The 56497-nt window shown below is 64.3% G+C and carries 52 protein-coding genes and 2 pseudogenes (1 of these 54 cut by a window edge); 29 read left to right on the top strand and 25 right to left on the bottom strand.

The window, feature by feature from the left end:
- Positions 1-9: 9 nt before the first annotated feature.
- From D1F64_RS15690 to D1F64_RS15670, 5 genes are all read left to right on the top strand, one after another.
- Positions 10-330, top strand: a complete 321-nt coding sequence (locus D1F64_RS15690; RefSeq protein ID WP_117413187.1) for a flagellar hook-basal body complex protein FliE — start codon at positions 10-12, stop codon at positions 328-330.
- A 58-nt stretch (positions 331-388) separates the two neighbouring features.
- Positions 389-652 carry a flagellar biosynthesis protein FliQ gene (fliQ, locus tag D1F64_RS15685; protein ID WP_117413186.1) on the top strand — a complete coding sequence of 88 codons (264 nt, stop codon included), beginning with the start codon at positions 389-391 and terminating at the stop codon, positions 650-652.
- Between the two features lie 16 nt (positions 653-668).
- Positions 669-1433, top strand: coding sequence for a flagellar biosynthetic protein FliR (gene fliR / locus D1F64_RS15680; protein ID WP_205470494.1), 765 nt, complete (start codon positions 669-671; stop codon positions 1431-1433).
- Between the two features lie 9 nt (positions 1434-1442).
- Complete coding sequence (gene flhB, locus D1F64_RS15675) at positions 1443-2519, top strand: flagellar biosynthesis protein FlhB (RefSeq protein ID WP_117413185.1); 1077 nt, start codon at positions 1443-1445, stop codon at positions 2517-2519.
- 263 nt (positions 2520-2782) lie between these two features.
- The gene (locus D1F64_RS15670; RefSeq protein WP_117413184.1) at positions 2783-5332 is read left to right on the top strand and encodes a response regulator; all 2550 of its coding nucleotides are present in this window, start codon (positions 2783-2785) and stop codon (positions 5330-5332) included.
- Here D1F64_RS15670 and D1F64_RS15665 read toward each other — a convergent pair.
- From D1F64_RS15665 to D1F64_RS15645, 5 genes and pseudogenes are all read right to left on the bottom strand, one after another.
- Positions 5329-6765 carry a hypothetical protein gene (locus D1F64_RS15665; RefSeq protein ID WP_117413183.1) on the bottom strand — a complete coding sequence of 479 codons (1437 nt, stop codon included), beginning with the start codon at positions 6763-6765 and terminating at the stop codon, positions 5329-5331. The genes D1F64_RS15670 and D1F64_RS15665 overlap by 4 nt on opposite strands.
- Positions 6766-6799: 34 nt before the next feature.
- Positions 6800-7738, bottom strand: coding sequence for a DUF6384 family protein (locus D1F64_RS15660; RefSeq protein ID WP_117413182.1), 939 nt, complete (start codon positions 7736-7738; stop codon positions 6800-6802).
- A gap of 41 nt (positions 7739-7779) precedes the next feature.
- On the bottom strand, positions 7780-8952 hold the full coding sequence (locus D1F64_RS15655; protein ID WP_117413181.1) for a cell surface protein: 1173 nt from the start codon (positions 8950-8952) through the stop codon (positions 7780-7782).
- A 128-nt stretch (positions 8953-9080) separates the two neighbouring features.
- Positions 9081-9946: pseudogene (locus D1F64_RS15650) on the bottom strand (pseudouridine-5'-phosphate glycosidase).
- Positions 9947-10148: 202 nt separating this feature from the next.
- Positions 10149-11135 (bottom strand): PfkB family carbohydrate kinase, encoded by a 987-nt coding sequence (locus D1F64_RS15645; RefSeq protein ID WP_117413180.1) that lies wholly within the window; start codon positions 11133-11135, stop codon positions 10149-10151.
- Between the two features lie 305 nt (positions 11136-11440).
- On the opposite strand from D1F64_RS15645, the gene recA reads away from it, so the two are divergent.
- The 4 genes from recA to D1F64_RS15625 all read left to right on the top strand — a co-directional run bounded on the left by recA (position 11441) and on the right by D1F64_RS15625 (position 17351).
- Entirely contained in the window at positions 11441-12514 is a 1074-nt protein-coding gene (recA, locus tag D1F64_RS15640) for a recombinase RecA (RefSeq protein WP_117413179.1), read from the top strand.
- A gap of 387 nt (positions 12515-12901) precedes the next feature.
- Positions 12902-15571, top strand: a complete 2670-nt coding sequence (alaS, locus tag D1F64_RS15635; RefSeq protein WP_117413178.1) for an alanine--tRNA ligase — start codon at positions 12902-12904, stop codon at positions 15569-15571.
- A gap of 154 nt (positions 15572-15725) precedes the next feature.
- Complete coding sequence (locus D1F64_RS15630) at positions 15726-16943, top strand: cyclic nucleotide-gated ion channel (protein WP_117414642.1); 1218 nt, start codon at positions 15726-15728, stop codon at positions 16941-16943.
- Positions 16944-17078: 135 nt separating this feature from the next.
- Entirely contained in the window at positions 17079-17351 is a 273-nt protein-coding gene (locus D1F64_RS15625; RefSeq protein ID WP_117414641.1) for a bacteriocin, read from the top strand.
- 81 nt (positions 17352-17432) lie between these two features.
- Here the strand turns inward: D1F64_RS15625 and D1F64_RS15620 are convergent, their stop codons facing one another.
- Complete coding sequence (locus tag D1F64_RS15620; protein ID WP_117413177.1) at positions 17433-18653, bottom strand: NADP-dependent isocitrate dehydrogenase; 1221 nt, start codon at positions 18651-18653, stop codon at positions 17433-17435.
- Positions 18654-18830: 177 nt separating this feature from the next.
- Positions 18831-20417: a tetratricopeptide repeat protein gene (locus tag D1F64_RS15615; RefSeq protein WP_117413176.1), complete on the bottom strand. Its 1587-nt coding sequence runs from the start codon at positions 20415-20417 to the stop codon at positions 18831-18833.
- A gap of 127 nt (positions 20418-20544) precedes the next feature.
- On the opposite strand from D1F64_RS15615, the gene D1F64_RS15610 reads away from it, so the two are divergent.
- A complete protein-coding gene (locus tag D1F64_RS15610; protein WP_117413175.1) occupies positions 20545-21147 on the top strand; it encodes a DUF1326 domain-containing protein in 603 nt (200 codons plus the stop codon).
- A 97-nt stretch (positions 21148-21244) separates the two neighbouring features.
- Positions 21245-21940: a DUF2182 domain-containing protein gene (locus D1F64_RS15605; protein ID WP_162901600.1), complete on the top strand. Its 696-nt coding sequence runs from the start codon at positions 21245-21247 to the stop codon at positions 21938-21940.
- Here D1F64_RS15605 and D1F64_RS24705 read toward each other — a convergent pair.
- Positions 21922-23037 (bottom strand): hypothetical protein, encoded by a 1116-nt coding sequence (locus tag D1F64_RS24705; RefSeq protein ID WP_248304481.1) that lies wholly within the window; start codon positions 23035-23037, stop codon positions 21922-21924. The genes D1F64_RS15605 and D1F64_RS24705 overlap by 19 nt on opposite strands.
- A gap of 657 nt (positions 23038-23694) precedes the next feature.
- On the bottom strand, positions 23695-25920 hold the full coding sequence (locus D1F64_RS15590; RefSeq protein ID WP_117413172.1) for an NADP-dependent isocitrate dehydrogenase: 2226 nt from the start codon (positions 25918-25920) through the stop codon (positions 23695-23697).
- Between the two features lie 408 nt (positions 25921-26328).
- On the opposite strand from D1F64_RS15590, the gene D1F64_RS15585 reads away from it, so the two are divergent.
- The 10 genes from D1F64_RS15585 to D1F64_RS15550 all read left to right on the top strand — a co-directional run bounded on the left by D1F64_RS15585 (position 26329) and on the right by D1F64_RS15550 (position 35910).
- The gene (locus D1F64_RS15585) at positions 26329-26928 is read left to right on the top strand and encodes a LysE family translocator (RefSeq protein ID WP_117414640.1); all 600 of its coding nucleotides are present in this window, start codon (positions 26329-26331) and stop codon (positions 26926-26928) included.
- A 68-nt stretch (positions 26929-26996) separates the two neighbouring features.
- The gene (locus tag D1F64_RS15580) at positions 26997-28142 is read left to right on the top strand and encodes a lytic murein transglycosylase (RefSeq protein WP_346432251.1); all 1146 of its coding nucleotides are present in this window, start codon (positions 26997-26999) and stop codon (positions 28140-28142) included.
- Complete coding sequence (locus tag D1F64_RS25500) at positions 28040-28519, top strand: peptidoglycan-binding domain-containing protein (RefSeq protein ID WP_346432250.1); 480 nt, start codon at positions 28040-28042, stop codon at positions 28517-28519. The genes D1F64_RS15580 and D1F64_RS25500 overlap by 103 nt, the downstream gene beginning before the upstream one ends.
- 321 nt (positions 28520-28840) lie before the next feature.
- Positions 28841-29404: an RNA methyltransferase gene (locus D1F64_RS15575; protein WP_346432249.1), complete on the top strand. Its 564-nt coding sequence runs from the start codon at positions 28841-28843 to the stop codon at positions 29402-29404.
- Complete coding sequence (locus D1F64_RS25495) at positions 29329-29670, top strand: hypothetical protein (RefSeq protein WP_346432339.1); 342 nt, start codon at positions 29329-29331, stop codon at positions 29668-29670. The genes D1F64_RS15575 and D1F64_RS25495 overlap by 76 nt, the downstream gene beginning before the upstream one ends.
- Positions 29651-30457 (top strand): glutamate racemase, encoded by an 807-nt coding sequence (murI, locus tag D1F64_RS15570; RefSeq protein ID WP_117414639.1) that lies wholly within the window; start codon positions 29651-29653, stop codon positions 30455-30457. The genes D1F64_RS25495 and murI overlap by 20 nt, the downstream gene beginning before the upstream one ends.
- A gap of 307 nt (positions 30458-30764) precedes the next feature.
- Positions 30765-32216, top strand: coding sequence for a DEAD/DEAH box helicase (locus tag D1F64_RS15565; protein WP_117413171.1), 1452 nt, complete (start codon positions 30765-30767; stop codon positions 32214-32216).
- Positions 32217-32463: 247 nt separating this feature from the next.
- Positions 32464-33081 (top strand): 30S ribosomal protein S4, encoded by a 618-nt coding sequence (gene rpsD / locus D1F64_RS15560; protein WP_117413170.1) that lies wholly within the window; start codon positions 32464-32466, stop codon positions 33079-33081.
- 243 nt (positions 33082-33324) lie between these two features.
- Complete coding sequence (locus D1F64_RS15555; protein ID WP_117413169.1) at positions 33325-34782, top strand: diguanylate cyclase; 1458 nt, start codon at positions 33325-33327, stop codon at positions 34780-34782.
- Positions 34783-34959: 177 nt separating this feature from the next.
- Complete coding sequence (locus D1F64_RS15550; RefSeq protein ID WP_162901598.1) at positions 34960-35910, top strand: MBL fold metallo-hydrolase; 951 nt, start codon at positions 34960-34962, stop codon at positions 35908-35910.
- A 46-nt stretch (positions 35911-35956) separates the two neighbouring features.
- Here the strand turns inward: D1F64_RS15550 and D1F64_RS15545 are convergent, their stop codons facing one another.
- From D1F64_RS15545 to purL, 4 genes are all read right to left on the bottom strand, one after another.
- Positions 35957-36238 carry a hypothetical protein gene (locus tag D1F64_RS15545; RefSeq protein WP_117413167.1) on the bottom strand — a complete coding sequence of 94 codons (282 nt, stop codon included), beginning with the start codon at positions 36236-36238 and terminating at the stop codon, positions 35957-35959.
- A gap of 400 nt (positions 36239-36638) precedes the next feature.
- The gene (gene grxD, locus D1F64_RS15540; protein WP_117413166.1) at positions 36639-36974 is read right to left on the bottom strand and encodes a Grx4 family monothiol glutaredoxin; all 336 of its coding nucleotides are present in this window, start codon (positions 36972-36974) and stop codon (positions 36639-36641) included.
- Positions 36975-37048: 74 nt separating this feature from the next.
- Positions 37049-37282: a BolA family transcriptional regulator gene (locus D1F64_RS15535; protein WP_117413165.1), complete on the bottom strand. Its 234-nt coding sequence runs from the start codon at positions 37280-37282 to the stop codon at positions 37049-37051.
- A 45-nt stretch (positions 37283-37327) separates the two neighbouring features.
- Entirely contained in the window at positions 37328-39562 is a 2235-nt protein-coding gene (purL, locus tag D1F64_RS15530) for a phosphoribosylformylglycinamidine synthase subunit PurL (protein ID WP_117413164.1), read from the bottom strand.
- A gap of 208 nt (positions 39563-39770) precedes the next feature.
- Here purL and D1F64_RS15525 point away from each other — a divergent pair, with 208 nt between their 5' ends.
- Entirely contained in the window at positions 39771-40151 is a 381-nt protein-coding gene (locus D1F64_RS15525; protein WP_248304480.1) for a hypothetical protein, read from the top strand.
- A 28-nt stretch (positions 40152-40179) separates the two neighbouring features.
- On the opposite strand, the pseudogene D1F64_RS15520 reads toward D1F64_RS15525, so the two are convergent.
- A pseudogene (locus tag D1F64_RS15520) lies at positions 40180-41473 on the bottom strand (HD domain-containing phosphohydrolase).
- A gap of 517 nt (positions 41474-41990) precedes the next feature.
- Here D1F64_RS15520 and D1F64_RS15515 point away from each other — a divergent pair.
- Positions 41991-42200: an alkylphosphonate utilization protein gene (locus D1F64_RS15515; protein WP_117413163.1), complete on the top strand. Its 210-nt coding sequence runs from the start codon at positions 41991-41993 to the stop codon at positions 42198-42200.
- 72 nt (positions 42201-42272) lie between these two features.
- Here D1F64_RS15515 and D1F64_RS15510 read toward each other — a convergent pair whose 3' ends face one another.
- A complete protein-coding gene (locus D1F64_RS15510; protein WP_117413162.1) occupies positions 42273-43691 on the bottom strand; it encodes a PLP-dependent aminotransferase family protein in 1419 nt (472 codons plus the stop codon).
- 142 nt (positions 43692-43833) lie between these two features.
- On the opposite strand from D1F64_RS15510, the gene D1F64_RS15505 reads away from it, so the two are divergent.
- A complete protein-coding gene (locus D1F64_RS15505) occupies positions 43834-44046 on the top strand; it encodes a DUF1127 domain-containing protein (protein WP_248304479.1) in 213 nt (70 codons plus the stop codon).
- A gap of 568 nt (positions 44047-44614) precedes the next feature.
- Here the strand turns inward: D1F64_RS15505 and D1F64_RS15495 are convergent.
- Both D1F64_RS15495 and D1F64_RS15490 read right to left on the bottom strand, forming a co-directional pair.
- A complete protein-coding gene (locus D1F64_RS15495; protein ID WP_117413160.1) occupies positions 44615-45571 on the bottom strand; it encodes a calcium/sodium antiporter in 957 nt (318 codons plus the stop codon).
- A 142-nt stretch (positions 45572-45713) separates the two neighbouring features.
- Positions 45714-46250: a peroxiredoxin-like family protein gene (locus D1F64_RS15490; RefSeq protein ID WP_117413159.1), complete on the bottom strand. Its 537-nt coding sequence runs from the start codon at positions 46248-46250 to the stop codon at positions 45714-45716.
- A gap of 115 nt (positions 46251-46365) precedes the next feature.
- Here D1F64_RS15490 and D1F64_RS15485 point away from each other — a divergent pair, with 115 nt between their 5' ends.
- Complete coding sequence (locus D1F64_RS15485) at positions 46366-47193, top strand: AraC family transcriptional regulator (protein WP_117413158.1); 828 nt, start codon at positions 46366-46368, stop codon at positions 47191-47193.
- Between the two features lie 12 nt (positions 47194-47205).
- On the opposite strand, the gene D1F64_RS15480 is transcribed toward D1F64_RS15485, so the two are convergent.
- Complete coding sequence (locus tag D1F64_RS15480; protein WP_162901596.1) at positions 47206-49221, bottom strand: HAMP domain-containing methyl-accepting chemotaxis protein; 2016 nt, start codon at positions 49219-49221, stop codon at positions 47206-47208.
- A 290-nt stretch (positions 49222-49511) separates the two neighbouring features.
- Here D1F64_RS15480 and D1F64_RS15475 point away from each other — a divergent pair, with 290 nt between their 5' ends.
- Positions 49512-50513 (top strand): zinc transporter ZntB, encoded by a 1002-nt coding sequence (locus D1F64_RS15475; protein WP_162901595.1) that lies wholly within the window; start codon positions 49512-49514, stop codon positions 50511-50513.
- Between the two features lie 2 nt (positions 50514-50515).
- On the opposite strand, the gene D1F64_RS15470 is transcribed toward D1F64_RS15475, so the two are convergent.
- From D1F64_RS15470 to purC, 5 genes are all read right to left on the bottom strand, one after another.
- A complete protein-coding gene (locus D1F64_RS15470; RefSeq protein WP_117413155.1) occupies positions 50516-50893 on the bottom strand; it encodes a hypothetical protein in 378 nt (125 codons plus the stop codon).
- A 66-nt stretch (positions 50894-50959) separates the two neighbouring features.
- Positions 50960-51634, bottom strand: coding sequence for a phosphoribosylformylglycinamidine synthase subunit PurQ (gene purQ / locus D1F64_RS15465; RefSeq protein ID WP_117413154.1), 675 nt, complete (start codon positions 51632-51634; stop codon positions 50960-50962).
- 56 nt (positions 51635-51690) lie between these two features.
- Complete coding sequence (locus D1F64_RS15460; protein WP_117413153.1) at positions 51691-51921, bottom strand: hypothetical protein; 231 nt, start codon at positions 51919-51921, stop codon at positions 51691-51693.
- Positions 51922-51999: 78 nt separating this feature from the next.
- Positions 52000-52239, bottom strand: coding sequence for a phosphoribosylformylglycinamidine synthase subunit PurS (gene purS / locus D1F64_RS15455; protein ID WP_117413152.1), 240 nt, complete (start codon positions 52237-52239; stop codon positions 52000-52002).
- 100 nt (positions 52240-52339) lie between these two features.
- Positions 52340-53140 (bottom strand): phosphoribosylaminoimidazolesuccinocarboxamide synthase, encoded by an 801-nt coding sequence (purC, locus tag D1F64_RS15450; protein ID WP_117413151.1) that lies wholly within the window; start codon positions 53138-53140, stop codon positions 52340-52342.
- 298 nt (positions 53141-53438) lie between these two features.
- On the opposite strand from purC, the gene D1F64_RS15445 reads away from it, so the two are divergent.
- From D1F64_RS15445 to D1F64_RS15435, 3 genes are all read left to right on the top strand, one after another.
- The gene (locus D1F64_RS15445) at positions 53439-53759 is read left to right on the top strand and encodes a DUF1476 domain-containing protein (RefSeq protein ID WP_117413150.1); all 321 of its coding nucleotides are present in this window, start codon (positions 53439-53441) and stop codon (positions 53757-53759) included.
- A gap of 158 nt (positions 53760-53917) precedes the next feature.
- Positions 53918-54694: an aldolase/citrate lyase family protein gene (locus tag D1F64_RS15440; RefSeq protein WP_117413149.1), complete on the top strand. Its 777-nt coding sequence runs from the start codon at positions 53918-53920 to the stop codon at positions 54692-54694.
- Between the two features lie 124 nt (positions 54695-54818).
- On the top strand, positions 54819-55505 hold the full coding sequence (locus tag D1F64_RS15435) for a hypothetical protein (protein ID WP_162901594.1): 687 nt from the start codon (positions 54819-54821) through the stop codon (positions 55503-55505).
- A 26-nt stretch (positions 55506-55531) separates the two neighbouring features.
- Here D1F64_RS15435 and D1F64_RS15430 read toward each other — a convergent pair whose 3' ends face one another.
- On the bottom strand, positions 55532-56086 hold the full coding sequence (locus tag D1F64_RS15430; protein ID WP_117413147.1) for an alpha/beta hydrolase: 555 nt from the start codon (positions 56084-56086) through the stop codon (positions 55532-55534).
- Positions 56087-56123: 37 nt separating this feature from the next.
- Positions 56124-56497 carry the 3' portion of a metallophosphoesterase family protein gene (locus D1F64_RS15425; protein WP_117413146.1) on the bottom strand. Its footprint extends 373 nt past the window's final position, so only the last 374 of its 747 coding nucleotides appear in the window; the start codon falls outside the window, past its right edge — the gene reads right to left on this strand; the stop codon is at positions 56124-56126.

Here is a 56497-nt window from a genome sequence, read left to right as displayed (position 1 = left end):
AACAGTCCCATGGCCACACCATTGATCGCCGCAAATGCCTATCAGAACGCGGCAAAGCTCGCGGAGCAATTTGCCCGCGGCGGCGCCGACGCCAAGATCGAAGGGGCGGGCGGCGCGGATTTCGGTGCAATGGTGAAATCCGCCGTCAGCGAACTGGTTGACAAGGGCCGGTCGACAGACGCCAAATCGGTCGACATGCTGCAAGGCAAGGCGGATGTGGTGGACGTGGTCACCGCCATCTCGGAAACCGAGATTGCGCTGGAGACCATGGTGTCGGTCCGCGACAAGGTGATCGCCGCCTACGAGGAAATCATGCGGATGCCGATTTGACCGATGGCGCGCGGTTGATGCAGGGGCTTCGTCCCGGCCGGCCCTTGGAGACTTCTCGATGACCGGAGCCGAAGTGCTCGATATCGGACGCGAAGCGATCTGGACGCTGCTCTATGTGGTCGCGCCGACGATGATCGTCGGGCTGGTGGTCGGCGTGACGATTGCCCTGGTGCAGGCGCTGACGCAGGTCCAGGAAATGACGCTCGTCTTCGTGCCGAAGATTCTGGCGATTTTCATCGCGCTGCTCTTGACGTTGCCGCTGATGGGCCAGGTGATGAATGCCTTCATGATCCGCGTCGTCGGCTTGATCGCGCAAACCTGAAGGAGGTTCGCGGACCGTGAACCTGTCCTTTCTCCCGCAGACAGCCTTCCTGTTCATGCTGATCTTCGCCCGGCTGGGCACGATGATCATGCTGATGCCGGCATTGGGCGAAACCAACGTGCCGGGACGCATCCGGCTGTCGCTGGCGCTCAGCCTGACGCTGGTGCTCTATCCGATTGTCTCGGTGCGCTATTCCGCCGGCGTGCCGGCCACGATGCTCGGTATCCTGGTGCTGCTGGGCGGTGAACTTCTGGTCGGCTTCTTCATCGGCCTGGCGACGCGGCTCGTCATGGCGGCCATCCAGGTCGCGGGAACGATCATTGCCGGCCAGAGCGGCCTGGCGTTCGCCATGGCGTTTGATCCGGCGCAGGGCCAGCAGGGCGTGCTGTTCTCCAACTTCCTGTCGATTCTCGCGATCACGCTGATTTTCGTCACCGACCTGCACTATCTGCTCGTCGGGGCGCTTTACGACAGCTTCACGCTGTTTCCACCCGGCGATCTCATGCCTGTCGGCGATCTGGCGCAAAATGCTGTGCGCACCGTTGGCGAGGCCTTCTCCATCGGCATCCGCATCTCCGCCCCGTTCATCGTCTTCGGTCTGGTGTTCTATTTCGGTCTCGGGCTGCTTAACCGCCTGATGCCGCAAATGCAGATCTTCTTCATCGCCATGCCCGCGAACATCTTCATGGGCATCGGTCTTCTCATGCTGCTGCTGGCAACCATCATGACCTGGTACATGGATCATGTGGAAGCCACGCTCGGCCAGTTTCTGGTGCGATAGGAGCGGTCCATGGCGGACGACACAGAACAGTCGGAAAAAACAGAAGATCCGACACAAAAGAAACTGGAAGACGCCCACAAACGCGGCGATGTCGCCAAGAGCCAGGAGGTCAGCACCTGGTTCTCCCTGATGGGGGCGACTTTCATCGTGGCGCTGTTCTCGCCGTCGATCGCCCAGGACCTGTTCGTCGGCTTGGGCAACATCTTTGCGCATCTGGAAGAGATCCCGCTGGATGCGGGCGGCATCCGCGCGTTGTGGATGGACTATGGCCGAATCCTTCTGGTGGCGCTGGGGCTGCCAATGCTGTCCATGATGATCATGGCGGTGGCGGGCAACATGGTGCAGCACAAGATCGTGCTGTCGGCGGAAAGTCTGACGCCCAAACTGTCCAAGATTTCTCCAGTCGCCGGTTTCAAGCGTCTGTTCTCCAAGGACAGCCTGGTCAACTTCCTCAAGGGCGTGGTCAAGATTTCCATCGTCGGAGGGCTGATGGCGGCGGTCATGTGGCCTGAGCGCGATCGTCTGGACACGATGATCATGCGCGATGTGATCACCATCCTGCCGGAAACCCGGGAGATCGCGTTGCAGCTTCTTGGCGCCGTGGTGGCGGTGATGACCATCATCGCGGGGCTCGACATGTTCTACCAGCGCAACAAGTGGTTCGAGAAGCAGAAGATGACCGTCCAGGAGATCAAGGACGAATACAAGCAGTCCGAAGGCGATCCGATGGTCAAGGGCAAGATCCGCCAGTTGCGGATGGAGCGCTCGCGCAGGCGCATGATGGCCGCTGTACCCAGCGCCACGGTGGTTGTGACCAACCCGACTCACTATGCTGTCGCCCTGAAATACGAAGAGGGCATGGCGGCGCCTCTCTGCGTGGCCAAGGGCACCGACGCAACCGCCCTGAAGATCCGGGAAGTCGCCAAGGGCGCGAAAATTCCGATTATCGAGAACCCGCCACTCGCGAGATCGCTGTATGCGCAGGTGGACATTGATGCGGAAATCCCGGAAGAACATTATCGTGCGGTCGCGGAAGTGATCGGCTACGTGTTGCGGCTGCGCAAGCGGCCGAGTTGGCAGGCGTGATGCGTGGTGCAACGGTATCGGTCGGCCGCGCGTTCGCATGTGACGATAGCCGAGCGGTGTTCGCCTGATCGGGTGGCGGTGAGCGTGCCGGCCGAGCGGTGTCAGGCGGACGTCATGGCGTGTGATGTTGCGTTGAGGAATGCCACGGGTGTTGTGGGAATTGGATCTGTGTTGCGAGCGGTCGAAATTGGAACTCTACAATGCGACGGCAGCGTTGCTGCGCCGGGTGGGCCTGCGGAGCGGACCGGGGAGTGCGGGCTGACATGAGTGACATCGAGGCGCGTTCGCCTGAGCCGGTCATCGACCGGTCGGAGCGATCGGGAAGCATTGGCCTTCTCGTCCTGCTCGGGCTCGGGCTCGTGGCCGCCGCCGGAGGGCTGGCTTTCATGAGCCGCGAGCAGGCGGAGCCCTATGTGCTGGGTCTGCTGGGCTTGCTGGCCGTGGTCGGCGTCTTCTGCCTGTTTGCGGCTGCGATCGGTCTGCTGCGCTTCGCCAGCCGCCAGCCGGGCAATCCGCTCGCGCAGGCGTTTCTCGATTCCCATGAGTCCGGTGCGCTGATCACCGATTCCAGTGGCCGGATCATCTATGCAAACCAGGCCTATGCCGAGTTGACGGGAGCCGCGAGCGCGGCGGATGTGCGCGCGGTGGAACGTGTCTTTTCCAGCGATCCGGACGCCGCCGACGCCATTTACCGGCTGTCGCAGGCCACCCGCAGCGATCTGAAGGTCTTTGAGGAAGTCCGCCTGCCGCATCCCATCGGTCAGTTCGAAGGATCCCCGCGCTGGTATCGCATCAATGTGCGGCCGCTGGAAACCGGCGACAGCGCGGGCGGCCGCCACAAATACACGGTATGGAGCGTCGCCGATATCACCCGCGACCGCACCGAACAGGAATCCTCCTTCCAGGAACTGCAACGCGTCATCAATTTCCTCGACCATGCACCGGCGGGCTTCTTTTCCGCCGATGGCGAGGGGCGCATCGTCTATCTCAACGCGACGCTGGCCGATTGGCTGGGGCACGATCTTGCGCAGTTCGAGGCGTGCTCGCTGCTGCTGTCGGATGTGGTGCGCGGGGACGGCGCTGAGCTGATTCATTCGATTTCCGGCCAGCCGGGGGATGTGAAGACCGAAACGCTCGATCTCGATCTCGTGACCCGCTCGGGCCGAACCATTCCTGTGCGACTCCTGCACCGCGTGCCGTTTGGCGCGGACGGGCACGCAGGTGAAAGCCGCACGCTGGTGCTCAACCGCTCTCCGGGCGAGGAGGCGCAGGAAGCCTTGCGCGCCGCGGAGGTACGGTTCGCGCGCTTCTTCAACAACACGCCGATCGCGATTGCCTCCGTGGACCGCGAGGGACGCATCGTGCGCACCAACGCGCCGTTCGTGCGTCTGTTCGGCAAGGCGGAGCCGGGCGACGGCTCGCACCGGCCGATTGTCGACTTCGTCGCCGGCAACGGCCGCGACGAGCTTGCCAATGCGCTGACGGCCGCGGCCGCGGGCCAGGGCGAGATCGCGCCCATGGACATCCAGTTGGCCGGGTCCGACGACGACCGCTCGGCCACCTTCTACATCTCCGCCGTCGAGGATGGTGAGGACGAGGGCGAGGCCGCCATCGTCTATGCGCTGGAGACCACACGCCAGCGGGCGCTGGAGCTGCAGTTCGCGCAAAGCCAGAAGATGCAGGCGATTGGCCAGCTTGCCGGCGGTGTGGCGCATGATTTCAACAACGTTCTGACCGCCATCATCGGCTTTTCCGATCTGCTTCTGGCCAACCACCGGCCGGCGGATCCGTCCTTCCAGGACATCATGAACATCAAGCAGAACGCCAATCGCGCGGCCGGCCTCGTGCGCCAGCTGCTGGCGTTCTCGCGGCGTCAGACCCTGCGTCCCAAGCAGCTTGAGCTGAACGACGTCCTGGCGGATCTCTCGATCCTGCTCGATCGTCTGCTGGGCGAGAAGGTCGAGCTTAAGGTCGTGCACGGACGCGATCTGTGGCCGGTGATGGCCGATCTCAACCAGTTCGAGCAGGTGATCGTCAATCTGGCGGTGAACGCGCGCGATGCGATGATCGACGGTGGGCAACTGACCATCCGCACCTCAAACGTTACCCGCGAGCAGTCAACGACCTTTGATAACACTCGCGGCATGCCGACCGGCGAATACGTGCTCATCGAGGCGACGGACACCGGCACCGGCATGTCGCAGCAGGTGATGGACAAGATTTTCGAGCCGTTCTTCTCCACAAAGGACGTGGGCAAGGGCACGGGTCTGGGTCTCTCCACCGTCTACGGCATCATCAAGCAGACCGGCGGCTACATTTATCCCGTCTCCACCGTGGGCGAAGGCACGATGTTCCGCATCTTCCTGCCGCGCCATGTGGTGGAGGAGAACGCCGTGGCCATTCCGGCCGACGTCCAGCCCGAAGCGCCGATGACCGATCTCACCGGTTCGGCAACAATTCTTCTGGTGGAAGACGAGGAAGCCGTGCGCGCCTTCGCCGCCCGCGCTCTCGCCTCGCGCGGCTACACGGTGCATGAGGCAAGTTGCGGCACCGAGGCGCTGGAGGTGCTCGAGGCGGCCGGCGGTGAGGTCGATCTGGTCGTCTCCGACGTGGTCATGCCGGAAATGGACGGGCCCTCCCTTCTCAGGGAATTGCGCAAGACCAAGCCGGATCTGAAGATCATCTTCGTTTCCGGCTACGCGGAAGAGGCGTTCGAGAAGAACCTGCCGGAGAACGAGAAATTTTCGTTCCTGCCAAAGCCCTTCACGCTCAAGCAACTGGCAACGGCGGTGAAGGAAGCGCTGTCGAGCTAGAACGTGTCGCCGGTCGAAAAGCCGTCGCCGCTGCCGCCGTCCGTTCCGCCACTGAAATCGGGCAAGCCGCCGCCCATGGATCCGCCCATGGATCCGCCCATGGATCCGGGCAGGCCAAGGCCGCCGGGAAATCCGCGCATTCCGCCGCGCGGCTTGCGGCGGCGATGAGATTTGCCCATGGCGGTCTTGTAGACGGCGCCCGCGATGACGCCCTTGACCAACTCGCCGAGTAACTCGCCCGCCAGGCTGTTGTCGCTGAACTGCGAGTCTCCGTCGTCATAGCGGTTGCGGCGCATGTCGGCGGCGACGTCATCCAGCTCCGCCCTGCGATGCGCGAGTTCGCGCAGATATTTGCGGTCCTCGTCGATCTGCCGCTCGAGGTCTCTCACCTCCTCGTCGATCGCCTCGATGCGGTCCACCAGCCTTTCGTCTTCCGGGGTCGGCGTCGCCAAGGCGTTGCGCCGCAGGGTGCGCACCGAATCCGATTTCAGGCTCTCGACCAAGGCCTCCGTGGCCTGTGCGAAGGCGGGGTCCTCGCCGGAAGCGAACGTCCGGGTCTCGTCGGAGAGCTTCGCGGCGGCGACGCTCTCGGCCTCGATCATGGCGCCCGTCTCGGCGATGTCGGTGTCGAGGCCCTCGATTTGCGCGGGAAGATCCTCGCCGGCGAGTTCCTCGGCGGCGGCGCGGCTCAGGGCGGCGAGCGCGTCGGTCTCCTCGCGAACCACCTGTTCCAGCCGCTCCGCGTGTTGCGAGAGCCGGGCGGGAATTTCGGTGAGCATGGCATAGTTTGGCCGCGCCTCGTCATAGCGCACCAGCCGGGCCACCTTGCCGTCGAGCCAGCGGATCAGTCCGCGCCCAGCGTAGGACGGCAGGCTGTAATCGCGTTTCCACAAATACAGAAACAGCGGATCATCCTCGTAGGCCTTGCCTTTTTCCTCGCGATCCGCGACCGCCTGATCGGCTTTCTTGCGCGCCTGATCGGCGATCGCGACGGCCTTTTCCAGGGCGTCGCGCTGGCGGCTGAAGTCGGGGTCACCGGCCAGCTTTTCGTCGACGGCTTCCAAGATGTCGTCAAGCCGGTCCGCGGCGTCCGCGCGCAACGCCGAGAGCCGCTCGCGTTCGCGCGTCAGCGCCTCGAGCTGCGCCTCGTGCTTGTCGCGTTCGCCCGCCAGCCACTGCAGCCGTTCGTCGCGCTCCTCGATCAGGGCGCGGGCCCGCCGTCCGGCCCGGTCAAGGCGTTCGGCGAGCGCCCCGTCGGCGTCCTCCTGCAGGCTGAGGCGCGCGAGACCGAGATAGGCATCGCCTTCTTCGGCGCGCAACTCGGTGATGCGCCGCGTGAGATCCTCCAGCCGGCGGTTCACCTCGGCTTCCTCGCGCCGTGTCTCGCGCAGTTCGGCGTCGATCCTGCTCATCGTGTCGCGGCCGCTCAGCATGGCGCGCTCTCCGCCTGAACACGGTTTGGCCAGGTCATTTCCATGTCGTGATCGCACCGTTGTCCACCTTCATGACCCAATTGGGTTGAAGGGTGCCGCGTTCCTTGACGCCGATCGTCGCGTTCTGAATGATCCCATCATCCTGCTTGTCACGCTTGACCGCGTCGAAGGTCGCCTTGGGCACGCGCACGGCCCAAAGCGGGACGACCTCGGTCTTGCCGTCTTCCTCGTTTTGCACGGGCAGGGAAAGCCGCTTGCCGTCCACGCCGATCGCCTCGACAACCACATAGAGATTTCGCGTGGCCCGATTGACATCGGGAATGCGTTCCACGCCCGACGGCGTGCCGGGCCGCGACACGATGCGGATCTCGTAGCTCAGCAAGAGCTGATCGCGCAGCGCTTTCAGCTCCGCGAGCTTGCTCCGGGCGGTGTCCGCGTCCCCGCGCGCGGCCGCCGCCTTGCCGTCGTTCACCAGGCGGTTCGCCTGTTCGATTGCCGCGGTGTCTGAGGCTTCCTGGCCGATGCTTGCCAGCGTTGAGTCGAAGGCAAGCGGCAGCCCTTCGCTCAAATCCACACGCAGGGTTTCGGCCGCCTGCTGGCGTGGAGCGACGATGAGCACGCGCCAGCCGGCGAAGGCCACGATGAGCACGAGCGCCAGCGCGCCGGTCCATTTGGCTAGCGTCAGGCGATGCACATAGAGCGTCGCCATGGTGACGTTGAAGCCGGCGGGCGGCGGCGTATAGAGGAAACGGTCTTCTTTCAAGGCCGCCACGCCTTCGCGCAGCACGTGCTCGGGCACGTCGATGCCCTGGCTGGTATAGATCTCGCGCAACCGCGCATACAGCTGCGCGTCGCGATCGCCTTGCGACAGCTCTCGTTCGATGATCCTGTCGCGATGGCGCAGCGTGTCCACCACGTCCATCGCCATCATGACCTCGTTCAGCGGGAGCTTCTTGTCTGCCGCGCCTGTCATGCCATTCTCCAAGCGATCCTGGGACAACGAGAGACCGGGGCCTACGCCCCGAGCACGTTGCCTTCTGCTGCGAGCTTCGCCAGGCGGCGCTTGCCGTCTTCAACAGCGTCGCGGATCTCTTCGGAGTTCTTTGTCGCCATGGTGCGCATCTCGGAGATGATCTCGCGGGAGTTGACCTGGAAGTTGACGATCGAATCGACAAGCTTCTTGACGGACGCCGCCTGGACGGTGGGGCCGTAGCCGGCCTTCAACGCGGCTTCCTGCACCTGGTCGCCGATTTCCGCCAGCGTTTCCAGGCTCTTGGAGACGCCTTCCTTCATCGCATTCAGCGTCTGGGTGGATTCGTGCAGTCCCTGTAGCCCTGTGAAGGAGGCGTTGAGCGCGGTCAGCACGGATTCGTTGGTGGAGAAGAAGCTGACGGCCTGCGCGTAGACCCGGTCCTTGGCGCTGGTGGTCTGCATGAGACGCGCCATGATGACTTCGGAGGTGTTGTAGCCGATGGTCAGGTTGTCGGAGAGGTCCTTGGCGATCTGGTAGCGCCGTTCCTCGTCCTGCAGCTCGCGCACGCGCTCGTCGCGGGCCATTTCCAGGCGCGCCTTGTCGGCCGGTTCCGTTCCGGTGAAGCTGGCGACGGCGCTTGAGGCTTCCTCCAGCGCGGCCTTGGCGGCCTCCAGTTTCGCCGTCGCCGTCTTGAGCACTTCCAGCGCCAGCACCTCTGCCTGCTTCAGCGCGCCGCGGAAGTCGCGGTAGGCGTTCAGAATGAGCTGCTCGCGCTTGATCTGGTCCTTGGTATCGCGCGCGACGTCGAGATAGGTCTTTTTGATATCGTCGAAACGGTCGGAAATCGTGCCGCGTCGCATCCGCATCCAGGTGTTCTGCAGGCCTTCGAACGCCGAAACCTTGCCGTCGGCGAGCTGGTCGACCATGCTCTTGGCGTCGTCGCGGATGGAGTTGAACGTGTCGGTGAGCACTTCATAACGCTCGCCGATCTCCATGCCGCGGATCTGTTCGCGGACCACTTCGTTGAAGGTGGAACTCTGCGTCAGGGTTCGCGCGATGACCGTGACCTTGTCGGGAGAAAGGTCGGAAATCTGTTCCAGAAGATGCGTGATGGGGGCTTCTTCTTGGGCTCCGTCGGGCAGCAGGCCCATGTCCCTGAGAGCGCCCATGGCTTTGTCGAGATACTGCATGGAGGTGAGTGCGATGTCGGTCATGAGGGCTTCCTGAATAGGGACTGCACAGAACAAGAAAATTGGGAAATGCGGCTTTTTATCGCCTTGTTGTCCGGCATGTTAGCCGTGCCGTTCGCAAGAATGAATACACGTCATGATGGCACGTCGGATTATTTCGCCAGCGCCACGGCGATTTCCGCCGCCACGCGCGCGTTGTTGAGCACCAGCGCGATGTTGGTCTCAAGGCTGCGGCCCGCCGTCAGATCGTAGATCAGCGCCAGCACGAAGGGCGTGACCTCCTTGCCGCGGATGTGGCGGTGGGTGGCCTCGTGCAGGGCGGCCTGGATGACGTCTTCCATCTCGTCGGCCGGGATCTCGGAGGCTTCCGGCACCGGATTGGCGATCAGCACGCCGCCATGCTGGCCGAAGCGCGCGCGCGCCTTGAGCAGCCGCGCCACTTCTTCAGGCGTATCCAGCCGGAACGGGGCCTTCAGTCCGGAGCGGCGCGACCAGAAGGCGGGGAATTCGTCCGTGCCGAAACCCACCACCGGCACGCCGCGCGTCTCCAGCAGTTCCAGCGTCTTGGGCAGGTCGAGCAGCGCCTTGACGCCGGCGGCCACCACGCAGACCGGTGTGCGTGACAGTTCGTCGAGATCGGCGGATATGTCGAACGTCATTTCCGCGCCGCGATGCACGCCGCCGACGCCACCCGTCGCGAACACCGCAATGCCGGCGGCATGCGCCGCCATCATGGTGGCGGCCACCGTGGTGGACCCGGTTTTCCCCGCCGCGATCGCCACCGCCAGATCGGCGCGCGACAGCTTCATCACATGGTTGGCCTGGGCCAGATGGGTAAGGTCCGCGTCGTCCAGCCCGACGCGCAATTCCCCTCAAGCACGGCGATGGTCGCCGGCACCGCCCCATGCGTCCGGATTTCCGCTTCCACCCGGCGCGCCGTCTCCACGTTCCTGGGCCACGGCATGCCGTGCGTGATGATGGTGGATTCCAGCGCCACCACGGGCCGTCCGGCATCCATGGCCTCGCGAACGTCCGGGGCCAGGACGAGAACGTCGGTGGTTTCATGCGGCTTCATGCGAGGGACTCCGGATGTGATGCCGCCCCGTTTCCCATGCCTGTCAGGCGGCCTTGGGGGACGACGCGCGGCACCAATGTGTCTCAGCAAGGGCGATCAAGCACAAGCGAAAACCGCGTGTCAAACCCGGGCGTTCCCGCACGGGTCATCGCGCTATCGGGGCATGCGCCGTGGTCGAGTCCAGGCGCTTGGTGACCGCATCCAGGCTGATGGCGGCGCCCTCAAGCGTCAGCGCCGCGGTGGCCAGCCCGCGTGCGAGCGCCGCATCCAACGGGAACCCGCCGAGCAACCCGCTGAGCGTGCCGCCGATCAGCGCGTCGCCCGCGCCGGTGACGTGACGCACGTGGACGGGCAGGGCGGTCATCCGCCCCGCGCTGCTTTCCGAAGTCTCCCGCCGGCACCACGCCACGCCATTCGCCCCATCGGTCACCACCACCGCGCGTCCGCCGGCCGCACACAGGGCCTGGGCGAGGCCCCCGGCGGAGCGGTCTGCGCCAACCCTGTCGCCGAGAAGGGCGATGGCTTCGTCCCTGTTCGCGAAAAGCAGGTCAATGCGCGCCAGACAGGAGCGCAGCCGTGGCGCCTTGGCGATCGACACCACATCCGCCGCGATCACGCGGTCCGCGGCCATGCCGCACAGCGCGACCAGTGTTGCCTCGGAGAGATTGGCATCGATAAACCACCAGTGCGCATCGGCAAGCGCCCCGGGGAGCGGCGCGAAGTCGGTGTCCGTGACTTCCTCGGTGATGGTGGTGTCGGACACGGCGGCGGCGAGCCGCCCGTCCGGGTGATGCAGGGCGAGATAGCTGGCTGTGGCCAGCGTCGACGTACGGATCGCCGAGATGTCGATGCCCAGGTCTTCGAGAGCGGCGCGCAGCGTGTCGCCATCTGCATCCGCGCCCAGACGTCCCGCGAGCGCCACATGGCATGTCGCTGAACCGGAATTGAGCCGCGCCAGAATTCGCGCCACATTGGACGCCACCCCGCCGGGGCGCACCGCAATAACGCCCGGCGTCGAGGTGTCGGGGAGAACATCACGCGCTCCTGTGGCGATGCGGTCCATATGGATGCCGCCGATCAGCGCGATCCGGCGCGTGTCATCCGTCGTATGTTCATTCCGGTCAGCCGTCATGGATCGCGCCGCCTTGTTGGTGTGTCTGCGATAGCAAGCCGTGGGGCGGCGCGCAATTTGTTGTTGGCCGCCGCTCGGGCGCCCGGCGCATTCCGGGTGGGTGGCGATTCTGCGCCGGTATGGCGTCCCGGCGCGTGCCGGTGGTCGAGGCAGGTGCAAGAGGCGACCCGGAACATTTGGCGAACATACTGAAATTTATGGTGTTTTCATAAGTGCTTGACAACTGTTCGAGAAATTGGAACAAAAACGGTACAAACATGAAATTTGTATCGCCCGTCCCACCGTGGAATAAGGAGCCCTATACGATGTCACAGGCCGATCTCCGCCTCGTCGAGGGCACAGGAATGGATAAGACTAAAGCACTGGATGCGGCGCTGTCGCAAATTGAACGGGCCTTCGGCAAGGGGTCCATCATGCGGCTCGGTGAAGGCCAGGTTGTCGAGATCGAAACCGTATCGACCGGATCGATCGGTATTGATATCGCGCTCGGCATCGGCGGTCTGCCGCGCGGCCGTGTCGTGGAGATCTACGGGCCGGAATCCTCGGGCAAGACTACGCTGGCGCTGCACACGATCGCCGAAGCCCAGAAGAAGGGCGGCATCTGCGCCTTCATCGACGCCGAACACGCGCTCGATCCGATTTACGCGCGCAAGCTGGGCGTCAACATCGACGACATGCTGATCTCGCAGCCGGACGCGGGCGAGCAGGCGCTGGAAATCTGCGACACGTTGGTGCGCTCCGGCGCCATCGACGTGCTTGTGATCGACTCCGTCGCGGCGCTGACGCCGCGCGCGGAGCTGGAAGGCGAGATGGGCGACAGCCTGCCGGGCCTGCAGGCGCGGCTGATGAGCCAGGCGCTGCGCAAGCTGACCGCGTCGATCTCCAAGTCGAAGACGATGGTCATCTTCATCAACCAGATTCGCATGAAGATCGGCGTCATGTTCGGCTCTCCCGAGACCACCACCGGCGGCAATGCGCTGAAATTCTACGCCTCCGTGCGTCTCGACATCCGCCGTATCGGCTCCATCAAGGACCGTGACGAGATCGTCGGCAACCAGACCCGCGTCAAGGTGGTCAAGAACAAGCTGGCGCCGCCGTTCAAGCAGATCGAATTCGACATCATGTATGGCGAAGGCATCTCCAAGATGGGCGAGTTGATCGATCTCGGGGTCAAGGGCGGCATCGTCGAGAAGTCCGGCTCCTGGTTCTCCTACAACAGCCAGCGCCTGGGTCAGGGCCGCGAGAACGCCAAGACCTTCCTGCGTGAGAACGTGGAAGTGGCCGCGGAGATCGAAAGCGCGATCCGCCAGAATGCGGGTCTTATCGCCGAGAGGATCACCGATCCGGACGGTGACGCGGGCGTGGCGGACGAGGATTGATCCTCGCTCTTGCGGGCGCCTGACCGGCCGGTCGCATATGATGCGGCTGCGGAAGGGCACGCTTCAGCTTTTGCCTGTAGGTGGCGGATCGCGGTTTTGGTCCGGGTATCGCGTGCAGCGATTATGACAGTACGCCCGTCGGCAATGCGCCGGCGGGCGTACTGCGTTTCAGCGCCCATCGGCGGGGTGTCCGGCCTGGTTCAAGCGTGCAGAAGGCGATCCCCGCCGCCCGGTGCACCGTCGGGTTCACAGCCGGCGCTTATTCGGCAGCTTGAAACCGCTTCGCCTTGCCCGAATATGCAGGAGGCACTAGAAACGCTCCAAACAGTCAATCCGGAGCAGCGCGGTCGTGTTCCGCGCCGGGAAGCATGAGGTCGAAGCCAGTCCATGAGCGGCGTAAACGAGATCCGGTCAGCGTTCCTTGAGTATTTTCGTCGCAATGGCCACGAGATAGTGCCCTCAAGCCCCCTGGTTCCGCGCAACGATCCGACACTGATGTTCGTCAACGCGGGCATGGTGCAGTTCAAGAACGCGTTCACCGGCGTCGAGAAACTGGACTATTCCCGGGCGGTAACCGCGCAGAAATGCGTGCGCGCCGGCGGCAAGCACAACGATCTCGACAACGTGGGCTACACCGCGCGCCACCACACGTTCTTCGAGATGCTGGGCAACTTCTCCTTTGGCGATTATTTCAAGGAGCAGGCGATCGAGCTGGCCTGGGGTCTGATCACCAGGGAATTCGGCCTGCCCAAGGACAAGCTGCTGGTCACCGTCTACCACGACGACGATCAGGCGTTTGATCTGTGGAAGAAGATCGCCGGCCTGTCCGACGACCGGATCATCCGCATCCCCACGTCTGACAACTTCTGGGCGATGGGCGACACCGGCCCCTGCGGCCCGTGCTCGGAAATCTTCTACGATCACGGCGAGAAGATCCCGGGAGGCCCTCCGGGCTCGCCCGATGAGGACGGCGACCGCTTCATCGAGATCTGGAATCTCGTCTTCATGCAGTACGAGCAGATCACCAAGGAGCAGCGCGTCGACCTGCCGCGCCCGTCCATCGACACGGGCATGGGGCTGGAGCGCATCGCCGCGGTGCTGCAGGGCGTGCACAACAACTATGACATCGATCTGTTCCGCGCGCTGATCGCGGCCTCGGAAAACGCAACCGGCACGAGTGCCGAAGGCGGGAGCGCCGCCAGCCACCGGGTGATCGCCGATCATCTGCGCGCCAGTTCCTTTCTGATCGCCGACGGCGTGCTGCCGTCGAACGAGGGGCGCGGCTATGTGCTGCGGCGGATCATGCGCCGCGCCATGCGTCACGCCAAGCTTTTGGGCGCGCAGGATCCGGTGATCTTCAAGCTGGTGCCGACGCTGGTGCGCGAGATGGGCCAGGCCTATCCGGAACTGGTGCGCGCCGAGTCGCTGATCACGGAGACGCTGACGCTGGAAGAGCGCCGCTTCGGCAGGACGCTGGAACGCGGCCTGACGCTGCTTGACGAGGCGACGGCCGATCTGGGCGAGGGCGCCACGCTCGATGGCGAGACCGCCTTCAAGCTTTATGACACCTATGGCTTCCCGCTTGATCTGACGCAGGACGCCCTGCGTCCGCGCGGGCTTGCGGTGGATACCGAAGGCTTCAACGCCGCCATGGAGCGCCAGCGCGCTGAAGCCCGCGCCAACTGGTCCGGCTCGGGCGATGCGGCCACCGAACAGGTGTGGTTCGCGCTCAAGGAACGCGTCGGCGCGACCGAATTCCTCGGCTACGACACGGAACGCGCGGAGGGCGTGGTGCTGGCGCTTGCGCGCGACGGCGCCGAGGTCGAGGCCTTGAAAGAGGGCGAGGAGGGTGTCGTCATCGTCAACCAGACGCCGTTCTACGGTGAGTCCGGCGGACAGGTCGGCGACACCGGCACGATCGTCTCAGGCAACACGCGGCTGGCGGTCACCGACACGCAGAAGAAGGCCGGCGGCCTGTTTCTGCACTTCGTGAAGGCTGAGAGCGGCACCTTGAAGGTTGGCGATGCCGTCGAGCTGTCGGTGGACACCGCGCGGCGCACGCGCATCCGTTCGAACCATTCCGCGACCCATCTGCTGCACGAGGCGCTGCGCGAGGTGCTCGGAACCCATGTGGCGCAGAAGGGCTCGCAGGTCTCGCCCGACCGGCTGCGCTTCGATTTCTCCCATCCCAAGCCGATGGACGACGATGAATTGCGCGCGGTGGAGGATCTCGCCAACGAGATCATCCTGCAGAACGCTCCGGTCGAAACCCGGCTGATGGCGGTGGACGAGGCGATCGAATCCGGCGCCATGGCGCTGTTCGGCGAGAAATACGGCGACGAGGTCCGTGTGGTCACCATGGGCAAGGCCCTGCACGGCGAGAAGGCGGGCAAGTCCTATTCGGTGGAACTCTGCGGTGGCACCCATGTGCGGCGCACCGGCGACATCGGCCTGGTCAATCTGGTCAACGAGGGCGCGGTCGCCGCCGGCGTGCGGCGTCTCGAGGCGCTGACGGGCGACGCCGCGCGCGAATACCTGGAGACCCAGGACCGCCGCGTGCGCGAGATCGCCGGCATTCTCAAGGTGGCGCCGAATGATGCCGCCGCACGGGTGCAGGCGCTCGTCGAGGAACGCCGCAAGCTTGAACGGGAGCTGACGGAAGCGCGCAAGAAGCTGGCGCTTGGCGGCGGCGGAGCGTCGGGTGGCGATGCGGTCGTGCGTGATCTGGGCTCGGTCAAGCTGATGGCCCGCACGGTCGAGGGCATCAGCCCGAAGGATCTCAAGGGTCTGGTGGATGAGGCAAAGACGTCGCTCGGCTCCGGCGTCGTCGCCATGATCGCGGTTTCCGAGGACGGCAAGGCCGGCATCGTGGTCGGCGTCACGGCGGATCTGACGGAGCGTTTCAGCGCCGTCGATCTGGTGCGTGTCGGCTCCGAGGCGCTCGGCGGTAAGGGCGGCGGCGGCCGGCCGGACATGGCGCAGGCGGGCGGCCCCGACGGTGCGAAGGCGGCCGACGCGCTCGACGCCATCGAGTCGGCCCTGCGCGCCGCCGGTTGAGCCGGGGTCACGCAGGCTCTGCTCCGGATTCCTCCGGGGCGCGTCATTCCTGCCTGGTTTGTCCTATCGCAAGGTCCTGACCGCGCCGGGATTCGATGGTGTGATGAGTCGTCCCCGGCGTTGGGGGCGCGACAGGCTGCGGGAGGCGGCGGCGATGGTCGGACAGTTCAAGCGCCGTCTTTACGAGATACTGGAGAAGGGGGCGGCGGGCGACGCGGCAAGCCGCTTCGTCGACCGCGTGTTGATGCTGCTCATCGTCGTCAATGTGACGGCGGTGATCGTATCTACGGTGGGCGATATCGGCGAGACCTTTGGCCTCGTTGTTCTGATCATCGACATTGTCTCCGGTGTTGTCTTCTCGCTTGAATATTTCGCACGCCTCTGGGTGGCGGATCTGCATCCGCCGCTGCGCCACTACGGCGGGCTCAAGGCGCGGCTGCGCTATGCCGTGCAGCCCTTCGCGCTGATTGACCTGATCGCGGTGCTGCCGTTCTGGATGCCGCTTCTGCTGGGTGACTTCCGCGCCTTCCTGCTGTTCCGGCTGCTGCGGTTTCTCAAGCTCGCCCGCTATTCCCCGGCGTTGCGCTCGTTGATCACGGCGCTTGTGTCCGAGAGCCGCGCCATCCTCGCGAGCGCGATCATCATCGGCGGGGTGGTGCTGACGGCGGCGACCATCCTCCACCTTGTGGAAAGCGACACACAGCCGGACGCGTTCGGATCGATCCCCGCCGCCATCTGGTGGGCGCTCGCAACGGTGACCACCGTCGGCTATGGCGACGTGGTGCCCGTGACGGTGTTGGGGAAGGTCGTCGGCTCCGTCGTGATGGTGCTGGGCTATGTGCTTCTGGCGCTGCCGGTGGGCATCGTGGCCACGGCATTCGCGCGCGAGATCCACAGCCGGGAATTCGTCGTCACCTGGGGTATGGTCGCCCGTGTTCCGCTGTTTGAGGAACTGGGCCCGGCCGATATCGCCGACATCGCCAAGCTGCTGCATTCCCAGTCCTCCGCCCGTGGCGAGATCATCGCGCGTGCCGGCGAGCCGGCGGATTCCATGTACTTCATCGTGTCCGGGACGGTGGAGATCGATCTGCCGGGCGAGCGGCTGGAAATGCATGCGGGTAACTTCTTCGGCGAGATGGCGGTGCTCAAGCGCGCCAACCGTTCGGCCACGGTGACGGCTGTCACCGACTGCCGTCTTCTGGTGCTGGATGCCGACGGGCTGCACCGGATGATGCGCCGGCGGCCTGAGGTCGCGGCGCGAATCCGTGATGTGGTGCGCCAGCGGCTGGGCAAGGAAGAACTCACGCCGGGTGGCGACATGTCGAGTGAGGAGCTCGATGAGCCCGGTGTCGACATCGAGCGCGACACTTAGGGGCGGGTGGCGTTCCCTCACCCGCAGAACACATGCATGGGCGCCGTCGGCATACATTCGTTCGCGGATTTCCATGCGATCATGGAACCATTTTGCCGTCGTGCCGTTGTATCCTTGTTGGAACGGGAGACTGAAATGTTCAAGACATTCGCTGTTGTTGGAATTTGTGCGCTGGCGCTGGCTGGTTGCCAGACGGATTCGCAGGGTGACCGCGCGCTTGCCGGCGCCGGGATCGGCGCCGCTGCCGGTGCCGTAACGGGTGCCGCGATCGGCGGCACGCCGGGTGCTGCCGCGGGCGGCGCGATTGCCGGTGCGGCCGGTGGCGCCATCATCGGTGCCGCGACGACGCCGAAGAATTGCTGGGCCCGTGATCGTTACGGCCGCAGCTACCGGGTCGCTTGTCGCTAAGGCATCAGGTCCCTCGCGACTGAAAAGAAAAAGGCGGGCCTCATGGTCCGCCTTTTTCACGTTTTTGGATGCTGTTTGACGTCAGTGGGCCTGGCCCATGGCCTTGGCGAGGTTCTCGTCCACGGCGTCGAGGAAACCGGTGGTCGAGAGCCATTTCTGGTCGGGGCCGACCAGCAGCGCCAGATCCTTGGTCATCTTGCCGCTTTGCACCGTGTCGATGCAGACCTGCTCCAGCGTTGCGGCGAATGTCGCAAGCTCCGCGTTGTCATCCAGCTTGGCGCGGTGCGCCAGGCCCCGTGTCCAGGCGAAGATCGAGGCGATCGAGTTGGTCGAGGTTTCATCGCCCTTCTGGTGCTGGCGGTAGTGGCGGGTGACGGTGCCGTGCGCGGCTTCCGCCTCCACCGTCTTCCCGTCCGGCGTCATCAGCACCGAGGTCATCAGGCCAAGCGAGCCGAATCCCTGCGCCACGATGTCCGACTGCACGTCGCCATCGTAGTTCTTGCAGGCCCAGACATAGCCGCCGGACCACTTCAGCGAGGCTGCCACCATGTCGTCGATCAGCCGGTGCTCGTACCAGATCTTGGCCTTCTCGTACTCCGTCTTGAACTCGGCGTCGTAGATCTCCTGGAAGATGTCCTTGAAGCGCCCGTCGTAGACCTTGAGGATCGTGTTCTTGGTCGACAGGTAGCACGGCACCTTGCGTTGCAGAGCGTAGTTGAGCGAGGCGCGGGCGAAATCCCTGATCGACTGGTCCAGGTTGTACATGGCCAGCGCCACGCCGGCTTCCGGCGCGTCGTAGACCTCGCGCTCGATGACCGCGCCGTCCTTGCCGACGAATTTCATCGTCAGCTTGCCGGGGCCCGGGAACCGGAAATCAGTGGCGCGATACTGGTCGCCGAAGGCGTGGCGGCCGACAATGATCGGCTTTGTCCAGCCCGGCACCAGCCGCGGCACGTTGTCCATGATGATCGGTTCGCGGAAGATCACGCCGCCGAGGATGTTGCGGATGGTGCCGTTGGGCGAGCGGTACATGCGCTTCAGCCCGAACTCCTCGACCCGGCCCTCGTCCGGTGTGATCGTGGCGCATTTCACGCCCACGCCCACTTTTCTGATGGCGTTGGCCGCGTCCACTGTGATCTGGTCGTCGGTGCGGTCGCGCTCCTCGATGCTGAGATCATAGTACTGCAGGTCGATGTCGAGATACGGATGGATCAGCTTGTCCTTGATGAACTGCCAGATGATCCGCGTCATCTCGTCGCCGTCGAGCTCGACGACCGGATTTGCAACCTTGATCTTCGCCATGATCTTCAGAACCTCGTCTGGAGTGCCGCCTCAAATGTGTGCCGCCGTGCACAATCCGATGCTGCACGCGCGAACAACCCTGCGCTCCTATAGCAAAGCACGCGCCATTGGCATAGAGCGGGGAGGGACGGATGTGCGCGCCGACGGATGGAAACGGCTCGGTCGGGGCAAGCGCTTTTATTCGTCGTGGCCCGCCAGGCGTAGGCCGTCCATGATGTGGGTGAAGTCGTGCGGCGCCAGGTTCCATTTGCGCATTTCCGCGGCGGCCGAAATCCCGGGCTTCACACGTTTCATCATCGCAAGCGACGCGGCCGCGTCCTCACGCCCGAGCTGCCCGAGCGCGGCCGCGTTGAGGATATGGGTCCAGTAGAAATTCGGCATGCTGATGCGCTGCACATCCACCAGCATCTCCTCATAGAGGCACTGGTGGTAGTGCAGCCGGGCGAGGCTGAAGTGATACCAGCCCGGGTGCAGCGGGTTGAGTTGCTGGGCGCGGGCGGAGAGCTCGATTCCGCGCTCATATTCGCCCATGTACGAGAGATAGTGGCCGACTTCCGCGAGGATTTCGGGGTCGTTGGGATTAAGCTCGATCGCTCGTTGGGCCTCGGCCTCGAACTTCCCGTTGTCCTTGCGGAAGAAGTGCACGATCGCCAGCCAGCAATGCGCGTAGGCGCTGTGCGGATCGAGCTCGGTCGCCTTGAGAGCCATGGCCAGGGCGCGTTCGATGGCGTTCGGGCGCGGGTTGGCGTCAAACCGGTGTTCGGCCAGATAGACATTGGCGAGCAGGGCATGGGCCTCGGCGTAGTTGGGATCGAGCGCAATCGCCTTTTCCAGCAGCGCGCGTGCCTCCGCGTGCATCGCCTCGTCCAGCGTTGCGGTATAGCGCCGAGCCTGCAGCAGGCAATCATAGGCGTCGAGTTCCGACGGCCCCTTGCGCAATGCCCGCGACAGGGCCGTGCCCTGCATCTTGACCCCGAGTGACGCCACGATCATGTGAGTGATGGCGTCCTGGACGGCGAAGATGTCCTCGATCTGCCGGTCGTAGCGGTCCGCCCAGAGCGACACCCCGGACGCCGCCTCGATCAATTGTACCGCGACGCGCAACCGGTCGCCGTCGCGGCGGACGCTGCCGTCGACGACATAGTCCGCGCCCAGCGTCTCCGCGATGGCGCCCAGGGGAAGGGCGCGGTCCTTGAAATGCAGTGACGAGCCGCTGGCGATCACCCGCAGCTCCCGGAAAGATGTCAGGTTTGAAATCACATCTTCGGTCAGCCCGTCGCAGAAATAGTCGTCCAGGCCCTCGCTGGCGATCTTGAACGGCAGCACGACCAGGGTCGGCATGACGGCCGTCTTGTGGGGTTCGGCCGGCATCGCGTGCGGTCCCGTCGCTGTTTGCGCGGTCGTCGTGCGCGTTGTCTCGGATCCGTCGGAAGCCGCCTCCTGTGCGGCTGCTGCGCTGAAGGTGACCTCGGCGACGAACCGGAAGCCGCGTCGCGGCACGGTGCGGATCACGTCCTGTCGCTCTCCGGTGTCGCCGACGGCCCGCCTGAGAGCGAATATCCGGCTGCTGAGGGTGGTGTCTGAAACCGCGCGCCCCTCCCAAACGGTTTTCACCAGATCGTCCTTCGAGACGATCCTGTCACGATTGTCTATCAGATGCAGAAGTACACTGAAGACTTGAGGTTCTATCGCGACGGTCTTGCCGTTCCGGCGCAGCTCATACATGGCCGTATCAAGATCAAAGGAGCCGAAACTGTAGATCATTATAAATAAATGGTCCCTTGATCGAAAATCGAGAAGTTCTCACTGTAATCTCAATGCTCCCTTCAAGCAATAACGCAGAAACGGCCTTAGGCTGATGTGAATTGGACATTTGATTAAGGAAAAGCCAATGGCCTGGTCGCTTGAGGGTACCTATTTCGAAAGCTGCAATTGCGATACCGCGTGCCCCTGTCTCTTTCTGAGCACGCCGACCGAGGGCGAGTGCACGGCGCTTGTTGGCTGGCACATCGAGGAGGGGAGCGACGAAGGCGTCTCCCTGTCCGGCCTCAATGTCGCGCTCGCCGTTCGCTCGCCGGGCAATATGGCGACGACGCAATGGACCGTCGCGGTCTATGTCGATGAGCGTGCGACCGAGGCTCAGAATGCCAGTTTGATGAAGATTTTCGGCGGTCAGGGCGGCGGCCATCCGGCCCGGCTCGCGGGTCATATTGGCGAGATCGTGGGCGTGCGGTCCGTGCCCATCGACTATTCGATCGACGGCGGCAAGCATGTGCTGAAAATTCCCGGTATCGCCGATGTCGCCATCGAGCAGGTATCGGGGCAGGGCGGTGGCCCGGTGACGATCGAGGGGCATCCCCTGTGCATCGCGCCCGGATTTGCGGCCACCGTGGCGAAATCCAGCAAGCTGTCGTTCACCGATCATGGCATGGCCTGGAACCTGTCCGACAAGACCGGCGTCTTCTCGCCCTTCGCCTACCAGAGCGAACAGTGATGGCGAGCCTCGCGCACCCTTCCGTGGACGGGCGGGCTTCCGCCCGCCCGCCCTCGGCCGGCTGGCGGCGCTGCTCGCCGGCCCGCTCGCCATCGCGGTGGCATCCGGCATCTATCTGGCGGTGATGATCGGCGACATGTCGACGGTTCCCGGCATGATGACGATGATGATGGCGCCGCAGATGCTGGCTCCCTTGCCGCTTTTCGGCCTGTTCCTGATGTGGGCGGTGATGATGGCGGCGATGATGCTGCCGACCGCCTTGCCGATGATCCTGGCCTATACGCGCATGCTGGGCGTGAACCGCCGTGCCGGCTGGGTGCCGGTCTTTCTGTTCTCGGGCGGCTACGTTCTCGCCTGGGCCGGCTTCAGCCTGGCTGCGGCCGCGCTGCAGGCGGCGCTGACCCACTTCGCCCTGCTGTCGCCGATGATGATGAAGGTGGTCGCTGGGCCGATGGCGGGCGGCATTCTCATCATCGCCGGGCTCTATCAGCTCACGCCTTTGAAACAGTCCTGCCTGCGTCAGTGCCGCTCGCCGATCAGCTTCTTGATGACCCGGTGGCGCGAGGGCAATTGGGGGGCGCTGGCCATGGGCTGGAGCCACGGGCTGTTCTGTGTCGGCTGCTGCTGGGCGCTGATGGGCCTGCTGTTCGTCGCGGGCGTCATGAACCCGGTCTGGATCATCGCGATCACCGCCTATGTGCTCGTCGAGAAAATCATCCCCGGCGGCCGGCGCCTGTCGCAGCTTTGCGGGATCGGCATGACCGGGCTGGGTCTTTACTGGATGCTCGCCTGACGCGCGCCTTGTGTCTGCGGAACGAAACTAGGGGCGGCCGCCGGCGCAAGGCGGCGATGCCATTGTTTCGCCGTTGTTGCGGCCCAGCAATCGCGCATTCCTTTCATTGCGCGGTAACGATTTGATCCATGATTCCTCTGTGTTCTTTTGCGCGTGCGCTGCGGCGCGGCGCCTTCGCGCTTGCCATTGCACTGCTCAACGCGGCGGCCATCGTTCCGGCCGTCGCTCAGACGCCCGCCGTTGCGGCACCTGAACGACCGTTGGTGTTTGTGCCGGGCCTGCTCGGCTCCAGGCTGTGCCGGCCCGGCCCGGACGGCAAGGACATCGTCGTCTGGGGCACGATCGGTGCGATCGAGCATTTTCCGTCGCTGGCGTTGATGGGCGGACCCGACGATATCAAGCCGTGCGGACTGATCCACGAGATCTCCTTTCTCGGCGTCTACACCCAGGATTTCTATGGGCCCTTCATCGCGAGCCTTGAACAGGCCGGTTATCGCGACGGCGAGACGCTGTTCATCTTCGATTACGATTGGCGGTTGAGCGTCTTCGAGAATGCGAAACGGCTTGCCGCCTTTGTCGAGGCTTCCGTTCCCGGCGATACCGCGATCGACATCGTTGCTCACAGCATGGGAGGCTTGGTGGCCCGCACCTATGCGCATCAGGAACGCGGCGCGCGCGGGATCGCGCGGCTGATCAGCGCCGGCACGCCGTGGCGCGGGTCGGTGAAGGCGTTCGATCTGGTGGAAAACGGCTGGGGCGCGGCCAATGTCTTCATGGGCGGCCTGGCGAATTTTCGCCGCACCATCCTCAGCTTCCCGATGACGTTTGAACTGATGCCTGATTACGAGGGCTGCTGCGGAGGGTCCGTTGCCGAGCGTTTTGACGCCGGCCGCCCGGAGGCCTGGATCGCGCTCGACTGGGAGGGCGTCGAGGCCGCGTCGCTTCCCGATTTCGCCGGGGTCCGGACGCGTCAGATGGCGCTGCGCAAAATCGTGGACGACCCGCTGCCGGCTGACATCGCTGAAGTGCTCGTCATCGGCCTGGACCAGCGCACGTCCCAGCAATACGCCTTGGAAACTTCCAAGGGACTGGGGCATTTCGACATTCGCACCAGCTGGGAAGGCGACGGCACGGTGATGCGCGAGAGCGCCCAGCTGGACAAGCGGGTGACCTATCGGACCAGTTTCTCCACCCATGACGTGATCCTGAACGACGCGTCGGTCCAGGAGTTCCTTGCCATCACGTTGACGAAGGGGCCGGCGGTGGCCATCACGACCGTCCCCGTGCGCGAGCGCACCTCGATCCTGACGGCGGTCGGCGATCTGGTGGATCTGGTGGGGGCCGCCGTCGTCACCGACGAGACGGTCTACCGGACCGGCACGACCGCGCGGGCAACGGTGCATATCCGGCCCGACGTGATGGCGCCGATCGACGCCGCCAGCCTCAGCATGACCGTCGCGCGCGCCGGCGGTCCGGCCATCCCGGTCGCCCTGACCGCGGATCCCGGCGCCTCGGACCCGACCAATCCGTACGAGCAGTCGTTTTCGGCGCACTTTGATACGGGACCGGCAGCCGGCGAGGCCGTCGTGAGCGTCACGATCGACACCAGGGCGTGGGTGCTCCCCGCGTCGTCCGTCACACGGTTCCGGTGCTGGCGCGATAACAAGCGCCGCGGCGCCGTCTGGCGCGTGTCGGACATCGTAATAGGGGCGGGCCAACGGCCGCCCCTTTTGCGTTTTGATGCGTCGGCCGGTTCAGCCGATGATGGCATTCAGCGTGGCGCTGGGGCGCATGACGGCGGCGGTCTTGTCGGCGTCCGCGTGATAGTAGCCGCCGAGATCCGCGGGGGACCCTTGCGCCGCGTTCAGCTCATCGAGGATCTTGTCCTCATTGGCGGCCAGCTCCTTGGCGACCGGCGCGAAATGCGCCTTCAGATCCGCGTCCTCATCCTGCGCGCTGAGCGCCTCGGCCCAGTATCTGGCGAGGAAGAAGTGGCTGCCGCGGTTGTCGAGCTCGCCGACGCGGCGGCGGGGCGACTTGTCCTCGTCGAGAAGCTTTTCGATGGCCTTGTCCAGCGTGTCGGCGAGAACCGCGGCCTTCTTGTTGCCCTTGGCGTCCGCCAGGTGCTCGAGCGAGGCGCCGAGGGCGCAGAACTCGCCCAGCGAATCCCAGCGCAGGTGGCCTTCCTCGACCAACTGCTGCACGTGCTTGGGGGCCGAGCCGCCCGCACCCGTCTCGAACAACCCGCCGCCGGCCATCAGCGGCACGATGGAGAGCATCTTCGCGCTGGTGCCGACTTCCAGGATCGGGAACAGATCGGTGAGATAATCGCGCAGCACGTTGCCGGTAATCGACAGCGTGTCCTCGCCCTTGGCGATGCGCTCGAACGACAGGCGCGTGGCGTCCTTGGGGGCCATGATGCGCAGGTCCAGATCCGCCGTGTCGTGCTCGGGCAGATAGGCGTCGATCTTCTTGATCAGTTCCGCGTCATGGGCGCGGGTCTTGTCGAGCCAGAAGATGCCCGGAACGCCCATGGCCCGGGTGCGGGTCACGCCCAGCTTCACCCAGTCGCGGATCGGGGCGTCCTTGGTGCGGCACATGCGCCAGATGTCGCCGGTCTCCACGGCATGTTCAATGAGCGTGGTGCCGGTCGCGTCGACGACGCGGATCGTGCCATTGCCCGGCGCCTTGAAGGTCTGCGGATGCGAGCCGTATTCCTCGGCCTTCTGCGCCATCAGGCCGACGTTCGGCACGCTGCCCATCTTGGCGGGATCGAGGGCGCCGTTCTCGGCGCAGAACTTGATCGCCTCGTCGTAGACGCACGCGTAGCTGGAATCGGGGATCACGCACTTGGTGTCGTGTGCCTTGCCGTCCGGGCCCCAACCCTTGCCGCCCGCGCGGATCAGCGCCGGCATGGAGGCGTCGACGATGACGTCGCTGGAGACATGCAGGTTGGTCAGGCCCTTGTCGGAGTTGACCATGTACAGCGCCGGGCCGTTGTCCAGCGCCGCCTTCACGTCCGCCTCGATCTCGGCTTTCTTGTCCGCGGGCAGCGTCGCCACCTTGAGCAGCAGATCGCCGATGCCGAAGTCCGGGTCCACGCCGAGCTCGGCGAATGTGTCTGCGTGCTTGGCGAAGACGTCCTTGAGGAAGGCGCTGACGCAATGGCCGAAGATGATCGGGTCGGCGACCTTCATCATCGTCGCCTTCAGGTGGATGGAAAACAGCACGCCCTTGTCCTTGGCGTCCTTGATTTCGGCTTCCAGGAAGGCGCGCAGGGCCTTGGCGTTCATCGTCGTGGCGTCGATGATGTCGCCGGCATCCAGCGCGAAGCTTTCCTTGAGAACGCTCGCCGCGCCGTCCTTGGCCACGAATTCGATGCGCACGGCGCCGGCGCCATCCACCGTCACGGATTTCTCGTTGGAGCGGAAATCATTCTTGCCCATGGTCGTGACGTGGGTCTTGGAATCGCGTGACCAGGCGCCCATCGAATGGGGGTGCTTCTTGGCGTATTCCTTCACCGCCTTCGGCGCGCGGCGGTCGGAGTTGCCTTCGCGCAGAACCGGGTTCACCGCGGAGCCCTTGATGGCGTCGTAGATCGCCTTGTCGGCTTCTTCCTGCGCGTTCTGCGGGTTCTCGGGATACAGCGGAAGGGCGTATCCCTGATCCTGAAGCTCCTTCACGCAGGCGTTGATCTGCGACACGGACGCGGAGATGTTCGGCAGCTTGATGACATTGGCCTCGGGCTCGGTCACCAGCTTGCCGAGCTCGGCCAGATCGTCGGACTGCGCCTGCGCGTCCGTCAGGTAATGCGGGAAGTTCGCCAGGATGCGGCCGGCCAGGGAAATATCCTTGGTGCCGATCGAGATGCCGGCTTCCTTGGTGAAGGAGCGGATGATCGGCAGCAGCGAGGCGCTCGCGAGCTGCGGGGCTTCGTCGACCTTCGTGTAGATGATGTCAGGGCGTCCGTTTTCGGCCATATCGGTGTGATTCCTCCGGCTTGATAAATCGTCAGATCGAGAACTTGGGGGCGCGTCGCGCAAGCGGCGCCGATCGGCAAAACCTCTGCAGTGGCGGCAAGGATCGCGCGCCGCGCCGTTGCACGGAGGCATCCGGAATATCCGTCCGGGACACCTCCATCGGCGGCGTGTCGCGTTTGTGTACGCTTGTGCACGATCCACGCGGGCATGCGATGCTCCGTCGCGGCCCCTATAGCAAACGGCGGACGATCCGCAAAGGGCTGCGAAGGGCGAATTCCATCGAGGCGCGCAAAATTCGGGCGGCGTTTCTCATTCAGCAAGTCGGGTTGATGCGGGTCGCTTTCAGCGGACGCCATGGAGCACACGGCCAATCTTGCCCCTGCCGCCGAACAGTCCTACACAGCCAGCATGCTTACATTTGCCGTCGCCGTGTTTTTCCTCCTCATCACACCCGGTCCCGGGGTGCTTTCCATAGCCGGCGTCGGCTCCGGCTTTGGCGTGCGCGCGGGCGCGCACTATATGGCGGGGCTGTTCGTGGGCACCAATCTGGTGGCGCTGGCCGTGGTCAGCGGGCTGGCGGCCATCGTGCTGGCGGATCCGCAGATCCGCACCGTGCTGCTCTATGCCTCCGCCGCCTACCTTCTGTATCTGGCGGCCCGCATCGCGTTTGCCGGCAGCAAGGTCGCCTTCATCACGCGCGCCAAGGCACCGGGATTCCTGGGCGGGCTGGCGCTGCAGGCCATCAATCCCAAGGCCTATGCGGTGAATACCGCGCTTTTCACCGGGTTCGCCTTCTTGCCGCCGCACCAGCTTGCCACAGAGGTCGTGCTGAAATTCGTGATCGTCAACGCCATCTGGGTGCCGATTCACTGCCTGTGGCTGGCCGCCGGAATCTATTTGCACCGGCTGGACCTGCCGCGCCGCACCCAGTTCATCATCAATGTGGGCATGGCGCTTTGCATGCTCACCGTGGTGGCGCTGGCGGCCTGGGCGCAAAGCGGCGGCTGACCATCCGTCGGCTGGCCGCGGAATGCTCGTATCGCGTGGGTTTTCCTGTCAACCAACGGACGCACCGCATGCCTTTCATGACCCTCCCGTTTCGCGGCCTCTGCCTGATGGCCGCCTTGCTGCCGCTGTCGATCGCGCCTGCCGCCGCCTCGCTTGAAAGCTGCGTCGCCTCCATCAAGGCCGCGGCCATTCGCGCCGGCGTCAGCCGCGCGGTTGCCGAGGAGGCGCTTGGCGGCGTGCGGTTCGATGAAAAAGCGGTGCGGTTCTCGCGCTCCCAGCCGGAATACCGCACGCCGATCTGGGACTACATGGCCTTTCTGGTGGACGAGGAGCGCATCGACACCGGCAGGGCGATGCTGAAGCGGCACGACCGCACGCTGCGCGCCGTGGAAAAGACCTATGGCGTCGACCGGCACATCGTCACCGCCCTGTGGGGCATCGAGAGCGACTATGGCCAGTTCCGCGGCGATTTCTTCGTTCCTCACGCGCTCGCCAATGTGGCCTGTTCCGGCCGCCGGGCAAAATTCTTCCAGGGCGAGCTGATCACCGCGCTGAAGCTGGTCTCGCGGGGCGACATTGCGCTCAAGGATCTGCAGGGTTCCTGGGCCGGCGCCTTCGGGCAAACCCAGTTCATGCCCTCGACCTACGGCCGGCTGGCGGTGGATTTCGACCGCGACGGCAAGCGCGATCTGGTCAATTCGGTGCCCGATGCGCTGGCGTCGACCGCCAATTATCTGCGCAACGCCGGCTGGAGCAACAATCGGCCCTGGGGGTTCGAGGTGCATCTGCCGCGCGGCTACAACGGGCCGTCCGGGCGCAAGAAGACCGCGTCGCTGTCGGGCTGGGCCCAGCGCGGCATCAAGCGCGCCGATGGCCGCGGCCTTGCCGGTAACACCAAGGCGGGCCTGCTGCTGCCCGCGGGAAGCAAAGGCCCGGCGTTTCTGGTGACGGGCAATTTCAACGCGCTCTATTCCTACAACGTGGCGGAATCCTACGCGCTCGCCATCGGCCATCTGGCGGATCGCCTGAGGGCGGCGATGCCATCCGCACGCCCTGGCCGACCGACGATCCCGGCCTCAGCCGCGCCCAGCGGCTTGAGCTGCAGAAACGCTTGCTCGCCGCCGGCCACGACATCGGCGAGGCCGACGGCCGCATCGGCCCAATCACCCGCGCCGCCATCGAACGCGCCGAAGCCAACGCCGGCCTGCCGGTGACCGGCCGCCCCGGCACCAAGATCTTCCGCGCGCTTGGGGACGGTGAGGCGGCTTCGCCACCCGTTCGATGCCAGCCGCCAATCATCTCTCCCATGGGGAGAGGTCGCGCCGCAGGTCCGGGTGAGGGGAGCAGGACCTTCCGAATCCGCGTGAGCGCGCGACCCCTCACCCCACCCTCTCCCCAAGGGAGAGGGGGCGGATACGACGACCCTTGGCGGACGCGGCGACCCTTGGCAGATGCGGCAGGTTCCGGCGGATGCCGCGAGCCCCAAAAAACTAATCCCCGCCTCTCAACGCGCCTTTACAATTCCCCCATCGCCCGGCTCCACAGCGGGACCGTGATCGGACCGTCCGTTCGCGTGGGTCGGGGATCGTGACGGTTTCGGCTGAAAGGGCGTAACGGACCCGAGTAGGCTGGGGCTGCCGGTTTGCGTCGGAGCCTCCGTTCAGTCGGAGGGCCGGGGTCTCAATTGAAAACGGCTTCGGTGGATTGACAGGTAGCGCCGGTAAAACGTCATGGGCAAGGCGCGGGTGCGTCCGCCGAAGAAACAGCTTTTGCTCACACTGCGCAGGCGAACCCGCCCGCGCATTGCCAAATCCCGGAAAACGCCGGCCCGACAGGGCGCGGCGGGTTTCGTGCTGGACCGGGTCGCGCGTGCCCTCTGGCAATCCGGCGCGGCATCCGCTAAATCGCATGCATGTCAGAGAACTCCATTTCCATCCGTCCGCCGGCCGTCATCCTGTGCGAACCGCAACTGGGCGAAAACATCGGCACCGCGGCCCGCGCCATGGCGAATTTCGGGCTCACGGACCTGCGTATCGTCACGCCGCGTTGTGGCTGGCCGAACGAGCGCGCCCGCGAGGTCTCTTCCGGTGCGGTCCATGTCATCGACGCGGTGCGGGCCTTCGATTCCGTTGAGGAGGCGGTGGCCGATCTGCGCTTCGTCTTCGCCACCACGGCGCGCTCGCGCGAGGTCCTGAAACCGGTGCGCGGGCCGGTCGAGGCGGCGGAAACCTTGGTGCGTTTCGGCGGCGAGGGGCTGGCCACCGGCGTGCTGTTTGGCCGCGAGCGCTGGGGGCTCAACAATGAGGAAGTGGGGCTGTCCAACGAGATCGTCACGCTGCCGGTGGATCCCGATTTCTCCTCGCTGAATATCGCCCAGGCCGTGCTGGTGATCGCCTACGAATGGCGCCAGCGCGCCACGGCCGGGGCGCTGCCGTTCGACGCGGGCACGGAAATTCCCGCCCCAAGGAAGAGCTGATCCGCCTGTTCGAGCATCTGGAGGGCGCGCTCGACGTGCATGAGTATTTCCGGCCCAGCCATCGCCGTCCCACCATGGTGCGCGCCCTGCGCGGCATCTTGCAGAAGGCCTCGCTGACCGAGCAGGAAGTGCGCACGATGCGCGGTGTCGTCGCAGCCCTTGAAGGCCGCAGGACCCGGCCGCGCAAGCGCACCGCGCAGAACGCTCAAGCGGCGTCCGCTGACGGCGGCGTGGGCGTGGATGGCGATGAGACAGGGAGCACGTGATCCCGTGAGCCGCCCGGTTCTTGTCTTTGACAGCGGCATCGGCGGTCTGTCGGTGTTGCGTCACATCCGTGCCGGTGATCCCGCGCTTGATCTGGTCTATGCGGCCGACCATGCCGGCTTTCCCTATGGCGGGCGCGAGGCGGAGGAACTGCTCGCCCATGTGGTGGCGCTGCTCGGCCGGCTGATCGACGCGCATGATCCATGCGCCGTGGTCATCGCCTGCAACACCGTTTCCACGCTGGTGCTGCCCGCCTTGCGCGCGCGGTTCTCCGTCCCTTTCATCGGCACCGTGCCGGCCATCAAGCCCGCCGCCGCGCAGACGCGCTCCGGCCTGATCACCGTGCTGGCCACCGCAGGCACGGTGAAGCGCGACTATACCTTCGATCTGATCCGCGATTTCGCGCCCGAGGTCGCCGTGACGTTGCAGGGCTCGGCCGCGCTGGTGCGGCTCGCCGAGGCGAAGCTCGCGGGCGAGGCGGTCGCGGACGACGCGATCGCGAGGGAACTCGCGCCGTGTTTCGTCGATCGCGATGGCACACGCACCGATACGCTGGTGCTGGCGTGCACGCATTTTCCGTTCCTGCTGGATGAGTTTGTGCGGCTGGCGCCCTGGCCGGTCGGGTGGATCGATCCGGCGCCTGCGATCGCGCGGCGGGTGTCCGAGGTGCTGGCCCGCGGGCTCGCGCGGGGCGAGGGAACCACGCGCTATGTGTCGACATGGCCTCCCGCGCGCTTTCCCGAAAGCGTCGACGCGGCGGGCCGCTGGCAACCGTTTCCGGCCGTGTGAGGGCGCAATCGCGCGGACGTCTGCGTCCGGCGCAATGCTGCGCCGCAGCGAATTGTCTTGACTTTGCATCCCGCCTCCCGGCATAAGGCGCCATCGTCACCGCGTGTTCTGTGATCGCCGGAGCTTTCCGGCTGAAACGGAACGGGTTGCCGTTCGAAGCCTTTTCGAACCCGCGCGGACCGCTCCAGGATCCCCAAGGTCTTTGTGAGCGCGGCAATCAGGCGAACGACCCGTCCGGGGCAGTCCTTGCGACACGCCGCTGGATCAACCGGTCCCAAGGGACCGAAACCCAGAGAAGTTTCCCGATTTGACACAATTTACCGATCTCGGTCTCGGCGCGCCGATTCTGAAGGCGCTTGCCGACGAGAAGTATGAGACCCCGACCCCGATCCAGGCACAGTCCATCCCGCTGCTGCTGAAGGGTCATGACCTTCTGGGCGTCGCCCAGACCGGCACTGGCAAGACGGCCGCCTTCGGCCTGCCGCTGATCCAGATGCTGAGCGAAGACACCCGTCCGCTGCAGCCCAAGACCACGCGCGCGCTGATCCTGTCGCCGACCCGCGAGCTGGCGCAGCAGATCAACGACAGCCTGAAGACCTATTCGCGCCACGTCCGTCTGCGTACCGCGGTCGTCGTCGGCGGCGTGTCCATCCGCAGCCAGATCCGGGCGCTGGAACGCGGCACCGACATCCTGGTGGCGACGCCGGGCCGTCTGCTCGATCTCATCAACAACCGCGCGGTGCGGCTCGACGAGCTGACCCATTTCGTGCTCGACGAAGCCGACCAGATGCTGGATCTCGGCTTCATCCACGATCTCAAGCGGCTGGTGAAGATGCTGCCGCCCAAGCGGCAGAGCCTGTTCTTCTCCGCCACCATGCCCAAGACGATCGCCGACCTGGCCTCCGCCTTCCTGACCAATCCGGAAAAGGTGTCGGTGGCGCCGGTGGCTTCCACGGCGGAGAAGATCGACCAGCGCGTCATCTTCACCCAGACGCCGGAGAAAATGCAGCAGCTTTCCGGGCTGCTCAAGGGCGACGGCGTGTCGCGGGCCATCGTCTTCACCCGCACCAAGCATGGCGCGGACAAGGTGGTGCGCGATCTCGGCCGCAACGGCATCGAGGCCGCCGCCATCCATGGCAACAAGAGCCAGGGCCAGCGTCAGCGGGCGCTGGGCAGCTTCAAGACCGGCAACATGCGCGTTCTCGTGGCAACCGATATCGCCGCGCGCGGCATCGATGTCGACGGCATCTCGCATGTGGTCAACTATGATCTGCCGAACGTGCCGGAGACTTATGTCCACCGTATCGGCCGCACGGCGCGCGCCGGCGCCGAGGGCATTGCCGTCTCCATCTGTGTTCCGGAAGAATACATCTATCTGCGCGACATCGAACGGCTGACCAGCCGCTCGCTCGATCTGATGCCGGGCGCCGATCCGGATACCGATCCGCGCGCAACGTTTTCCAGCCGCAACCTCACGGCGCCCAAGCGCAATGGCGGCGGTGGTAATCGCCAGGGCCGCAACGGCGGTGGCGGTCAGGGTCGCAACGGCGGCGGTGGCCAGGGACGCAACGGCGCGCCGGGCGCGGGCCGCTTCGCAGACGGCGGACGCGGCGAAGGCGGGCGTGGTGACGGTGGACGCGGTGAAGGCGGCCGAGCTGAACGCCCGGGCGGCGGCCGCAGCAAGCCGTTCCGCGGCGGTGCTGGCCGGTCTTCCGGCCGCCCCTCCGGCGGCTCCTCGCGTCACGGCGCGGCGGACTGAGAATTGATCCCGGCGCGGGCGGGAGTGTCACTCCAATGGTTTGACATTCCGGCCGCGTTGGAATAGATCAGCAACGTTCAGACGGGTCGCTTGCGGCCCGTTTGATTTTTCACGCACCCGTGGGACGTGGCGAACGCTTCGCCGCTGTTCCTGTCAGCGGTCTGAAGACCGGCGCAAGCCGGTGGCCGGATCGCAGAGGAGGGGCGCGTGTCCTTCAATAACGATAGCAAACCCAAGGACCACGCGAATGTCCAAGCGCCAGTCTTCGAAGCATAAACTCGATCGCCGTATGGGCGAAAACATCTGGGGCCGTCCGAAGAGCCCCGCCAACCGCCGCGAATACGGTCCCGGCCAGCACGGCCAGCGCCGCAAGGGCAAGCTCTCCGACTTCGGCGTGCAGCTGCGCGCCAAGCAGAAGCTCAAGGGCTACTACGGCAACATTCTCGAGAAGCAGTTCCGCAAGATCTACGAGGAAGCGACCCGCATGAAGGGCGACGCCTCCGAGAACCTGATCGGCCTGCTGGAACGCCGTCTCGACGCCATTGTCTACCGCGCGAAGTTCGTGCCCACCGTCTTCGCCGCGCGTCAGTTCATCAACCACGGCCATGTCAACGTCAACGGCCGCCGGGTCAACATCCCGAGCTACCGCGTCAAGGCCGGCGACGTGATTGAGGTTCGCGAGAAATCCAAGCAGCTGGTGCTGGTGCTCGAGTCCGTGCAACTGGCCGAACGCGACGTGCCGGACTATATCACGGCCGATCATTCCAAGATGACCGCCACCTTTACTTCGGTGCCGGCATTCTCCGACGTGCCGTATCCGGTGATGATGGAACCGAACCTGGTCGTCGAGTTCTACTCGCGCTAACAGGCTCGCGAGGCGCCTTCGGGCGGAATTCGCTAATAGATTCAAGGCCGCCTACGGGCGGCCTTTTTTTGTTTTTCTCTGCTGCGGAAGGATGCAGCAATTTTGGGTTGATGCATGTATTGCCGCCTATGGTTTATTTGATAAGGGCAATTGCTGACGCCTTAATGGGGTATTAACCTGGTGAGTTTATTGTAGAAATACGATTCAGGCGATGTTATTTGTGACAGTATAGGGCGCGATACTATGGTGGTTTTGCAGCCAGATTCGGATCGTGGCGCTGCGAAGTCGATGAATGCCCGCGGCTTTGAAGCGATAAGTGATCTGGCGACCCGTCATCTCCGGCATATTGATGCCGAGGATCAGTTCGGCAGGCTGGTCCGTCTGGCGCGCAGCATTTTTAGTGCTCCGATCGCCATCTTGACTCTGTTCGACGGAACCGAGCATCTCCTGCAAGCTGAGTCGGGGCTTGAGCCACATCAGGCCATGCCTGACATGGCCTTCTGCGATTTCGTTCTGCACAACACCACGCCGCTGATGATTGCCGATGCTCGCACGCATACGCAGTTGTGCCGCAGTTCCTCCGTCCGTCACGCGCCTTTCATCCGTTCCTATTGCGGCGCCCCCATGGTCGACAGCGACGGCGTCGTCATCGGCACAATCGGCGTCTTCGACTATGAGGCGCTTGGCGCCGACGAGAGCCAGATGGAGAGCCTTGTCGATCTGTCGCGCATCGCTGTGGACGAGTTGCAGCTCAAGGCCGCGAAGCGCGAGGCCGAAGACGCCCGGCGCCGGCTGTTTGACGCCATCGAGGCTTTGCCTGACGGTTTCATTCTGTTTGACGAGGACGATCGCCTCGCCGTTTTCAATTCCAGAATGCTTGAGCTTTATTCAGAAAGCGCGGGTTCCCTCAAGATCGGCAAGACCTTTGAGGAGATCATGCGCGAGACCATCGCGACCGGCCAGTACCGCGATGCGGAGGGCCGTGAGGAAGAGTGGCTGCAGGATCGTCTGACGCGGCATCGCAACCCGGCCGGAATGATGGAGCAGCAGACCTCCGATGGTCGCTGGTTGCGCATTTACGAGAAGAAGACCGACACCGGCGCCACAGTCGGTTTCCGTGTCGACATCACCGAACTGAAGTTGCGCGAGGCGGAATTGTTCGAACTCGCGACGCGCGACTCGCTCACGGGCGTGCTGACCCGCCGCGCCATCCTTGATGATGTCCAGCGCGAGCACGTGCGGCTGGGTCGCTACACAAGCTGTTGTTCGGTGCTGATCATCGATGTGGATCACTTCAAGGGTGTCAACGACATCTTTGGCCATCAGACCGGCGACGAGGCCTTGCGGCGAATCTGCGCCCAGGCAAAGACGACGATCCGCGAGGCGGACAGCCTCGGCCGGCTGGGCGGCGAAGAGTTTCTCGTTGTGCTGCCTGATACCGACCTGAACGGCGCGATGATCACGGCGGAGCGGCTGCGCCTGGAAATCGCGGCTCTCCGGATTGCCTGCGCGGACCGCAAGGAGAGCGTGTCGGTGACCGTGTCCATCGGCGTTGCCGAATTCCGCAAGGGCGAGAATCCCAAGAGCCTTCTGGCGCGGGGCGACCAGTGCCTTTATCAGGCTAAACTGAACGGCCGCAACTGCGTGCACGGCGACGTGGACGAAGGCGAGTGGAGCGAAAGCCTGATGCTCCGCGGCTAGTCTGTCGCCGGCTTTCACCCGCTGCAGATCCCGAGCCCTTCCTTGCACCCATGCTGGTTTTCCATATCCTGACGCCCGCTTCATCCTTTCCAGCGGACGCGTTTTCATATATTCTCCGGATTGAATATGTTTGCGGCGCACGTTCCGCAACCCGACAGTCAGGGAAGCCCAATCGCCATGGATAAACTTGTTCTCGATCGCCGATCGCTGCTGAAACTCTCGGCTGTGCTGGGGTTGGCGCCGTCCGTGCTGGTCGCCCGGAGCACACGGGTCCAGGCGTCGGACGCTCCTGCGCATAGGTTCTCGGTAGGCGACGCGGAGATCACTGTTCTGAGCGATGGTCACATGGAGTTGCCGCTTGCAAATCTCGCACCCGATGTTCCGATCGACGAGGTGAAGAAGGCATTTGCCGAAGCCGGGCTGCCGACCAACGGACACACGTCGCAGGTCAATGTTTCGTTGATCCGCACGGGGGACGACTTGATTCTGGTGGATACCGGTGGCGGGCTGAACTTTCTCGCCACGCTCGGCGCCCTGGTCGACAGGATGGACGAGGCCGACATTGATCCCGCAGAGATTACCAAGGTGGTTCTGACCCACGCGCACCCCGATCATGTCTGGGGGATCATTGACGATTTCGACGAGAGCGAACGGTTCCCCAACGCCAGCTATACGATGTGCGCGAACGAGTGGGATTTCTGGATGGCGGAAGACGCCGCCTCCAAGGTCCCTGAGGCTCTGTACGGCTTTGTGAGCGGCGCGCAGCGCAATCTCTCGCCCATCGCGGAAAAGACCGAGCGGCTGGCGCCGGACGCTGAAATCGCGCCGGGCATTCACTATGTGCCGACGCCGGGGCACACCATCGGCCATTGTTCGGTGCTGGTTGAAAGCGGTTCGGAGCAGGTGATGATCACCGGCGACGCCCTGACGCACCAGGTGCTGGCGTTCGAACACCCGCGCTGGCACTACGGAATGGACCAGTTCCCCGATCAGGCGGTGGAGACGCGGCTTGCACTCCTGGACCGGCTCGCAACCGACAGGATCGGCATCGTCGCCTATCATCTGCCCTGGCCGGGTGTGGGACGTGTGGAAACCAAGGGGGCCGTCTGGCGGTTCGCCGCTGGATAGATCCATGCGCGCCGGCCTTGAGGGCGGGCGAGAAGGGCGATGATCCTTACTTGAGCGGCTTGCTCAGTTCCGCCAGTTGCAGGCCCTCATTGCCGCCTACGGGCAGGTTCTTGATCAGGATCGTCAGGCTGGGGCGTTCGGGGTTCTTGTCCGCTCCGGCAAGGCCGCCGAAGGCTGCGCAGATGTCGTCATCGCTTTGCCTGGAGACGGGCATATAGATGATCAGCGTCTGACACTGGACCTGGCGCATGTCGGGTTCGGTGGAGTTGGCGACCGAAAACAGCGCCAGCGCGCCAAGCGCTCCAAGACATGCCGTTGTTGTCTTCATGGTATGTGCTCCCCAATCCCAGGATCCCCACGTGGCGGGAAGTCGCCGTACAAAGGATCTGGCGACATCCTGCCCCGCAACAACTGCACAAACTCTGAAACCGCCGTTCATCTGCCGTTCATGCTAGGCGATTCTGCTGGTATTGCGCGACCCTTGCGTCATCGAAGCGGGTGGGCGCGGCTGGATTGATGGTTCCGCACTGGTCAGACAACGGGGGCGGCGCCAATAAGCTCCGGGACTTCGGACCTATTCTGCGGTTAAGTGTTTGTTAACTACAATTCGCAGAAATCCGATGTCGTAGTGGACCCTATGATCGCACCGGTGCCGGGAATGGAAAAGGGCCAGGCGTTTCCGCCCGGCCCTGTCGATGTGTGGTGCCGCTTGCGCGCGGTGGTCGGCCTCAGGCGGGCTGGCTGGTGGCGATGCCTTTTTCGGCGAACAGCGGCTGCAATTCCTGGCTCTGGAACATTTCGCGGATGATGTCGCAGCCGCCGACGAATTCGCCCTTCACGTAGAGCTGCGGGATCGTCGGCCAGTTGGAGAAGTCCTTGATGCCCTGGCGCAGGTCCGCGTCCTCGAGCACGTTGATGCCCTTGTAGTCGACACCGAGGTAATCGAGGATCTGCACAACCTGGCCGGAGAACCCGCACTGCGGGAAGGCCGGCGTGCCCTTCATGAAAACAACGACGTCGTTGGATTTCACTTCGCTGCCGATCCAGTCCTGGATTCCGCTCATATGTTCCGTCCTTTCATGTCACCGGGGTCAAGGCCCGGAGAAGTCGATCCGTATGCAGGCCGAATGCCCGCGTGTCAGTCCGGGGCGGAGGTCTGCAGCGCCAGCGCGTGCAGTTGCCCGCCCATGTTGCCCTTCAGCGCCTGATAGACCATCTGGTGCTGCTGCACGCGATTCTTGCCGCGAAACGCCTCGGACGTGACAACGGCGGCGTAGTGATCGCCATCGCCGGCCAGGTCGCGTATTTCGACCTTCGCGTCCGGCAGCGCCGCCTTGATCATCGTCTCGATTTCGCGCGCGTCCATCGCCATAGGGGCTTGTCTCCCGTTTCTTCTGATTTCTGTCGTCCGGTTCCCTCAGCCCGCCAGGCTGTCGTTCATATAGGCCGGGAACCAATTGTCGTGGGCTTGACGGAGATTTGCAATGGATATGGAGATGACGGCGCCGACTGTCAAATCCCCGCCCGCAACCATTCCGAGTTTCGTCAGGGGAACGCCGGACTTTCTCGCCTGGTTCTCGATCGTCGTCACCTTGTCGGCGGTGCAGGTCATGATGTAGCGCGCCTGATCCTCGCCAAACAGAGCGGCATGCGCCGGCTGCGAGACTTCCACGCGCGCGCCCTTGCCGCTGCTCATGGCCATCTCCGCGAGCGCCACAGCGAGGCCGCCATCGGACAAGTCGTGGCAGGCGTTGATCATCTCCGCGCGGATGAGCTGGCGGACGAATTCGCCATGCCGCCTTTCCACCGTCAGGTCGACGGGCGGCGGTGCGCCTTCCTCGCGGCCCAGGCAATCGCGCAGGTAGGCGGACTGGCCCAGATGCGAACCATGGGCGCCGACCAGCAGGATCGTATCGCCATCATTGACAAAGGCCGCATGGGCGCGGATCGAGACATCCGGCAGCAGTCCGACGCCGCCGATCGCCGGGGTTGGCAGGATCGCTTCGCCGAAGGTCTCGTTGTACAGCGACACATTGCCGGAGACGATCGGGAAGGCCAGTGCCTGGCAGGCTGCGCCGATGCCCTTGATGGCGCCCACAAGCTGGCCCATGATTTCGGGCTTTTCCGGATTGCCGAAGTTGAGATTGTCGGTCGCGGCGAGCGGCTCGGCGCCGACGGCGCATAGGTTGCGCCAGCATTCCGCCACCGCCTGCTTGCCGCCCTCGAAGGGGTCCGCCTTGCAGTAGCGCGGCGTCACGTCGACGGTGAAGGCGAGGCCCTTGGTGGTCGGTTCGCCGCTGGAATCGTTCACCCGGATGATGCCGGCGTCGCCGCCCGGCGTGACAATCGTGTTGCCCTGCACCAGCGTGTCGTATTGTTCATAGACCCAGCGGCGGGAAGCGCCGTTGGCGTTGCCGACCAGCGTCAGCACCGCCTGCGCGTAGTCGTCCGGCTCCGCGACATCCGACGCGTCCAGCACGGCCGGCGCATCGGTCGCCACCCATGGCCGGTCGTATTCCGGCGCTTCGTCACCCAGTTCCTTGATCGGCAGATCGGCGACCACGTCGCCCTGGTGCTTGACGATGAAGCGCAGGGTATCGGTCGTCTCGCCGACGACGGCGAAGTCCAGGCCCCATTTCACGAAAATCGCTTGCGCTTCCGCTTCCTGCTCAGGACGCAGCACCATGAGCATGCGCTCCTGGCTTTCCGACAGCATCATCTCGTAGGCCGACATGCGCTCCTCGCGGCACGGCACCTTGTCGAGGTCCAGATCGATACCGAGGTTGCCCTTGGCGCCCATCTCGACGGCCGAGCAGGTCAGGCCTGCCGCGCCCATGTCCTGGATGGCGATGACGGCGCCCGAGGCCATCAGTTCGAGGCAGGCTTCCAGCAGGCATTTTTCCGTGAAGGGATCGCCGACCTGCACGGTCGGGCGCTTCTCCTCGATGGTCTCGTCGAATTCGGCCGACGCCATGGTCGCGCCGCCGACACCGTCGCGGCCGGTCTTGGCCCCCAGGTAGACCACCGGCAGGCCGACGCCCTTGGCTTCGGAGAGAAAGATCTTGTCGGCGTCCGCAAGCCCCGCCGCGAAGGCGTTGACCAGGCAGTTGCCGTTGTAGCTCTTGTCGAACTCGACCTCGCCGCCAACGGTGGGAACGCCAAAGGAATTGCCGTAGCCGCCGACGCCTTCCACCACGCCGTGCACCAGATGCCGGGTGCGCGGGTGCTCGGGATCGCCGAAGCGCAGGGCGTTCATGGCCGCGACGGGACGCGCGCCCATGGTGAAGACGTCGCGCAGGATGCCGCCGACGCCGGTGGCGGCTCCCTGGTAGGGCTCGATGTAGGAGGGGTGGTTGTGGCTCTCCATCTTGAAGACCACGGTCTGGCCATCGCCGATGTCGACCACGCCTGCGTTCTCGCCCGGTCCCTGGAGGACGCGCGGACCGGTGGTCGGCAGCGTCTTCAGCCACTTCTTCGACGACTTGTACGAGCAATGCTCGTTCCACATGGCGGAGAAGATGCCCAGTTCCGTGAAACTTGGCTCGCGGCCGATCAATTCGAGGATACGGGCATATTCGTCGGGCTTCAGGCCGTGGCTGGCGATGAGCTCGGGCGTGATCGGGATGGTATTCGGAATTTTGGGGGAATTCATGGGCGTCCGAAGAATCTGCGGCCCCGGATTTTGGCCGGCGCCTGAGTTCGTATTTGCGCGACGGTGTAGCAGATCGGAAGCGAGAATGGGAGAAGAAAGCCGAGGCAATCGGGCGGCGGGGCGCACATGTTGACGCCGATCAATGAAAGCCGTGGACCCGGTGCGCTACATGTCGTGGTATGAACCACTATCTGTGTTGGAGAGATGCATGAAACGTTTGGGGTTGATGGTGCTGGCCGCACTGATGGGGAGCTTTTTCGTCGTGGCGGAGGGTCGCGCGCAGGGGCAACTGCTTGACGAATATGTGGCGTTTCTCGGGGAAGACGATCACTACAATTCCAGCGGCGCGCGCCTGACCGAACCGTGGCAGATCGTACGGCAGGACCGGGCGAATTATCATCGCTTCGGTATTCGCGATCGCGGAGACGAAGGGGATGGCTTCTTTGGTTCGCCGAGGAACCGCGCCCGGATGGAACGGATGATCCTCAACGGCTACATCGAGCCACGGGCGGCCCGGCGCATCGTCAACTCGAATGTCTGGATTCGTGTCGAGATCTACGAGGACGCGGTCAACGTGACCGTGGAGTAGGCAACGGTATCGTTCGCGTCTGCTGGCGTCAGGCGGCCGCGACGCGTTCATCGCGCGCCACCAGGCCCTTGATCAGCGCCGCGTAGCAGGCGCCGTCGATGGCGGTGCCGATCATCTCCTCCATGACCGACAGCGCCTTGTCGAGCGGCATCGCCAACCGGTAGGGACGGTCTGCCGTTAGGGCGTCGAAGATGTCGGCCGTTGTGATGCTCCGCGTCTCGAAGCGGATGTCATCCCCGCTGATGCCGTGCGGATAGCTCTTGCCGTCAAGCCGTTCGTGATGCGCGGCGGCGACAAATGCCCGCTCTTCGAACGCATCAATCTGCTGCAGGATATTCTCCGAATGCACTGTGTGCATCTGGATCGCCGCCCATTCGTCCGCGTCGAGTTTGCCGGGCTTGTCGAGGATGGTGTTGGAGACACTGAGCTTGCCGATGTCGTGCAGCAGTGCCGCGCGTCTCAGCCAGCGCCGACGCTCCTCCGGAACACCCAGTTGCTCGGCGATGACGTCGGTGTAGAGCGTCACCCGTTCGCTGTGCCCGCCGGTGTAGGGGCTCTTGGAGTCGATGACTTGCGCGAAGGCCAGCGCGATGTCGTCGAGATAGTCCTCGTCCAGCGTGATCGCGTGACGCGCCGGTTCCAGATCGAAAATGCGCTCCTGCAGATCGTCGGCGGCAAGCCCTTGCCAGAACTCCGGGTCCTTGGCGACGTGCTCGAACGCGTCGGCAAGGGCGGGGTCGAACCAGCGCCCCGCCCTGTGGAGGATCTCGCGCACGGCCGCTTCCGTCCCAATGTTCGTCCAGGTTCTGAATGCCCGCGGCGACGTCCTCCGAAAACCGCATTTTGCGGGCGATTTCGCCGCCGCGGTGGCATCGGCTTTCAATCAGCTCGCGAGCGAAGCGGTCGCTGTTGCGCACCACATTGACGAGCGCCTGGAAGCGCTCGGACAGGCCGGCCTTCAGCCCGGTATGCGACAGCACGAAGCGCAGCGCCTGCCTGAGGCTGTGGCTGTCGACGGTCTTGAAGTCTCGTTTGAAGCTGACGTCGTCGGTCAGATACAGCTCGCAGATGCGCGCGGCATTGCTGGAGCAGCCGAGATCCTTGAGCAGGAGCGTGTAGTAAAGCTCCCAGGTCTGTGCCTCGTCGAGACCTATGCGCTTGCCGATGTTGCGGCCGATCCAGCAGCGGCGCACGCAGTGGCCCCGGGGTTGCCCTTCCACCATGACGAGCGCGTGGCTCAGCGCGCCAAGCATTTCGGCGAGGCGGATCTGCCCGGACTTCTGGCCCTTGCCAGGCAGGGCGCGCGCAGCTTGTGCGGTCATCGGCATTCTCCGCCCGGAAAACGGTCCATCGGACACGCGAATTCGGATGGAAGTGATTGTTTTCAATGCGTCAGAGGACCAGAGCGGCCTTAAGAGTCTGTGTCGCTGCGGCAGAGACCGGGTTGTCTTCGATCGTGGGCCGGCACCGGGAGCGATTGAAATCAGCGTCGCGGCGGCTTAGAGCGTTTCCTTGTCAAATGGACCCATTCTGCGGCGATGAATTTTGTCGAGGATCAAGAGGATTGGCGAAGGGCATATCGCGGATATGGCCGAGACGGGCCTCGCCGATAATCGGGAAAATTCATCCCGCCCAAAGGGTTGGTCGAAACCGGCCGTCCGCCGCGTCAACGGCCTCCGCCGTAGCATGGGCTACGCCGTTCGCCCGTTTCCTCGCGGATCGAACCGGTTTGGACCAACAGAATTGATTCCATTTAACAAGGAAACGCTCTAGGGCTGTGCGGCAGGTTCGCGGGCAGGCGCGCCGCTCGCCAAGACACAGGCCGCAAGGAGCGATGATTTGGACGTCAAGGATTGTAACGGCAACGCGCTGAGCGACGGGGATTCGGTGCAGCTGGCCCGGGACCTGAAGCTCAAGGGCTCGTCGACCACCATCAAGCGCGGCACGGTGATGAAAAATATCCGCCTGACCGCCAAGGACACCGAGATCGAGTGCCGGATGGGCAAGAGCACCATCGTGCTGAAGACGGAATACCTGAAGAAGGCCTGAACAGGGCCATCAACTCGGGTCGTGAAGCCGGGCCGCTGGTCGTGTCACACGTGTTGTCTGTGATCAACATGATCAGCCGTAGCTGTCGTAACTCGCGCCGGCATTGTCGAGCAGCTGGCGGATGACGTCGAAGCCGGTCTGCACCTCGGCGCGGGTTTGCGGTGTGGTGAAACCGATGCGTACGCGATGGTGCACCTGCTCGGTGCGGCCGGGCTTGAACTCGTCCTCGTCGTCGATCAGCACGCTTTCGTTGGCGGCCGCGTTCTTGAACGTGGCCGACAGCCAGGGATCGGACAGCTTCAGCCACAGGAACGGCGTCTGCGGGTTGGCCGTGAACTCAAGGTCCTTGAAGCTCGCTTGGGCCATGGTCCCGCGCGCGGCGATTTCCGCCCGCACAGCGTCGCGGATGACGTCCGCTTCGCCGCTCAGCACCAGGCGCGCGGCCAGTTCTGCCAACAGGAAGGGGATGCCCCCGGTCACCATCTTGTGGGATGTCAGGATGCGCTGGGCGTAGGCCGGCGGGCAGGCCACCCAGCCGCCACGCACGCCGGCGGCCACCGATTTCGACAAACTGCCAACATGGAAGGTGCGTTCCGGCGCAAGGGCCGCCAGCGGGGCGCTCTGCTCGGCATGCAGCGAGCCATAGACCGCGTCCTCGATCAGCCAGACGTTGAAGCGGCGGGCGATCTCGACAATCGCCGCACGGCGATCCGGCGACATGACGGCAAGCGTCGGGTTCTGCACCGCCGGCATCACGAACAGCGCCTTGGGATGCTGCTGGGCACACAGCCGTTCGAAGTCTTCCGGAATGGCGCCTTCGTCATCGCGATCGACGACGCAGCTGCGCCGGCCGATCAGGTTGGCGCTGCGCGCCAGCGAACTGTAGGTCAGGCTCTCAAAGGCGATGAAGTCGCCGGGCACGGTCATGGCGGCGACAATCGCGAGCACGGCCGCGTGCCCGCCCAGCGTCGGCACAAGGGTCTCCACAGCTGGGCTCCAGTCGGCGCAGGCCAGCCAGCGCTTGCCGGCGTGCAGCCAGTCGTCCGGCAGGGTGCGGGTGTAGCTGGCGATCTCGTGGCCGTTGTGTGTGGTGATGCCGTGGGTGAGCCGTTCGATCACCTTGGCCTGGCCGACGTCAGGGGCCGCTGTGCTGTCCATGCGGATGTGCCCGGCGCGGGGCAGGGCCGCGCGCGTTCCGTCGAGAGGGTTTGCGGCACCCGACACCGGCGCGCGGCTGGCGCCGCCGCGACCCGGCAGCACATAGGTGCCGCGTCCGACCTCACCGCTGACCAGGCCGCGTTCGCGCACCAGCGCGTAGGCGCGCCCGATCGTGCCGACGGTGACGCCCAGATCGTAGGCGAGGTTGCGCTGAGGCGGCAGCTTGCCGCCGGCCGGCAGCAGACCGCGAGCAATATCCTGCTCGATGCGGTCGGCGAGGCGGACATACAGCGGGCCGGGAGCGGAGGTCAGATTGGGAAGCCAATTTGTCATGGTAACAATTTGTAGATTGCACCCTAGTGCGAGTCAATACTAGATAATGTGACGGGCATTTTGGGGCTCAATACGCGAATGTTGGTAGGCAGTGATGGGTACAATAGATACAATTAGCCGCTCGCGGGTGCGGATGGATGGCATGTTCAGGCCGAAAACCTCTCTTGCCACGCGGATCCTTTGGTATGTGAGCATGTGGATGCGTCTGCGTGCGACGCGGCGACAATTGGCTCAATTGTCCGACGAGTCCCTTCACGATATCGGCCTCAGCCGCGAACAGGCGAATTTCGAGGCGATGCGCCCGTTCTGGGATGGTGGCACGTCGCCTGACACGCGTCATCCGTCCCTGCGCTGATGGCTAGAGCGTTTCCTTGTTAAATGGAATCAATTCTGTTGGTCCAAACCGGTTCGATCCGCGAGGAAACGGGCGAACGGCGTAGCCCATGTTACGGCGGAGGCCGTTGACGCGGCGGACGGCCGGTTTCGACCAACCCTTTGGGCGGGATGAATTTTCCCGATTATCGGCGAGGCCCGTCTCGGCCCTATCCGCGATATGCCCTTCGCCAATCCTCTTGATCCTCGACAAAATTCATCGCCGCAGAATGGGTCCATTTAACAAGGAAACGCTCTAGCGTGTCTGTCACCCGCGAGGATGCATTTCAACGCGTTCAATCGGGCAGAAACGGTGTGCGGAAGCCGGACCGTTGTGCGTAAAGTGCGCGCGGGACCATGTGCGGCTCCGCGCGTATCGGTGTGCTCAGAGTGCGCCGGTGTAGGCGCCGCGCGCGGGATAGTTCTTTGTCTTGGCGAAATCGATGGCGCCGACGAGCTCGGAGAAATGCGGGCGGACGAAGGGCATGGTCTGCATCGAGGCGTAGTAGAGCGTGCCGTCCGGCTTGACCAGGAAGATGCCCGGCTCGGATCTACGCCAGTGCCAGCACGGCCATATAGGCGCCGTAGAGCCCGAGCAATGCAAAGCCCTCGAGGCGGCAAATCCGATGACCGGAGCGCGCGAACACAAGGAGCAGGGCGGTGGCGCCGATCATCACCCAGATGTCCAGTTGCACGATCTGCTGCGGCACATCAATCGGCTGGATGACCGCGGTGACGCCAAGGATGCCCAGCACGTTGTAGATGTTGGAGCCAAGGATGTTGCCAAAGGCGATGTCTGCCTGCTTGCGCAGGGCGGCGACCACCGAGGTGACCAGCTCCGGCAGGGATGTGCCCACGGCGACGATGGTCAGGCCGATGATCGTGTCGCTGACGCCGAACCGCGTAGCGAGCTCGATCGAGGCGGAAACAAGCCAGTGAGCGCCCAGCATGGTGATGGCGAGGCCGCCCGCGGCCATCAGGCCCAGCAGCCACGCCTTGCTCGGATGCGGCTGGGCAACGACGGCATGCGCTTCGGCGCGGTGCATCTCGGCCGAAGGCGTGCTTTTGCCGCGCTCCGCGCGATAGGTATAGCCGATGTAGCCGGCGAGGCCGAGCAGCATGGCCATGCCGCTCAGCCGGTCGATCGTGCCGGCAAGGGCGAGGCCGAGGGCGACCATTGCCGCAAGCGCCACCACGCTTCCGTCGCGCCGCAGGGCCTCGGGATTGGCTCTCAGCGGATGGATGATGGCGGCTGTGCCCAGAATCAGCAGGATGTTGGCGATATTGGAGCCGACGACATTGCCGATGGCGATGCCGGGGGAGCCGTCAAGGGCGGCAAGCACGCTGGTCAGCAGCTCGGGCGTGGATGTGCCGAAGCCGACCAGCACGAGGCCAATGAGCAGCGGCGAGACATTCAGCCTTTCAGCCAGCCCCACTGATCCGCGCACCAGCAGGTCGCCGCCCAGCACGAGCAAGAGGAGGCCGGCGAAAAGCTCGACAAACAGCATTTGCAACTCTCCAATCCCAGTCGAGCACTGAGTTGGGAGAGTGCCTGCTTGGGCACAAGGTGACTTTGGGAAATATTTTCAACAGGCTAGCGCCGCGCGCGCGATGGTTTCGCGTGCGGCGCCGCCGATGTTGGCGACGTGACTAAACCGCGCCGGTGTAGGCGCCGCGCGCGGGATAGTTCTTCGTCTTGGCGAAATCGATGGCGCCGACGAGCTCGGAGAAATGCGGGCGGACGAAGGGCATGGTCTGCACCGAGGCGTAGTAGAGCGTGCCGTCCGGCTTGACCAGGAAGATGCCCGGCTCGGAGAACAGCGCCGGCTCCTCGATGCCAATGGAGGTCTTGCCGATACCGGTGGAAATCGACAGGCCCCAGTCGCGGGCAAGCTGCAACGGCAGGCTGTGGGCGAAGCGCAGGGTCTTGGCTTCGATCTTCTCGGCCATGGCGCGGGTGCGTTCTTCGCCATCGGAGCTGATGGCGATCGTCGTGACGCCGCGTTCGTTGAAGTCGGGCGTCAGCCGCTCGAGCTCTTTCAGGTAGTTGGCGCAGATCGGGCAGTGCAGCCCGCGGTAGAAGACCACCAGCGTGGCGAAATCGCCGGTCTCGGCGGCCAGGTCGAAACGGCCGTGACCGAGCGTGTCGAGGGCGAGCGGCGGCGTCTTCTGCGTGGGTACCAGCATTCATCAACTCCCGGATGTGATAACGCGCCGCTCCTTCGCGGGCGGCGTGAACGAGATTGACCTTAGCGCACGTTGGGCATCAAATGGTGTTTGTAACTTGATCGAGAGTACGCAAATGCAGCCCGCCCGACTTGACCGCCTCTCCGCCATTCTCGAACGCTTTCGGATCAGCGCCCAGGTTTGCCCCGCGCCATCGCCCGCCTGCCGGCGCGATCCGCGCGACAAGGTGCCGAACTTGTTTGCCGCATCCGGCGCGCTGCCGTTGGATATTTGCGGCTTGGGAGTGGCGGCCTCCGGCGGCGGGCTCGCCTATTTCCCCTGCGGTGCTCCGGATGATTTCCTCGCCGCGCTTGCCGCTGACCGACCCGAGGGGCTGGTCGCGGCGCATGTGGACATTGGCGGGGAAGGAAACCCGGTGGCGCGTGCGCTGCCGGAGGTGATCGCGGCGCCGGTTGCCGCCGACAGCGCCTTGAAGGCGGTCGGCGACCTGCTGCTTGAGGAGGTGCTGGAGCCGCGCTGTGGCGGCGGCGCGGTGCTCGACCGTCTGTGCGAGGTGCTGGTGATCCGGCTGCTGCGGCACGCGATCCGCACCGGACGGACGGAAGTGGGTTTGCTGGCGGGGCTGGCGCATCGCGGACTGTGTCCGGCTCTGGTGGCCATGCACGAGAATCCCGAGCGCGACTGGCACCTGGAAAGCCTGGCGGAGCACGCCGCCATGTCGCGCACGCAGTTCGCCAAGACCTTTCGCGACGTGGTGGGCACGACGCCGGGCGGTTATCTGTCCGCTTGGCGATTGACGCTGGCCCAGCTTGAGTTGTCGCGCGGCGCGCCGCTCAAGAGCGTGGCGGGTCGGGTCGGATTCTCGTCTCCCGCGGCATTGTCGCGCGCCTTCACCCGGCATTTCGGCTATTCGCCGCGCAACGCGGCGCGCCGCGTCGCCTGAGAGCCGCCGCAATCAGGCCGCGGCGACCTTTTCAAGAAAGCCGTCGATGCGCGCGCGGATGCGCTCGTTGATGCTGCCGACGTTCTCCGACGTCTCGCGGATTCGCTCGGCCGATTGCGTCGCCATGGCCGTCGACGAACGCAGGTCGGAGACGTTTGCCGCCACCATGCGCGTGCCGTCGGCGGCTTCCGCGATGTTGCGGCTGATCTCGCCGGTCGCCGCGTTCTGCTGTTCGATCGCGGCGGCGATGGAGGCCGCGTTTTCCTGTACGTCTCCGATGATGGTGACGATGCCGGAGATCGCCGAGACGGTGGCCTGCGACGAGCTCTGGATCGCCTTGATCTGACTGGAGATCTCGTCCGTCGCGGAGGCCGTCTGGTTGGCCAGGGACTTTACCTCGCTCGCGACGACGGAGAACCCCCTGCCGTGCTCGCCGGCTCGCGCCGCCTCGATGGTGGCGTTGAGCGCCAGCATGTTGGTCTGTTCGGCGATCGCCTGGATCAGCGCGATGATCTCGTCGATCTTGCCGACGGCGGCGGCGAGCTGGTCGACGTCTGCGTTGGTGCTGCGCGCGGTTTCGCTGACCTGCGAGATCTGGTCGGACGTGCGGCTGACCTGAGCGGAGATTTCGGTGATCGATGCGTTGAGCTGTTCGGTTGCGGCGGCCACCGTCTGAACGTTGGCGGACGCGCGCACGGATGCCTCATCGGCGCTGGAAGCTTGCGCATCGTTGCGCTGCGCGGCATCGCGCAGCTCGGCGGCGGATGTCCGCGCGCCGTCGATCGCCTCGTTGCCGGCGGCAAGCAGCGCCACAATGTCCTGGTTGAACTCGCCGATGATCTGCTCGACGGTTTCCTGGCGGCGGGTGCGGGCGGCGCGGTTGACTTCAGCGCGGTCCTCCAGCCGGGTGCGCTCCACGGCGTTGTCGCGGAATACCGCCAGCGCGCGGGCGAGATCGCCGAGTTCGGTCCTGGCGTCGGCGTAGGGAATGTCGCAATCGGTTTCGCCGCGGGCGAGACGGCCTGTGACGGCGATGATCGTCGAGAGGCTGCGTGTGACGCTGCGGACGATCAGTGCGCCGGCAAGCACCAGGACAGCGAGCGTGACGCCGGCGACGGTCATCATCAGCGTCGACAGGAACGACCGCTTGTCGTTCAGCGTCGTGCGGATCGCGTCCGTGCGCTGGGTGATTGTCGCAAGCGCTTCCGTAAGCCCGGAGTCGAGCGTTTCGTAGCGGGCATTCACGGTCCTGTCGATGTCGGCAAGCGCCAGTTCGGCATTGCTGAGCTGTTCCAGCGGGGCGTGCATTTCGGTCATCAGGGCGGTGACCTCGTCGGAGAACCCCGAATCGAGGTCGCCGTCCTGCAGCAGTTCGTTGACTTCGCTGAACTTGGCTTCGATCAGCGCGACATAGTCCTGATCGGCGTCGGCGATCAGCTTGAGGATGTCGCGGCGGATGCGGTTGAAGGCCGCATCGACGCGAAACACGGCCGCCTGATCGTCGAACTCGAGTTCCTCGGCGAGGCGTGTGGAGATCTTCGTGGCGGCGTTGCTGAGATCGACGGTGAAGCCGGTGGGGCTGTCGATGCCGTCCTTTCCGGCCTCGGTAACAACGACGCTCTGGCGGTCGCGATAGCCCAGGGTGTCGAGGATAGCGACGTATTGGGTGATGGCCGCGAGATAGTCGTCGAACAGGGCCGCCGTGCCGTCGGCGATCTCGTTGTTCTCCGCGTGGATAAATGCCGGTCCGGCGCGATCCGCGGCGGCGGCGCGCGCTGTTTCGAGAGCGGGCAGGATCGAGGCCTTGCGCTCGGCCCGCATCCGCTGCTCGGCGACGCGCAGGCGCAGCAACTCGCGCTGGAAGACCGACAGTGTCTCGTAGGCCTTGTCGATCTTTTCGTATTGGCCCGAGGCGTGCGACAGCGCAGCGTCCGAAACGTATTGCAACGTGCCGGTGACCAATATGCCGACGATCGCACTCAGTGCCAGGACAATCACTCGAAGACGCAACGTCAAACGATCAAACATATCGGGCCCACTCGATGATCTTGGTGAATTCCGGGAGGAGGACGGCCACCGCTGATGCAAGGCTATTCGCTTCATCGTTAATTTTGGTCGAAGAACCAATTGAATTTATCGGCATTAATGTCGATATTTTTCACCTCTCCGGCATCACGCTTAAGTAAAAATTCATATTTTAATATGTTTTGGTGCGGCCGGGACTGCAGCGGCGCGGGCACTGGTGATTTCGCGGGCGACGGTGATGCACTACCATGCGATGTCGCCATGGGCGGCACTCAACGGAGCGGGTAGGCGGCGTGGACATCCATTCGGGACTTCAGGAAAGTGATGAGGACGAAGGCCTGATTTGTGCCTTCGAGAGACGTGACGACAGGATCACCCTGCCGCTGGACTGGGCCGGGGTGGAAGCCCCGCCGGCTGCGGGACGTTGGCGCTGGGTGCACATGAATCGGGCGTCCGACCGTGCGGCACGCTATCTCGAAGAGACCAGCGGGCTCGATCCGCTGGTCGTTGAGGCGCTGCTGATGGAGGATACCCGGCCGCGCTGCGCGCCAATGAGCGATGGCACCCTGATCATTCTGCGCGGCGTCAACCTCAATCCCAATTCCTCACCCGAGGACATGGTGTCGATCCGTCTGTGGGTCGAGGAGCATCGGGTCATCAGCCTGCGCCAGCGGCAGGTTTATGCGGTGCAGAGCATTCGCCAGGCCTGGGAAGCGGGACACGGGCCGGACTCGCCGGCCGATTTTGTGTGCGATCTCGCGCTGGGTCTGAGCGATCAGATCAGCGCCGTCATCCGCGAGATCGAGGACAACGTCGATCGGCTCGAGGAGGAGGATGAGGAGATGACGCACACGGCGTTGCGCGCCAGTCTCATGGATGTGCGGCGCACCGCGGTGCCGTTCCGCCGCTATCTGTCGCCCCAGCGCGACGTGTTCCTGCAGCTCAATGCGCTGAAGGCTTCCTGGCTCGATGAGGATGCGCGGATCCGCCTGCATGCGGTCGGCGATCATACGATGCGGCAGGTGGAGGATCTCGATGCGGTGCGCGAGCGCGCCACGATCCTGGCCGAGGAACTCAACACGCGGTTGTCGGAGCAATTGAACCGCAACATGTATCTTCTGTCGCTGGTGGCGGCGATCTTTCTGCCGCTGGGCCTGATCACCGGTCTGTTCGGCATCAATGTCGGCGGCATTCCATTGGCCGGCGAGCCGATGGGGTTCGCCGTGGTCTCGATCGCGCTGCTGGTGCTGGTCGGCGTGGAAATCGCGCTGTTCAAGCTGCTGAAATGGATCTGAGTCTACCCGCCTTCCGCCGGCGTGCCGAACGCGACGATCCCCGCCACGCCTCTCGCGCCGCTGCCGACGCCGAAGAGCGGGATCACCAGAGCGAAGAAGCTCAGGTACACCGCTGCTGCGATAATCTGCGCCTGCTTCATGGTGCTGACGCGCACGGCGCTGCCGATCAGATAGGCCAGCAGCAGCAGTCCCGCCATCGGTCCGATGGCCCGGACCCCGGCCAGATCGCGCAGGATGGGCACGGAGACCAGAAAGCCGCTGCCGATGACCGAGGCCAGCGGCGTGGCGATGGCACGCCAGCGGTCGGTCTGCACCAATGCGGGCCGGATGAGCAGCAGGCTCAATCCGACCGTCACGGCAATCGCGATTGCACCGAGCATTGGCGGCTCCAGGGAGCAAGGCGTCTTGGTATCGCGGCGTGCGCCGGTCAGCTTATGGCCGCCGGCTCAGGCGTCGGCGAAGGCGCAGGTCAGGCTTTCGAACAGCAACCGCCCGTCTGTGCCGCCTTGCGCTGGTTCGACGAGATTTTCCGGGTGCGGCATCATGCCCAGGACATTGCCGCGCGCATTGAGAATGCCGGCGATGTCGTTGACCGAGCCGTTGGGGTTGGTGCCCTCGGCGTAGCGGAAGACCACGCGGCCGTCGCCTTCAAGCCGCGCCAGCGTCTCAGCGTCGGCGAAATAGTTGCCGTCGTGATGGGCCACGGGGCAGCGCCAGACCTGGCCCTTGGAAAACGCATTGGAGAAGGCCGTTTCGGCGTTCGCCGTTTCCAGCTTCACTTCCTTGCACACGAACTTCAGGTTCGCGTTGCGCATCAACGCGCCGGGCAGCAGGCCGGTTTCGGTGAGGATCTGCAAGCCGTTGCAGACGCCGAGGACGAGCCGTCCGGAATGGGCCATGCGCGCGACTTCCGCCATCACCGGCGAGCGGCCCGCGATGGCGCCGCAGCGCAGGTAGTCGCCATAGGAAAAGCCGCCGGGCAGCACGATCAGGTCGACATCCGGGATGCTGGTGTCCTGATGCCAGACGGCGACGGGCTTGGTCCCGGTGACGAGCTCGAGCGCGCGCATCATGTCGCGCTCGCGATTGGAGCCGGGGAAGACGACGACGGCGGATTTCATGGGCTTGTCTTTGCTGCTTCAGATGAGGAAGGACATTGCGGCGCGTGAAGCGCCATTCACTGCACTGTGTCCGTCAGTTCGAGGCGCCGTTCGATCCTGTCCAGACGCTCGTCGTGGCGTTCGAGGATTGAATAGATGTTGTGGATGTCAGTCTGCATGGCAAGCATATGTCCACGGACGGATTGGAGTTCCGTTTTCACCTCGTCCAGCTTGCGATCCATCGTGTCCAGCCGCTGTTGCACGGATTTCAGGATCTCGTAGATCAGCTCGTTGGAAACCTCGACCATTGAAGGTGCTCCAGGTGCGCACGTTCGGTTCGGCTCAGTTTACACGAAACGCCGTTCCGGCCAATTCGCCGGTTTTGGCTACATCAATTCGATCGCGTAATTCTCGATGACCGTGTTAGCGAGCAGCTTCTCGCACATGGCTTGGAGATCCGTCCGGGCCTTGGCCGTGTCGGTTCCTTCGAGCTCGATGTCAAACACCTTGCCCTGACGCACGCCGCCAACGCCGCCGAAGTCGAGCGCATGCAGCGCGCCTTCGATTGCCTTGCCCTGCGGGTCAAGCACGCCGTTCTTCAAGGTGACGGTCACACGTGCCTTCATGGGATCTTGTATCTCTTGATTGGGAGTTCGCTTGAACGATGGGTCGCCAAAATGGCGAATGGCAGCACCCGCGGCGGGAGGCCGCGGGTGCGGGATCGTCTTACTGAACCAGCACCGGGCCGGAGCCGTGCGGGCGTTCCTCGTTGTCGTTGAGGATGCCGAGACGGCGTGCGACTTCCTGGTAGGCTTCCAGCATCCCGCCGAGGTCGCGGCGGAAGCGGTCCTTGTCCATCTTGTCGTCGGTCTTGACGTCCCACAGACGGCAGCTGTCGGGGGAAATCTCGTCGGCGACGACGATGCGCATCATCTCGCCTTCCCACAGACGCCCGCATTCGATCTTGAAATCGACAAGCCGGATGCCGACGCCCAGGAACAGACCGGAGAGGAAGTCGTTGACGCGAATGGCCAGCGCCATGATGTCGTCGATTTCCTGCGGTGTCGCCCAGCCGAACGCGGTGATGTGCTCTTCGGCGACCATCGGGTCGTCCAACTCGTCGTTCTTGTAGTAGAATTCGATGATGGAGCGCGGCAGCTGGGTGCCTTCATCCAGACCCAGGCGCTTGGCCAGCGAGCCCGCGGCGACGTTGCGCACCACGACCTCAAGCGGGATGATCTCCACCTCGCGGATGAGCTGCTCGCGCATGTTCAGCCGGCGGATGAAATGGGTCGGGATCCCGATCGCGTTCAGATTGGAAAAGATGTGCTCGGAGATGCGGTTGTTGAGCACGCCCTTGCCATCGATGATCTCGTGTTTCTTTGCATTGAAGGCCGTGGCATCGTCCTTGAAATGCTGGATCAGAGTTCCTGGCTCAGGCCCCTCGTAGAGGATCTTGGCCTTGCCTTCGTAAATGCGCCGGCGGCGATTCATGGGTACGTACCGTGGTCTGTCGAGGAAATCCATGGATGCAGGGAGGCTCCGGTGGCGCGCGCGGTACACGGTTTGTGCACAGTCTGCAGAATCGGCAGGGCCCTCCCGTAGCGAGGCGCGACACTAGCCGATCACGGTGCAAAGCACAATCGAGTGTGTACCGCAATTGTCTGGATTGCGCATCCAGTCTGCGGCGGTGTCTGGTACCGTTGATTTGGCGTTCGCGGGGGGATATGCAAGGGCCATGATACATCTCATGGTTTCGGCGTGTCGGCTGCCTATATGGAGACGGCAGGTCTTGCTAACCAAAGGTACATTCAGGAGACAATAGATGACCACGTTCGACAAGCGCGAGGACGCTTACGAGAAAAAATTCGCGCACGACGAGGAATTGCGCTTCAAGGCGACCGCGCGGCGCAACAAGCTCCTGGGTCTGTGGGCGGCCGAAAAGCTTGGCAAGACCGGCGAGGACGCGGATGCCTATGCGCGCGACGTCGTGCGCGCCGATTTCGAAGAGCCGGGCGAAGAGGATGTCTTTCGCAAGATCCGCGCTGATTTCGATGCGGGCGGCGTCGAGCAGTCGGATCACCAGATTCGCCGCACCATGGAAGAGCTGATGGGCACCGCGGTCGCTCAGGTCGAAAAAGACTGACGCCGGCGTGGCCCGGCGTGCCGCTCCTGAATCCTCTGAAAAGGCATTCTGGCTGATCTGCAGGTGCTGTGGACAATCGGCGGCGGCGATATGCGAGGTGACGGACGGGTTCCGGTCACCTTGTCGTGGCGAAAACAAACGAGGGTCGGGGATTGAGAATGGTCGAGCCTGAAAAAACGCTGGCGGACCGGTTGCGTGCCGGCGAAACCGTGATCACCGGCTGGTCGATCCTTCCCAGTCCCGCCCTTGCCGAGGCGATGGTGCGCTGTGGCTACGAGGCGGTGGTGCTGGACATGCAGCACGGCCAGCACGACCTCGGCTCGGTGCGGGACGCCATTGGCGGCGTTGTGCTGGCTGGTGGTCATCCGGTGGGCCGCATTCCCGTGGACGATTTCGCCACCGCCAGCCGCATGCTTGATCTCGGCGTTCAGGCGGTGATCGCACCGATGATCAATTCGGTCGCGGACGCCGAGCGCTTCGCCGGCTTCACGAAATATCCGCCCACCGGCGGGCGCAGCTGGGGTCCCATGCGCGCCATGGAACTCAGCGGCATGGAGGAGCCGCAGGCCTATCTGATGAGCGCGGACGCCGAGACGCTGTCTCTGGGCATGATCGAGACGCGCGCCGGGCTGGACGCCCTCGACGACATTCTGGCGGTCAAGGGTCTGGACGGCGTGTTTGTCGGCCCGGGCGATCTCTCCATCGCGCTGTCTCAGGGCGCGAAGATCGATCCCAGCGGCGCGGAGACCCAGGACGCCGGCCGGCGGATCTGCGAGGCAGCGAAGAAAGCCGGCAAGATCGCCGGCACGTTCTGCAACACCGCCGAGGACGTGAAGGCGGCCAGGGCGATGGGCTACACATTTATCGCCTATGGCGTCGACACGGTGGTGTTGAAGACCGGCGCAAGCGCGATGCTGGGCAGCGTCGCGGTCTGACATCCGCCCTTGGTTCTCCGTCTTTCTCTCCCGGCGCTCTTGTACATAGTTTGCCGCTGCGTCTAGTTTCTATTGGACTGCACAGGCAGGCACGCGTTGCATTGGGTATTTGGGGGCGGGGAATATGAACTCAATTAAATCGGGCGGCGCTGTTCTCGCGGCGCTGGTCGGTGGCGTCTTGCTTGCATCTTGTGCGACGCACATGCGCGAGAAAGACAGGGTTATGTTCGACAAGCTCGCGCAGGCCGCAAGAAACAACACCCAAGACATGCTTGATTGCACCGATCGCAGCGCGGAAGAAACCGCTCTCGCCTATTCGGGCTCCGACCGGTTCTTAGGGGTGTCGCAGATCAAATCGGCCGATGCGGAAGCCTACATGGCTGATCGAACCATTGTGTCCTACGACTTCAATCGACACGGCACGCAAATCGAATATACCGCTGCGGACGGCACGGCCCATCTCTGGTATCCGGGAAACGAGCGCATCTTGCATGGGCGCTGGAAGGTCGAGCGTCAGGAGAAATCCACAGAAGCCTGTTTTGCCTATGGGAAGAATACCCATAATCCGCAGACGGGGCACGAAGGTGCCGGCTTCGAATGCGGTCCCTTCAAAAAGGCCCAGTACTTCGATGTCGACAGCGTCCAGGGAGACGCCTTCGGCCTGGCGGCATCGCAAGGATCGGTGAAGCCCCTGCCGGACCAGGCGGTGAAGCCCTATGTGCCGAGTTGCCTTCCGTTCGTCAAACCCTATCGGACCAACGGCAAGTCTCCAATCGAACATCTGCTCGAGGATCTTGGCAAGGCGTCCTGATGTTCGCGGTCGGTCCGGTGCGCCGCCTATCCCAGCCGCGTCATGAACTTCGCAAACGACAACAGGCCTTCGGGCCAGGGGCCTTGGCCGCTGTCGGCGTTGATATGGCCGCAGTCGCCCGCACTCTCGAAATGGGCGCCCCACTCCGCGGCAATCCGTTCCGCCTTGGGATACGGGCAATAGGGATCGGTCTGGCTGGCCACCAGCGTGCACGCGAAGGGCAGTTTTTCGCGCGGGATCGGGCCGAAGCCGGGCGTTGGCGCGGGAACGCGGCTGGCGTCCTCGATGTCGGGCAGGGCCACGCAATAGGCGCCGGCCACCTTGCCACGGTCGAATTTCGGGGCCGCATGGGCGATCGTGACCACGCCGAGCGAATGCCCGACGAGCACCACCGGCCGCTGCGCCGCATTGACGGCGGTCACCAGTCTTTCGGTCCACTGTTCGCGGTGCGGCCGGTCCCAGTTTCCCATCTCCACGCGCTTCGCGGTCGACAGTTTCGTCTCCCAGCGCGTCTGCCAGTGGTCGGGTCCGGAATTGCCGAGGCCCGGAACGATCAGAATTTCGGAGTGGGCTATTTTCATGATCGACGTGTCTTTTGCGTTGGATGCTGATTGCGGTTTAAAGCGGGCCGTAAAATCCCGTTCGCAACGGGCGCGCCCAATCCGGGCGGCCGTTCCTGGAGGCTTCCGCAGCGGCCTTGTCCCAATCGTATTGGACAGTCTTCAGGTCGATCCGCCAACCGTCCCTCCGCCGTTCCATCGTCGCGTAGCGAGCGTGCGGGCTGCCGGCTTCCGCCTTGTGCGCGCTGGGCGTGCCATCGCTGTAGCCCGGCAATCCAATGCTTCCGGGATTGAGGATGGTCTGGTCTGTGGCGGACAGGGTGATCAGGCGCGCAATGTGGGTGTGTCCGCAACAGACGATCGGCGCGCGCTCGGTGCCGAGCCGCTCCTCGATGGCGGCCTCTTCGGCAAGCTGCATGCCGTCGCCGGAAA

Source organism: Breoghania sp. L-A4 (genome assembly GCF_003432385.1).
Classification (GTDB): Bacteria; Pseudomonadota; Alphaproteobacteria; order Rhizobiales; family Stappiaceae; genus Breoghania.
Note: the sequence above shows the minus strand (reverse complement) of the source record. Positions and strands in the feature narration are given on the sequence as shown.

Excerpts from the sequence above, each read along its gene's own strand:
- flhB (WP_117413185.1), top strand. The coding sequence starts at position 1,443 with ATGGCGGACGACACAGAACAGTCGGAAAAAACAGAAGATCCGACACAA.
- D1F64_RS15460 (WP_117413153.1), bottom strand. The coding sequence starts at position 51,921 with ATGGTCGAGGTTTCCAACGAGCTGATCTACGAGATCCTGAAATCCGTG.
- D1F64_RS15435 (WP_162901594.1), top strand. The coding sequence starts at position 54,819 with ATGAACTCAATTAAATCGGGCGGCGCTGTTCTCGCGGCGCTGGTCGGT.
- D1F64_RS15545 (WP_117413167.1), bottom strand. The coding sequence starts at position 36,238 with ATGAAGACAACAACGGCATGTCTTGGAGCGCTTGGCGCGCTGGCGCTG.
- purQ (WP_117413154.1), bottom strand. The coding sequence starts at position 51,634 with ATGAAATCCGCCGTCGTCGTCTTCCCCGGCTCCAATCGCGAGCGCGAC.
- D1F64_RS15670 (WP_117413184.1), top strand. The coding sequence starts at position 2,783 with ATGAGTGACATCGAGGCGCGTTCGCCTGAGCCGGTCATCGACCGGTCG.
- D1F64_RS15645 (WP_117413180.1), bottom strand. The coding sequence starts at position 11,135 with ATGACGGCTGACCGGAATGAACATACGACGGATGACACGCGCCGGATC.
- D1F64_RS15655 (WP_117413181.1), bottom strand. The coding sequence starts at position 8,952 with ATGACCGACATCGCACTCACCTCCATGCAGTATCTCGACAAAGCCATG.
- purL (WP_117413164.1), bottom strand. The coding sequence starts at position 39,562 with ATGAATTCCCCCAAAATTCCGAATACCATCCCGATCACGCCCGAGCTC.
- D1F64_RS15505 (WP_248304479.1), top strand. The coding sequence starts at position 43,834 with ATGTTCAGGCCGAAAACCTCTCTTGCCACGCGGATCCTTTGGTATGTG.
- fliQ (WP_117413186.1), top strand. The coding sequence starts at position 389 with ATGACCGGAGCCGAAGTGCTCGATATCGGACGCGAAGCGATCTGGACG.
- D1F64_RS15440 (WP_117413149.1), top strand. The coding sequence starts at position 53,918 with ATGGTCGAGCCTGAAAAAACGCTGGCGGACCGGTTGCGTGCCGGCGAA.
- D1F64_RS15550 (WP_162901598.1), top strand. The coding sequence starts at position 34,960 with ATGGATAAACTTGTTCTCGATCGCCGATCGCTGCTGAAACTCTCGGCT.
- D1F64_RS15585 (WP_117414640.1), top strand. The coding sequence starts at position 26,329 with ATGCTTACATTTGCCGTCGCCGTGTTTTTCCTCCTCATCACACCCGGT.
- D1F64_RS15485 (WP_117413158.1), top strand. The coding sequence starts at position 46,366 with ATGCAGCCCGCCCGACTTGACCGCCTCTCCGCCATTCTCGAACGCTTT.
- D1F64_RS15430 (WP_117413147.1), bottom strand. The coding sequence starts at position 56,086 with ATGAAAATAGCCCACTCCGAAATTCTGATCGTTCCGGGCCTCGGCAAT.
- D1F64_RS25495 (WP_346432339.1), top strand. The coding sequence starts at position 29,329 with ATGGCGCCAGCGCGCCACGGCCGGGGCGCTGCCGTTCGACGCGGGCAC.
- grxD (WP_117413166.1), bottom strand. The coding sequence starts at position 36,974 with ATGAGCGGAATCCAGGACTGGATCGGCAGCGAAGTGAAATCCAACGAC.
- alaS (WP_117413178.1), top strand. The coding sequence starts at position 12,902 with ATGAGCGGCGTAAACGAGATCCGGTCAGCGTTCCTTGAGTATTTTCGT.
- murI (WP_117414639.1), top strand. The coding sequence starts at position 29,651 with ATGAGACAGGGAGCACGTGATCCCGTGAGCCGCCCGGTTCTTGTCTTT.
- D1F64_RS15510 (WP_117413162.1), bottom strand. The coding sequence starts at position 43,691 with ATGACAAATTGGCTTCCCAATCTGACCTCCGCTCCCGGCCCGCTGTAT.
- D1F64_RS15495 (WP_117413160.1), bottom strand. The coding sequence starts at position 45,571 with ATGCTGTTTGTCGAGCTTTTCGCCGGCCTCCTCTTGCTCGTGCTGGGC.
- D1F64_RS15470 (WP_117413155.1), bottom strand. The coding sequence starts at position 50,893 with ATGCTCGGTGCAATCGCGATTGCCGTGACGGTCGGATTGAGCCTGCTG.
- D1F64_RS15490 (WP_117413159.1), bottom strand. The coding sequence starts at position 46,250 with ATGCTGGTACCCACGCAGAAGACGCCGCCGCTCGCCCTCGACACGCTC.
- D1F64_RS15615 (WP_117413176.1), bottom strand. The coding sequence starts at position 20,417 with ATGATCTACAGTTTCGGCTCCTTTGATCTTGATACGGCCATGTATGAG.
- D1F64_RS15555 (WP_117413169.1), top strand. The coding sequence starts at position 33,325 with ATGGTGGTTTTGCAGCCAGATTCGGATCGTGGCGCTGCGAAGTCGATG.
- D1F64_RS15660 (WP_117413182.1), bottom strand. The coding sequence starts at position 7,738 with ATGACAGGCGCGGCAGACAAGAAGCTCCCGCTGAACGAGGTCATGATG.
- D1F64_RS15525 (WP_248304480.1), top strand. The coding sequence starts at position 39,771 with ATGAAACGTTTGGGGTTGATGGTGCTGGCCGCACTGATGGGGAGCTTT.
- rpsD (WP_117413170.1), top strand. The coding sequence starts at position 32,464 with ATGTCCAAGCGCCAGTCTTCGAAGCATAAACTCGATCGCCGTATGGGC.
- D1F64_RS15625 (WP_117414641.1), top strand. The coding sequence starts at position 17,079 with ATGTTCAAGACATTCGCTGTTGTTGGAATTTGTGCGCTGGCGCTGGCT.
- recA (WP_117413179.1), top strand. The coding sequence starts at position 11,441 with ATGTCACAGGCCGATCTCCGCCTCGTCGAGGGCACAGGAATGGATAAG.
- purC (WP_117413151.1), bottom strand. The coding sequence starts at position 53,140 with ATGGATTTCCTCGACAGACCACGGTACGTACCCATGAATCGCCGCCGG.
- D1F64_RS15665 (WP_117413183.1), bottom strand. The coding sequence starts at position 6,765 with ATGCTGAGCGGCCGCGACACGATGAGCAGGATCGACGCCGAACTGCGC.
- D1F64_RS15690 (WP_117413187.1), top strand. The coding sequence starts at position 10 with ATGGCCACACCATTGATCGCCGCAAATGCCTATCAGAACGCGGCAAAG.
- D1F64_RS15480 (WP_162901596.1), bottom strand. The coding sequence starts at position 49,221 with ATGTTTGATCGTTTGACGTTGCGTCTTCGAGTGATTGTCCTGGCACTG.
- D1F64_RS15630 (WP_117414642.1), top strand. The coding sequence starts at position 15,726 with ATGGTCGGACAGTTCAAGCGCCGTCTTTACGAGATACTGGAGAAGGGG.
- D1F64_RS15445 (WP_117413150.1), top strand. The coding sequence starts at position 53,439 with ATGACCACGTTCGACAAGCGCGAGGACGCTTACGAGAAAAAATTCGCG.
- D1F64_RS15580 (WP_346432251.1), top strand. The coding sequence starts at position 26,997 with ATGCCTTTCATGACCCTCCCGTTTCGCGGCCTCTGCCTGATGGCCGCC.
- purS (WP_117413152.1), bottom strand. The coding sequence starts at position 52,239 with ATGAAGGCACGTGTGACCGTCACCTTGAAGAACGGCGTGCTTGACCCG.
- D1F64_RS24705 (WP_248304481.1), bottom strand. The coding sequence starts at position 23,037 with ATGCCCCAGTCCCTTGGAAGTTTCCAAGGCGTATTGCTGGGACGTGCG.
- D1F64_RS15610 (WP_117413175.1), top strand. The coding sequence starts at position 20,545 with ATGGCCTGGTCGCTTGAGGGTACCTATTTCGAAAGCTGCAATTGCGAT.
- D1F64_RS15590 (WP_117413172.1), bottom strand. The coding sequence starts at position 25,920 with ATGGCCGAAAACGGACGCCCTGACATCATCTACACGAAGGTCGACGAA.
- D1F64_RS15575 (WP_346432249.1), top strand. The coding sequence starts at position 28,841 with ATGTCAGAGAACTCCATTTCCATCCGTCCGCCGGCCGTCATCCTGTGC.
- D1F64_RS15535 (WP_117413165.1), bottom strand. The coding sequence starts at position 37,282 with ATGGCGATGGACGCGCGCGAAATCGAGACGATGATCAAGGCGGCGCTG.
- D1F64_RS15620 (WP_117413177.1), bottom strand. The coding sequence starts at position 18,653 with ATGGCGAAGATCAAGGTTGCAAATCCGGTCGTCGAGCTCGACGGCGAC.